Raw genomic sequence first — 57,139 nt, 5'->3', positions numbered from 1 at the left:
ATCTTCTGCTTGCCATCGATAATTTCGGCCAGGAAGCTTGCGCGGTCGATGTCGCCTTTCTGGTCCCAGCTCGCCTCCATCAGCATCCCCGGCGCATTCGCGGGCGTCAGCGACAGCCCCTTCATGGCGGCGCCAAATGCCTTGCGATCGAACTTGCCGATCTTTTCGGTGACGTATTTCACCAGATAGACGGCGGTATAGCCCTTGATGCCGTTGTGATCGGGCCGGTAGTTATAGCGCTGGCTGAACTTCCTGGTGAATTCCTCGATCGCGGGGATCGGCGCATCCGCGCTGAGGCCGACATGGCCGCGCGCGCCGTTTGCGGCGGGACCCGCGAGATCAACCACCTTCTGGCTGAGGAGCGTGGTCTCCCCGAACAGCGGCGTGGCCAGGCCCTGCCGCTTCGCCTCGATCAGGAAACGGGCGCTTTCCTCCTCGTTGCAATAGACGAAAATGGCGTCCGCCTTTGCGCCCTTCAGCTTGATGACATCGGAGCCGAAATCGACCTGGCCCTGCTCGGTGGAAAGGTCCACCACCACCTCGATGCCGCGCGCCTTCATCTCCTTGGCGAAACTGTCGCGGCCGCCTTTCCCGAAATCATTGTTGACCCAGACCAGCGCCACCGACTTCACCTTGAGGCGGTCATGCAAATAGTTAGCGATTTTCGGCATGCTGATCTGCTGGCCGAAGGCGGTACGGAACACCCAGGGGTTGCCTTGCAGGGTGATATCGGCGGCCTCGGCGCCCACGATCTGCGGGACTTCGGCCTGCTGCGTCAGCGCCATGTTGACCTTGACCGAACCGGAGTAGATCGGCCCCAGGACGACATAGGGATCGCGGTCGAGAACCTTCTGGACCTGCGCGCGCGAGACGCCCGGATTGCTCTGGGTGTCGAGGTGCTCGGTCTCGATCTTGCGGCCCAATATGCCGCCGGCCTTGTTGATCTCGTCGATCGCCAGCACGACACCGTCACGCCAGTTCGTTCCCGACACCGCGCCCGCTCCGGACAATTCGATGACGTTGGGAAGATAGACCGTCGATTGCGCGTGGACGTGGGAGGTCCACAATGACGCAACGATGGCAGCGCAGCTCAGGTACCGGAAATGACGCGTGACGATCTCCCTCTCATTTGCTTTATCTTGATTGATCTGTCCCGCCGCCCGCGAAGCCAAGCAGCCGCGCAGGCGTCCGCCACAACAGTCGTTGCTGATCGTCCCGGTCCGGAAACAGCCGGCTCAGCACCGCGAGCAGCGGCCCATAATCCAGGCGTTCGGGCGCCCGCAGGAACGGCCAATCCGATCCCCAGACACAACGATCGAGCGTGAATGCCTCGACCAGCGCAGCAATGAACGGCCACGCATCCTCGTAAGGATGTGGCTGCCGCGAGAACTTGTAGTAGCCCGACAGTTTCACATAAGCGTCGCGCTCCCGCCCGATCGCCAGCAGCGCCTGGAAAGCCGGCTGCATTAACCCATGCTCGACTGCAGGCCGTCCGCAATGATCGATCACCAGGCGAACCGTCGACTTTTCGATCAGCGGCAGCAGCGCGAGCAACTGATCCTGCTCGACCTGGATCTGCAGAAACAGCCCGAGCTCGACCAGCTTTTCCAGCAGCGGCGCCGTGTTGCGATAATAACCCGTGCCGTGAAACGGGACATTGAAGGCGACCCCGACGATTCCGGCCGCCTTCAGCCGTTCCAGCTCCTGGATGCCGACATCATTCTCGACGACCGCAACACCCTTGAACCGGCCATCACCCAGCTTGATCGCATCGAGCAGAATGCGGCTGTCGGTCCCGTAGCCGGAATTCGTTCCGACGATCAGTGCGTACCTGACATCGAAGGCGTCAAGCACGCGAACGAGGTGCGCCGCAGGGGCGATCTCCTGCCCGCTCGGACGATAGGACGTATCCGCCGCATAGGGAAAGCGAACCGGATCGATGGCGTGAATGTGGCAGTCGATCTTGTTGCCCGTCGGTATCGTCATCGCCGAAAAACTCCTCCGACGGCGCCTTAGAAGGTGGCGTGAACGGCCTTCACGAGCGCCGGCGTGACGTCTGGGAGAACGCCGAACCAGGCCTTGAATGCCAGCCTCGCCTGATTGAGCAGCAGGCCGAGCCCGTTCACCGTCACGCAGCCGCGCTGCCGCGCCTCGGCCAGAAACGGGGTTTCGAGCGGCGTATAGATCAGGTCGGCGACCATGGCGGCGGGCGCCAGTCGCGCCAGGTCGACATCGAGTGCCGGCTTGCCGATCATGCCCTGGTCCGTGCAATTGATGAGCAAGGCAGGCTCGGCCATGGCGGCATTGCGGTCCGCCCAGGCGATGGCGGTGACAGCGCCGCCGAACTCGCTCGCTATCGCCTGCGCTTTCTCTGCAGTGCGGTTGGCGATCTTGATCTGCCGCGCACCGTTCTCCAGCAGCGCCACGACCACGGCCCTTGCCGAACCGCCGGCGCCGAGCAGAAGGATCGGCCCCGCGTCCGCCTGCCAGTCCGGCCTGGCGTCGCGCAGGCTCTGCACGAATCCGTTGCCGTCATTGTTGAAGCCGCTCAGCGTGCCGTCTGCTTCGACGACGATGGTATTGACGGCGCCGATACGCCGCGCGGTTTCGTTGACCCGGTGCAGCAGCGCCATCGCCGTCTGCTTGTGCGGCATGGTCACGTTGCAGCCGCGAAAGCCGAGGGCAACCAGCCCCGGCAACGCCTCCTTCAACCGCTCGGGCTCGACCGCGAGCGGCACATAGGCGCCACGGATGCCGTGAGCATTCAACCAGAAATTATGAATCGTCGGCGATCGCGAATGGGCGACAGGCATGCCGATGATGCCAGCCAGTCCGAAGCCGTTTGGGGTCGACATGCTGCGATGTTGTCCTTCAGTTGGTTATGTCGCAGGAACCCGCACACGCGTCGGATGACCCCGAGGCGATCGCGTCGCTGATTGGGCAGTCATCGGGTGGTGGCTACCGCCTTTTGGAACGCCCCAGCTGTCCGACTAGTAAGCGGAATGGCTACCGCGCGCAACTCAAATCCCACTATGGCAAAACCAAATTCGCATTATGAAATAATCCGGCGGGCTGCGCGGGTGGGTACGAAGGGTAGCTGACCGCTGGCGGCGGGGACGACGGCACATACGGCCTCTAGTACGGCGCAGGTAAACGCTTCAACGCAGGTAGACCCATGCGCGGCGGCTGGCCACCGGCAATGGCCCGCCGCCGTTGCGTAAAACCCCTCGCGCGAGGATTGCCGTCTCGTCAGGCCCGGCGCCGTCGAGAAAGACTTTCACCGCGGTGCGGGCGCGCAAATCGATCTCGGAAAGCGTTGGTATCGCGCCGAGCTGAAGCACCGCTTCCAGGTGAATGTTGCCATAGAGCATGCCGAGAAACTGGCGGGCGCCGGCTTCGCAATCCGCTAGATCGATCTCGCCGGCCTGCTTCGCTCTTGCGAGAATTTTTGTCAGGACGGCAATGGCCCGCTTTGGGCCATGCTGCGCGTAGACCCGTGTCGCATTCGGGTAGCGGTCCGCTTCGAGGATGGCGGTGTAACAAACCTCCAGCAAGGCCGGCGTCATCATCGTCTCGAGAAGATTGCGCCCGATGATGATGAGCAATTCCCTGAGCGGCAGCGAAAGCTGGTCGGCATTGACACTCAGTGCATTGGACGAGTATTGGCTGACGACCTTGGCGAACTGCTCGACCAGAAGCTGTTCCACGTTCTCGCGCCGCGTTGTCTTCTCGCGGAGCAGTTCCTTGTAGAGACCGTGCGGCGTCCATGTCCAGCTCGGCCGCCCAAGCACGAACGCCGTGATGACAGCGCAATTCGACCAGCCGCGCATCTGGCTTGCTTTACCCGGGACCTGCTCGCGGACGCGAAGGATATCGCCCGTCCCACCCCACCGCAGAAATTTGACGGCATCGGCCGGCGGCAGGATCGTCACCATCATGCGGGTCCACCACGGCTCCACGAGCAGCCAGCTCCCGGTGTTCGTCGGCCGCATGGCAAAGACGTGCTTATGCTTGTGATGGACGAACCGATGCCACCATTGCCGTTTCAGGCCGGGGACGAAGCAAACGATCCAGTCGACGGGCTCGACCGTCACCAGCGATCCATGCTCGTCGGCGCAGTTGGCCAAATCCGACGGGACATCGTCGACGACCTTCAGGCTTGATGGGCTGTCGCTGCTCCGCGCCAGCCAGGACTGGCTCGCACGGGCAGTATCATATGGTGCGTTCATATCTGGCGCTCCTCGCGCTTGCACATCCATGCAGGAACCTTTCAACGCTGGCCTTGACGCGGTCGGCGGCTGACCCGTTCTGGCTCGTCACGGGATTCAGCATCAATGCCTGGTAGAGCGGCTCCCTCAGCAGTCCCATCAATTGCTCCGCGCATACCTGCGCGTCCGATATCGACAGGATCCCTCTTTCATTGGTGTCCGACAGAAACTCCCGCAGCCTCCGTGTGACGATCTCCGACCCTGCCTCGTACACCCGCTTCTTGAGAGAAGGGTTGCGCGCACCTTCGGCCATCATCATCCGGATGAACCCGACCAGGGTGGTCGAATACTCTCGCGAGGCAACGAGTCCGAAGGCGACAAGGGTATCGCGTACATCGTCAAGGGTATTTGGACGTGCCCTCCTCACCAATGGCTGCGATATGAACAGGGCTTCGTGCTCGGCAACCGCGACGACGAGATCGTCGATACTTTCGAATGCCGACCAGATATCTTCTTGCGAATATCCGCTTCGATGAAAAATTCCATTGAGGTCGGCGAGCGTATCGCAGGGATCAGCGAGCGTCCCGCTGATCGCCGACACGATGTCGGAGCGAATGTCCGGCCTCGATTCAGCATTATCCGCTCGAGCGGACGTGGGACGTCTCATGTTGTGGCTCCTCGCTTCGGGATGACTGCGCGGCGTGCGCTTTGGCGTATCGGTGGAATCCGATCTTGATGGAAACCAGCACGGGCGCGGCAATGACGAAAAGCAACGCGACGGCATTGAACGCGGTGTCGAAGGCGATCACGGTGGACTGACCGGTGACGGCCCTGCCCAGCAGGCTCGTGGCAGCCCGGCTGGCGGCCACGGCGTCCATTCCCCGCGCCGCGAGCATGGCTGTCATCGCCGTCAGCCGCTCGCTGACCGCAGGAACGCCCGCGGTGACGCTGGCGCCGAGCACCGCAACATTGCCCGCGACGTTATGGTCGATCAGTGTCTGCAGTCCGGCTACCCCCATCAGACCGCCAAGCTGGCGACCCGCATTGAAGAGACCGATGCCGGACGCACGTTTGTGGTCATTGAGATTGCTGAAAGCGATCAGCGTGATGGACAGAAACAGGAAGCCAAGGCCCAGGCCGCGCAACAGGATGGCCGCCATCATGTCGTGCGAGCCGCTTTCGCTGGTCGAGCCGGACAGCATCCACATCGCAATCATGATCATCAGGATCCCAAAGGGCACCGTCGCGACCGGAGGAACGCGGCGGGTCTGGAAGAGGAAGGCGGCTATGAGGAGCGTGCCGATGAAAAATGCACCGCTCGGCAACAAGAGCAGGCCGGCGTCGGTAGGCCTGAACGCGAGAACGGATACGGCAAATGACGGGATCAGGAATGCGCTCCCGAACAGCGCGGCGCCGGCGACAAAGCTGACAATGAAGGCGAAGGAAAAATCTTCCGTCCGGAACAAGGTGAAATCGAGCAGGCCCCGGCCTTTGGCGATCACCTGGTGACCGAGAAACAGCAGCAGGGCGGCGGCGCCCAGCACTGTCAGCCACAGGATGCGAGGTTCCTCGAACCAGCGCCATCGGTTGCCCTGATTGAGGACATAGGTGAAGCAGAGAAATGCGACTGACATCAGCGAGAAGCCGATACAATCAAACGGACGGCGCACGGCCGCAGCCGGCTTCGGGGCGTCCGCGATCAACAGGAGGCCGGCCGCTGCCAGGGCCACCGGAACGACGCTGACGAAAATCCATGCCCAGGACTGGCTGTCCAGCAACCATCCCTGGAGCGCCGGGGCGATGGTCCCGGGAGCGACGACCGATCCCATCGCGAACAGGGCTTGAAGGATCGGTTGGTGGGCGCGCGGATAGGCGAGAAAAATGATCGCCTGCCCGCCGATAAGCAAGGTGCCTCCGGAGAAGCCCTGAATCATGCGGAGTGCTATCAACAGGTCCAGCCGGGCTGTGATGACGGCAATGCCACATGCCGTGCCCATGACCAGCGTTGAACCAATGATCAGGCTGCGCGGATTGATGCGGGTCATCAGCCAGGGGGCGGTCATGAACCCGATCAGTTTCAGAGCGGTGTATCCGATGTCCAGCCAGGCGGCCTCGTCGGGAGTTGCGTAGGTGTCGCCGATGATATAGCCGCGCCCGAGCGACAGCACGGTGCCTGCGATCGCCTCCGTCAGCGTCGCAAGCACGACCCCCACGACAAGAAGGGCTCCTGTCGCAGATCTGTCGCGGCTCGGCGTGTCGGCGACGGCCATGGTCATGAGCCGCTTCTCCGGTCAATTTCGACACGCGCGGACAGCCCCGGCACGAGGCGGCCGGGCAACGGGTTGCTGGCAAAGCGGATCTTCACCGGTACGCGTTGCACGACGCGGATGAAGTTTCCTGTCGCATTGTCCGCGGGGAGCAGACTGAAGGCAGACCCGCTGCCGGGTGCGAAGCTGTCCACCAGGCCTTCAATCTTCTCATCCGGGTAACCGTCGACCGTGATGCGGACGCGCTGGCCGGGCCGGATATGTTCGATCTGGGTTTCCTTGAAATTCGCGACCACCCACACGTCCTTGACCGGAACGATGTCGAGCAAGGAGGCGCCCGGCGCGACCAGCCGGCCGATTCGGACCTGGCGGTTGCCGATCACGCCGTCGACCGGCGCATGCACCACCGTGTTGTCGAGATCGATCTGGGCAAGATCGCGTGCGGCCTGTGCCTGCGCCACGGCCGCAACGGCAGCCTCGCGCTGGGTGGCGAGAACAGCAATGCGCTGTTGCTGGGCCTCCACCATCGCCGACGCCGCCGACACGCCCGCCTCGGCCCTCGACAGCGCCGCGTCGCTTTCATCGACCGCGGCCTGGCTAACGGCATTGGTGCGGATAAGTTCGCGGCGGCGATCGGAGGCCTTGGTCGCCAGATTCCTCTCGGCGACGGTCGAACGTCGCTGCGCTTCGGCCTGTCGAACCAGGGCGTGCTGAAGCTGGATGTCGGCATCCACATTGGTGAGGCGAGCCTGGGCCGCTTCGACATTGGCCACCGCTTGCGCAAGCTTTGCGCGATAGTCCCGATCGTCGATCCGGAACAGGACGTCACCCGCCCGGACGCTCTGGTTATCCTCGACCTCGAGGGTCGTGACGTAGCCCGCAACCTTCGGGGCCAGTGAGGTCACGTCACCGCGAACATACGCATTGTCGGTCGAGGTCTCGCCGATCGAACGCGCCCTCCATCCCGTGGCCACGATCACCACCGCGCCAAGGCACAGCAGCAAGCCGATCGTCTTCTTCTTGTTACGCTGCATGACGGCCTCCGGTAATGGATGTTACCATTTGACGTCTATGGTAATGATCGTTACCAGTCAAGGGATGGATCGGGATGGATGAATGGCTGTGGCTAAGAAAGGGCGCCCGAACGGTCGCCGGGAAGCCCTGCTTCGCGCTGCGGCCGAGGTGTTTTTTGAACAGGGCTACGCGGCGACGAGCATCGACGCGATCATCGAACGTGCCGGTGGTTCGAAACGCAACATCTACAGTGAATTCGGCAACAAGCAGGGCCTGTTCTCCGCCATCGTCAAGGAAAGCGCCGACAGGGTGCTTTCGACCCTGGTCATCGAGCAAACGGAGGGCCACGATCTGCGGGCGACGCTGACGGCGTTTGGTCAGCATCTCATGGGCATTTACATGTCGCCCACCCTGATCGGCATTTACCGAATTGCGGTCACCGAGGCCAACCGCTTTCCTGATCTTGTGAAGTCGTTCTACGAACAAGGCCCCGGCCGGGCGACGTCCCGGCTCGCCGAGGTCCTTGAAGCCGCCAACAAGCGCGGAGAAATTCGCACCGATGATTGCTCGCGAATGGCAGGGCACTTTGTCGGCATGATCCGCGACAACCTTCATCTGCAGGTCGTTCTCGGGCTGCGCGCGGCGCCGTCGGACAAGGAAGCGCAGGCGGCGGTCGGTTCGGCCGTCGAGGTGTTTTTGAACGGTGTTCGACCTGGCCGGAAAAAGTAGGCAGCCTGTTGTCGTCTTCGGCATCGAGCGGTTTACGGAACGGCTGGGCCGAGTGCTGATAGCGATCATCATTTTCTCCGTCATGTGAGGAAATGCACACCGTCCTGCCTAGCGTGCGGTCCAGCCGCCATCGACGGAGATCGCCGTGCCAGTGATCTGCTCTGCCGCAACCGAGCACAGGAACGCGACGGTGCCGCCAAGCTGCTCCGGCGAGGCAAAATCCAGCGACGGCTGTTTCTCGGACAACAGCTCTTCGGCGGCTTGCTTCTGGCTGATGCCGCGTTGGGCTGCGATGTCGCTGATCTGCTTTTCGACCAGCGGCGTCCGCACCCAGCCGGGACAGACCGCATTGCAGGTAACGCCGCTCCCGGCGGTCTCTAGGCCGACCACCTTGGTCAGGCCGACCATCCCGTGCTTGGCCGCGACGTAGGCGGCCTTGTACGTCGAAGCCACGAGGCCGTGCGCGGAAGCGATGTTGACGATCCGTCCCCAGCGCTGCTTTTTCATCTGCGGCACCGCCGCCGCAATGCCGTGGAATGCCGCCGACAGGTTGATCGCGAGGATTGCATCCCACTTGGCCGCCGGAAACTCATCCACCGGCGCGGTGAACTGGATGCCGGCATTGTTGACAAGGATGTCGAGGCGCCCGAATTTCGCGATCGTCGCGGCAATCAACCCGCGCACGGCGTCGCCCTTTGACATATCGGCGCCGTCGTAGACGACGCGCACGCCGTGGTCGCGTTCGATCCCGCTGCGGATCGCCTCGATCTCGCCGGCATCGCCAAAGCCGTTCAACACCAGATCGGCGCCGGCCTTCGCCAGCTCCCTGGCGATGCCGAGGCCGATGCCGCTGGTCGATCCGGTGACGATGGCTACCTTGCCCTTCAACATGGGAGTTCCTTTCGGGTGCTTTGAGAGATGAAATCCGCCGGGAGCTCAGTCGCGGCGATGCACGTCATGCGTGACGATGCCAAGTTCCGGTGCCGGCGGGTCGAGGCGGTGCGGGTCGGCCAGGGTGCGACGAATGTCGTCGAGCCCGCTCTGCCAATGCGCACGCATCGCGCTCAACCCGAACTCGTAGTCCCTCGAATGGCCTTCGTAGGTCTTGGACTGGTAGATCAGGTGAACGATGTTGTAGGAGCGATGGCGCGCCATATCGGCGATGGCGCGGATTTCCGGCTTCGCCTTTGCGCTGGCCGGCAACTCCTCCATGGTCCGCTGCAGCGCCTGACGCATCTTCTGCATCCGCATCACCTGGTCGGTGACGGCGCGCGTGCGGCTCGAATACTGGATGTCCTTCTGCCGGCTCGACACCTCCATCAAGTCCTGGGGAACGCGGCCCCTGGCCGACCAGAGATCGATCTGGAATGTCAGCGTGTCACATGGCTCGCCGGACAACACGCGGGAAAGCGGCGTATTCCAAACCACGCCGCCGTCCCAATAGTGCTCGCCTTCGATTTCAACGGCGGGGAATCCCGGCGGCAGTGCGCCGGAAGCCATGAAATGCTTCGGTCCCAGCCGGCGTTCGGCGGTGTCGAAATAGGTCAAATTGCCGGTGCGGACGTTGACCGCGCCGACGCTGACGCGCACTTCGCCCGAGTTCAACCGGTCGAAGTCGACGAGCCGCTCCAGCGTCTGATGCAAAGGCGCCGTGTCGTAGAAGCTGGTCGCGGCATCGCCCGTGAAGGGCGACCAGAGCGGCGACGGGAAGCGCGGCTTGAAGAATCCGGGCTGCCCCTGGACCAGGGCCCTCGTCGCCGCCATCCTGTTGCGCACCGAGTTGATGTCGAAGGCAAAGGGCAAGGCATTGGCCAGCCCCTCGCCGGCGGGCCACTCGATCGAAAAGGCACAGATCGTCTCCCAGAACTCGCGCAACCGCTGCACGCGCTCGGCTTCGGGCGAGCCGGCGATGATCGCGGCGTTGAGCGCGCCGATCGAGATGCCGGCCAGCCAGTTCGGCCGAATGCCGGCCTCGTGCAGGCCCTCATAGACGCCGGCCTGGTAGGCGCCAAGCGCGCCACCGCCTTGCAGCACCAGAGCGACGACATCGTACGGCAGCGGCCTGGTTTGCTGCGGCACCGGACTTGATTGTTCACGCATCACGTTCAGCATTGCCAAAACTCCCTGCATTTGGCCGACCGATCAGCCGGCATTCGCTTCGATCAGAATTTCGGACCCGGTCCCGCGTCGACCTAACGTCGCGCCAGGTGCGAGATAGTCGTGGATCACGGTGCCAAGCCCGAGCGTGAGGTCGGCGACAACGTGCTTGGCGGACAGCACCTGAAGCACCGGCAGCTCGGCGACGGGAGCCAGGGCATGCGAGCAGAGGTCGAGCGCCGCCGGCCCGGTCCATGCGCCCTTTACGGTGATGTCTTCGAGGTGGAAGCGCACCAGCTCGCAAATACGCGCCGTGCCGTCGACATGCGGAATGATCTTGAGCAGGAAGTTGGGTGCGGCGAGTTTTCTGGCTTCGACTGATGTGTCGAGCGCGCGGTGCTTGTAGCCCATGGTGCCGGTCGCGATGCGGACCGAGCCGTAGTTCAGCGTGCCGACCAGCGTGTCGGTCTCGACCGCAAGCTTCGGCTGCGCCAGCTTCTTGGGAAAGCCCCACAGTTCGCGCCCGCCGGCAATGGGCGGATGATCATTGAGGAACATCTGGTGCACGAAGCTGCCGGCCTCGCCCCGGTAGGACACCGGGATGACCTGACCGCTTTCGGTGTAGTCGCCGAAGCCGGTTGAGTCAGGCATGCGGATGAACTCGTAATTCACCACCGGCTCGGTCAGTTCGAGCGGCTCCGGCACGACCCGGCGCAGCGCTTCGGGATCCGTCCGGTAGCGTATGATGAAGTACTCGCGGTTGATGAACCGGTAGGGGCCGGGTGGAAAGGCCGAGTTCGTCAGCGGCATGGCGAACGCGGTCGCGCGCACGGTCTCGTGTTTCATCAAGGTCGAGCTCCAAAGGGATTTGGGTGTGCGGGCCGCGCTCCGGCGCTGGTAACGCGGCCCGTATCGGATGAAGCGCTGACGACGCGCCTCGTTCGGACCGTGCGGTCAGTAGTCCCAGAAGACCGGCACCCAACGAAAGGCGTCGCCGTTGGCCGCCACATGGCCGACGGACGGGAACGGCAGGTGAGTGGCCACCAGCAATCCGCCGGTCTCAGCCAGCTCCCGCAAAAGACGGATACGAACGCGGGCCGACTCCTCGGGGTCGTGTTCGAAGCCGTTGTACCACTCGGGGTGCTCGAACCCGACCGCGAACACCAGGTCTCCGGCGAACGTCAGCCGGTCGCCGCCGGACGCCACGCGCACCACGCTGTGCCCGGGTGTGTGGCCGCCGGTGCGAGTGACGACCACTCCCGGCGCCACCTCGTACTCCTCCTCGAAGGTGTGCAGCTGGCTGCGGTACTCTTTCACGAACCGCTTGGCTGTCGATCGAAGCGCGTCCGGGAATCCCGGCGGCATGGAGACGTGGGAGAAATCGGGCGCCTCCCAGAACTTGACCTCGGCGGCCGACACGTGGATCCGCAGGTCCGGACGCAGCCGGTCCTTGACCCCGTCGACGAGCAGCCCGCCAATGTGGTCCATGTGCATGTGCGTCAGCACCACGTCGGTCACGGACGCAAGGTCGATGCCGGCCGCCTCCAGTCGCTTGATCAGCTGCCCGGCCCGCGGCAAGTGCAAGTCCGGGTCGAGCCCAAGTCCAGCGTCGACAAGGATGGTCCGGTCGCCGCTACGCACCACGACCACGTTCAGCGCCCAATCGTAAGCGTCCGGCGGCAGGAACATGTCCTTCAGCCAGGTTGCCCGGACCGCCGGGTCGATGTTGTGCGCCAGCATCGCGGTTGGGAGCGGCAGCACGCCGTCGCTGACCACCAGCACCTCGATGTCGCCGACCTGCACCGCGTAGCGCGACGGAACCAACTCGTTGGGGCCCGGTGCACCGGGGTGTGAGGTGTTGGCCAAGCTTGTGTCTAAATTCATGTTTGTCTCCCGTTTCATGGTGAAGGCTACTGGCTGGTCTTGGTTGAGCGGGCCGCGCAGCCAGCGCAGAGCGCGGCCCGTTTCGCGTGAAGGGTCTAGAAGAACCCACTCACATCAGTCACACGCTCCGGATCGGCCGAGGCCAGCGCGGCAGCACGCTCGGCCTTCGGCGGATAGATCCAGACGGTGTTGATTTCCTGCTTGGTCTTCTTGCCGACGTCGCCGACCATCCCGATCTTGCGCTCCCAACCGATCGTGAACAGGGCGCCGGCCTCTCCGAGGTCGAGACAGGTGACGTATCCCTTCTGGTGATAGGGCTTGGTCGGAACGCCGAGCAGTTCCGCGGCGGCATTGTTGCCGGCAAAGGCCCCCATCCGCGTGGCGTGCTGGCACGACATCAGCGCGTAATTGCCGACATCGTCGCTGGCTGCCCTGGCGGCATCGCCGGTGGCGAAGACACCGGGCACCGACGGTACGCGCAAGTCACGGTCGACCAGCAGCCGGCCGAAATTGTCGCGCTCGGCCGGGATCTGCTGGGTCAACGGGGCGGCGCGAATGCCGGCCGCCCAGATCACGGTCTCGGTTTCGATGTGTTCGCCATTGGAAAGCGTGACGCCGGATTTGTCCAGCGAGGCGACGCCGGCGCCCAGCCGGGTCTCCACGCCGACCTTGCGCAGGGCATCCTCAATGACGGGGCGCGGACCTGCGCCCATATCCGGAGCGATCGCGCTGTTCCGATCAACGATGATGACGCGCGTCTTGGTATCCTTGCCGAGGATTGCACGAAGCCGTGTGGGAATCTCCGTCGCCGCCTCGATGCCGGTGAACCCGCCGCCGGCAACGACGACCGTGTTGCGTCCGTTCTTTGCCGGCCGATCCGCCAGGCCGTGCAGATGCCGGTCGAGGGCGATCGCATCGTCGAGCTGGTCGACACTGAAGCCGTGTTCGGCAAGGCCGGGAATATTCGGACGGAACAGCCGGCTGCCGGTGGCCACGACCAGCCGATCGTAGGAGAGGCTCTTCTTCGCGCCCTTGGCGGCGACGATATTCACCGTCCTGGCCTTGGTGTCGATGGTTTCGGCGCTGCCTTGCACGTAGACAACGTCGACCGCCTTAAGCACATCCAGCAGCGGTGCGGTCAGCGTTTCGGGTTTCGGTTCGTAAAGCCGAGGGCGAACCACCAGCGTCGGCTCTGGTGCAACCAGCGCGATCTCGAGCTGTTCGGGGGAAACGCCCTGGATGTCGCGCAGGCGGGCGGCGGAAAGTGCAGCGTACATGCCGGCGAAGCCGGCGCCGATGATGAGGATTCTCATATGGTTGTCTCCTGTGGTTTGATCTTCTCGAAATTCCGCGCGTCACTGCACGGCTCCCCCGTTGGCGGGAGACCTTTGCGATCGATGACGACGCGAAGACGTGAAACGTGCCAGGCGCTATGGAGGCGAGCAGTCCAGCATTAACGGCATCGGCCGTTCACATACTTCGCGGCAGCTTCTGGAACTGCGTGTCGAGCTGCGTTGAAAGACGATCGAGTGAACGGGATTCGGTGACCAGCTCTTGAAGATCTGGGCACCGTCGTTGATCACGATGGAGCTCATCGGATTTTTACCTTGGGTAGCTTGCGCCGGATTTTCCGCTTCCTCACCCGTCGGTGAGGTGAAGCGCACCGTCAACGAAAGGCCGTACATGAGGGCGCTCGCGACCACCCTTCGTCGTGACGTGATCGCATTTGGGCCGACGAAGTTCTTCCAGGCCATTGGTTGTCTCCCTAGTTCTCGGCGTGACCATCGCATGGTCTTTGTCTAGCGGACCAAACCTGTGACTGCCCCAGAGGGATTGACGTAGCTGTAGAGAGATTGCTGTTAACGCATGCGCCTCCGCCAATCGCTCGGGGTCTCGCCGGTCAGCTTCCTGAATGCCGCGGCGAAGGCGTTTTGGGAGGCGTAGCCAAGCGTCGCTGCGATCGAGACGACCGACGCGTCGGTGTCGCGCAGCATGTTCATGGCCTGCTCAAGACGGTGCTGGCGCAGCCATGCGTGAGGGGAAAGCCCGGTGCTTTCCTTGAAGGCACGGCAGAAATGGAAGCGCGACAGGCCGGCATCCGAAGCCAGCGCCGCAAGAGATACGTCCGCATCGCTGTCCGAGCGCAGGCGTTCGATGGCGCGGCGCAATGCCGTGGGCGCGAGGCCGCCTATGGTCGGCTGCAACGCGATTGGCGAGCCAATGTGCGCAGCCAAGAGGTGAGTGGCCAGGAGGTCTGTCAGCTGATGCCTGAGCAGGGCATCCAGTGCGGCACTGCCTCCAATCATATCCGCCGCGCTCAAGAGCAATCGGGACGCGGTGAGGTCGGGATGTCCCGTCCTTTCCAGGAGATCGCCCGGGAGCGGCCATATCGGCTTCGCCGGCGACGCGTTGGAGCGTTGTGGGCGGAAGATAAAGCTGAACGACATTGACGGGGCCGGGGATATCCCATCGGGCGCTTGAGCCGGCGGGAATGATCGTCACAACCCCGGAACGCGCCGTTCCGATCGCAACTGATCTTCCCGAGCGTCGCTCTAGCTGTTGCAGGCCGGTCGGGTAAGTCATGATGACGTGATCAGCCATGGGCTCGACGACGTCATGCAGCGCATTGTGCTTCCAATGCGCGATCGCTCCACTGGACGGATCGGAAGCCAGGCGCAGCGGAGCGGTCTTGAGCACGCGCGCCATCTCCACACCGGCAGGACGCCGGTCGGCATTCGGCAAATCGCGCTGGTGCTCCTTGGAAGCGTCTGGCCGATTCTTCTGCGAAAAATCGCGCGAAATTGGCTTGCAGCTCATGACTTGTCCTCGCCATTGAGGGCGGTCTGTTACCCGCAGAGCGTTCGCTGTTATCGCGTACGCCGTCTCCACTCGCCCGGTGTCTCGTTGGTCAGCTTCCGGAATGCGGCGGCGAATGCGGTCTGGGAGGAATAACCAAGCGCGGCTGCGATCGAGACGACGGATTCGTCAGTGTCGCGCAGCATGTTCATGGCCTGCTCGAGCCGGTGCTGGCGCAGCCAGGCATGGGGTGAAAGCCCGGTGCTTTCCTTGAAGGAACGGCAGAAGTGGAAGCGCGACAGCCCGGCATCCGAAGCCAGCGCCGCGAGCGAGACGTCCGCATCGCTGTCCGAGCGCAGGCGTTCGATGGCGCGGCGCAGCACCGACGGCGACAGCCCACCCAGGGTCGGCTGGAACGTGGTTGGCGAGCCGGTGTGCGCAGCCAACAGGCGCGTGGCCAGCAGGTCCGTCAGCTGATGCCTGAACAGCGTATCCAGGGGCCCATTGCCCTGCATGGCATCGGCCGCGGTCAGAAGCAATCGGGATGTAATGGGGTCCGGATGCCCCGTTCGCTCCAGCAGATCGGTTGGTGCGGCGATGTCGGCTTCGCGGGCAACGCGATCGAGCATTGTGTGCGGAAGATAGAGCTGAACGACATCAACGGGCTTCGGAATATCCCATCGGGAGCTCGATCCTTCCGGGATGATGATCACGACCCCGGGACGAAACGTTCCAATCGCAACCGAGCTTCCTGTCCGGCGCTCCACGCGCTGCATCATGCCGTTGTAGGCCATGATGACGTGATGGGTCATCGGCTCGACGACGTCGTGCAATGGTTCATGCTTCCAGTGGGCGATCCCGGCACCGGAGGAATCCAGAGCCATGTGAAAGGGCGTGGTCCCAAGCACGCGTGCCATCTCCGCATCGGCAGCACGCCCATCAGCATTCGGCAAGTCGCCCCGGCGCGCTTCAGACGCGGCCGGCAGATCATCCGAAGGTTCGCGCAAGATCGGCTCGCTCATGGTCTCATGCTCGCGTTGGCCATAGTCTCTTATGGGCTTAGATGATGATGGCAAACGCCGCGTGACGGTATCCTGCGGCGAGTCTGATCCCGCTGGCCCGGCGGATAGATCAACCTGTACCTTGGGATAGGGTTGGCGGGACGTGTGTCAAGCCGCAGACAATCGCGTCATGCGGTCGCCGTGCGCGCCAATGCTGAGGTTGGGAGGCGCAATTCGTCGTCAGTGCCGGTATCCGAACTGATCGGAATTGTGAATTGAAACGCCGCACCTCTTGGGACGTTTGCTGCCGTCCACAATCGTCCTCCGTGATCCTCGACGATCGAACGACAGATGGAAAGTCCCATCCCGAGGCCGCTCGACTTCGTCGTGTAAAATGCCTCGAAGGCCCGCTCGACAGCCCCTTCCGACAGCCCCGGGCCAGAGTCTCGCACCGCAACGAGAATACTGTCAGCTTCAGCCTGGGTGCTGATCATTAACTCCCGACGCTCGTCGCTCATCTGGCTCATCGCCTCGACTGCATTTACGATCAAGTTCAGCATCACCTGTTGAAGCTGGACCCGACTGCCTTGAATGACAGGCAAATCCTCCGCAAACTGAGTCCGCAATTGAACGCTGTTTTTCGACACTTCACCGCGCGTCAATCCGATAACTTCCGAAATCGTTTCATTGATCTCCAAGCTGTCCTTTCGCGTGGGCTCCTTCCTGACCAAAGCGTGCGTCCGGTCGACAACTTCAGTAACGCGCATGCCGTTCAGCACGGCCCGGTCAATTGCCTTCTTCGCCCTCTCGACATCCGGCTGCTGGCGAGCGAGGAAGCGCTGAGCGGTTTGGGTATTCAGGAGCGCCGCCGTGATCGGCTGCTTGACCTCATGCGTAATAGACGCCGTAAGCTGGCCCAACGTTGCCAGCCGATTGGCGTGGGCCAATTCCGTCTGCATGTTGCGGAATCGCCGCTCGCTCTCGCGCGCCTCCGCTTCTGCCCGTCTACGCTCGGTCAGATCGAGCACAAACGCGACACCCTGGCTGTCTGTCCCTTCAAGGATCGCGATGCCGATCAACACCGGAATACGGCTGCCATCTTTCCGGATGTACTCCTTTTCAAAGGGCTGCACGACTCCCTTGTTCTTTACCTCGGACAGCATCAACGCATTTTGATCACGCCATTCGGGAGGCGTCATGTCGGCCCAGCTCACTCGACCGGACAGGAGATCGTGCTGATCATACCCAACGATGCGTAAAAACTCGCTATTGGCATCAAGAATCTGCCCCTCGTCGTTCCAGATGACGATGCCGATGATGTTGGCATCGACGAGGCGGCGAATTTTTGTTTCACGTTGTTCAATCTCCCGCTGCGTGGTTGCAATGGATCTCAAGTCCGCCTGCAACACGTCGCGCCACTGCAACAGCAGTCTGAGATAGAGATCGCTGTATCCGTTGCTCTTCCTGTCAAGAACACAAATCGTTCCAAAGATCTCGCCATCGGGCCAACTGATCGGCACGCCGAGGTATGAGATCATTCCCAGTTTGATGTCGGGGTTCGATTTCCACGCCTCGTCCTGCAGAGCGTCCGGGACGATCAACGGTCGGCGGGTGTTCATTACAGTCTCACAATAGAGTCCTGTATTGAGACACGCGGCCTCGTTCGGTTCGTAAGGATTTTCCTTGGACTCGCTGGAAACGAGGACTTTGATGTTTGGCGGCTCTACCCTCATGATCAAGGCGGAGGGGACATTTACAATATCGGCCAGAAGATCTGCGATCTCCTGCCATTTTCGCATGATGTCCGCGGGTACCTGCATATTGTGGAGCATGTCAGTCCACCTCGACACGCATGTCCGTTGCGCGCAAGTCCTCCGAACGTGATCCCACGTCAGATGCGAAATCGGATAACGCCATCCCGGACGGGAATGTGAAGGATTGTTCGCGGCCGCCCGGGGCGGCTTTGTGGACAGGACTAGCCATCGGAAGGCCTCTGCCCATCGCGGTCAGGGCCAGAGCCAGCGTGCCTCAGGGCGGACTGCAGGTAACGAAAGAGGACGTCGCTGCTTACCGGCTTGGTCAGGTATGCATAGGCCCCACCTCTCATGGCGCGAGATCGGGTCGCCGGATTGGTGTCAGCCGTGACGATAATGACCGGCATCGCGGAACGGAGACTCCGCAAATGCCGCAGCAGGTCAAGCCCGCTATGGCCCGGCATGCTCACGTCGGTAATCAGGCAATCGAACCGGTCAGGGACATATTCCGCCATGAAGGCCTCCGCTCGATCGAAAGTGCGACACGATAGATCCAGCACCATAAGGAGGTCGGAAAGGGCCTCCCGAACAGCTTCGTCGTCATCTACGATCGCGACCAGGGGCGCTTTGGACAAGCCGATAACCTTCGCTAGCGTGGCCGGCTGACCACACCCACGTCTCGCCCATTGCTGGCCGGGTCGTAACCATCCTTTGGTCTAGGGTGATTTTTGCTCCCGGATATCCGCAGGCAGCAGTTCCCAGATGCGAATGAGCTGCCCGACGGACGCGGCCTGCATCTTCTTCGTCACGTTGCCACGGTGGAGCTTGACGGTGATCTCGCTGATGCCGAGATCGAACGCGATCTGTTTGTTGAGGCGGCCCCTTGCCACTTCGCGCATGACCTCGCGTTCGCGCGGCGTCAACTTCGCGTAGCGATCGACGTGCAGCTTGACGTGCCGGGCGGCGGTCCGTAGCGAAACGTCCTTCTCGATTCCGGCTGTGACGGCGTCGAGCAGCGTCTGGTCCCGGACGGGCTTTGTAAGGAAGTCAATGGCTCCCGCCTTCATCGCCTGCACGGTCATCGCGATGTCGCCATGACCGGTGAGGAAAATGATCGGTCTCGTATGACCGTTCAAGGCGAGATGATGTTGAAGATCGAGGCCGCTTGCGCCGGGCATCCGAACATCGAGGATCAGGCAGCCCGGCCGCTCCGGAAGATCGGCCTGCAACAATTCCTGTGTCGATCCGAAGCAACATGCGTCGATTCCCACCGACAGCAGAAGTTCTCGAATTGCGAACCGGACGTCCTCGTCATCGTCCACGATCAGGACGAGTGGGCGATCCATATTGTCGGCAGCCATGCTCATGGGTAATTGGGGGAAGGTTGGTAGGGCGGATGAGCGGGCAAGTGCGGTGGTGGCAAGCATTGCTTAGTCTCCTAATCGCTACTGCCCCGTTGCCTGTTGCGGTCGTTCAACTTGAGTCGATCGTTCGGGGCGTGTTCTAAACTCCGTACAAGTACGGCGTCTTTCCTAAAGCCGCCGTCCTTTGTCGGAACCTGCTCCAAGCGCGCAATCGTGATACTAAGGGCTGAGACGCTGCGGACGCGTGACCAGGTGATCAAGCAGGAAAATCATTGAATTTGCTCCGAAAATCGTCTTCCCGCGATCGTGCCGGTTGATGTCGCAGCAGCTTCGCGTTTTACGAGCAAGCCTAGACGATCGCTCGCTGATATCAGATAATCCGGCGCGACCTCGCGATACGATGATGACCTGCCTGGTCCAATTCCGCGCATGAGACCGAACCAGATGATACAGACGAGCGCCTTCGGGCAGAGGCTCGGGCAAATCCTGCATTTGAAGGATGCGCCGCCGTCGCTGATGACGCGGTCACTGCGCGGTGTGCAGCTCGCATTCACTGAAACCCGAAATGACAACCCCGTGCCGGGTCTTTCCGGCTCGTTCGCGCTGGAGGATGCTTTTCTCGTCAGCCTGAAACTTCACGATTTCCCGGACTGCGAACTCTGGGAGAATGGCAAGTGCGTGATGAAGGCGGATGTTCCGGCGGGGACGACATATCTGTACGATCTCAAGCGCGATCCCCGCTATGTGATCGACAAGCCATTCCACTCCCTGTTTTTCTACCTGCCGCGCTCCGCGCTCGACAGCCTCACCGAACAGTCCCGCACGCCTCGCGTCGGTGAACTCGCCTGTGATCTTGGTGTCGCCCATGATGACGCGGTCATCCGTCACATCGGCGCCTCGCTGCAAGAAGGCTTGCGCCGGCCGGGCGAGACCAATCAGCTTTTCGTCGATCACATGATGCTCGCCCTCACCGCACACGTCGCGCAGGCGTATGGCGGACTGCGTCCCGACGCCAAGCCGACCCGCGGCGGTCTGGCGCCGTGGCAGGCGAGGCGCGCCTGTGAAAGAATCGAGTCCGATCTGGGCGGGAAAATTTCATTGCAACAAATCGCGGCCGAGTTTGATCTGTCGGTCAGCCATTTTTCACGGGCTTTTCGCAGCTCCACCGGCTTGCCGCCGCACCAATGGCTGCTTCGCCAACGGGTGAAGGCGGCCAAGCAGTTGATGACCGTCCCCGACCTGTCGCTGTCCGAGATTGCGATATCGGCCGGGTTCGCCAATCAGAGCCACTTTACGCGGGTGTTTTCGGCCGCGGTCGGCGTCAGCCCGGGAGCGTGGCGCCGCGAAGCGCAAAATGCCCCGGAAAGCGAGAACTGATCCAGGCCAATGTCGGGCGTAGCGGATCAGCGACGCTTCCCAAGTGAGATGACGTAGGCGGCGCGGCGCGCCGCAAAGATCTCGTCGGGCGGATGAGCGATGCCTTCGGCGAGAGTTGTCGGACTGAAGATGGAGGCGTCGCACGCCTCGTCCGCTTCAACACCGGTGATGACGATCGTGCCCAGCCGCACCGTTTCGCGGGCATCCTCATCCGGCCATCGGATGGTCACGTCCATGACGGGATCGTCGGGGCGGTCGAGCAGCGCCATCACATTGAGCCGGACATCGCCCTTGGCGATCCGGTTCTTGAGGTCGTCGTAAAGGAAATCGGCAGACTTCGCCCTCGCCTGATCCCCGGTCAGCGTGACGTCTGCGCCGACTGGCGCGACCTTGAACTTGATAAACCGCGTCTCGCCTTTCGAACTCGTCGCAGGAAAGGCGTGCACACCCCAATAGGTCGTGCCGGCAAAACTCCCAGGCAGCGGAAGCGCGGCGATGTAGTTGGCCTGATGCAGCGTTTCGGGATTGGCGGCGGAGAATGCCTTGACTTTCTTCATGTTCGGCTTGCCGCTTGGGCCCGGCATGCGCGCCTTGAGGTAAGCCAGCATCTGGTCGAGCGTTCTAGCAAAGTGCACCGGAGCGCTTTGCAGGAGCATGTGCGAACGATGATCTTCGCCGCCGAGCCTGAAGCTGAAGCCGCGCAGCCCGCGGTTGTCGGTATCCGCTGCTTTCGAATCGCCGCCGCTCACCGAGAAGCGCGCCAGCACGCGTGATGGCTTTGTGAAGCTTTGCGATCTCGTTATTTCCGGCGCCCGGTCCGACGGAATATAGGTGCCGCGAACGCATCGGCCCTCGGCAAAGCTCGCGCGCGCCTTTGGCGGATGACCGGCTAGCGCGTCCAGGGCGTCGACGATGGACGCGGGTGTGGCCGCGCCGGCTGGGAACTGGACCACGGCGGGACCTTGGGTTTGAGCACTCGGAGCGCATTTTAGGCGCTGTGCAAATCGGGCGTCTTTCCTAAAGCGACCATGTATTGTCCGATCCTGCGCCCCATCCCCACTGCACGGGCTCATTCACCCTAGACCAGGGGACTAGAAGCACGCACCCCTCGTAGGGTAGCGCAAACGACTCCATGCGACGCATCCTCAGTGCCATCGCGTCAAGAAAATGGAGAGGACGATGCAGGTAAGCGAGCGGCGGCAAGCAGCGGAGAAGCCCGTTTCATTGCCGGATCGGTGTCGGGATAAAGTCCTTTCGCGCGGCTCCCTGCCGACTTCTCCGGCCGCGATCCTGCCTGACTTCATCGGCAAGAACCATAAGTGCTTAGCCGGGCAGTCCGATGCGATCAACGATGGCAAGCTGGCCTATGCCAGCTGCCATGCGACGGAGGCGGAGGAAAGCATCTCCGACGAGATACTTCTCAAGAGCGTTGCGGAGGGCGACAAGACCGCGATGCACATCATGTTCGCCCGTCATCGCGCCAGAGTTCTTCACTTCATCCAGCGCACGGTCCGTAACCCGGGCATTGCCGAGGATCTCGTCAGCCAGGTATTCCTCGATGTCTGGCGCTCCGCGAACAGGTTCGAATATCGCGCGCGCGTTTCCACATGGCTGCTCTCGATTGCCCGTTTCAAGGCGATCAACTCGCTGCGAGAGCGCATTCACGAGAGCATCGATCAGGATGATGTGCACGGAATCGCAGATGCCGGTGACACGCCGGAAATCGCGCTTGATCGAAAGGAAACCAACGGCATTTTGCGCGCGTGCATCGCCCAGCTGTCTCCAGCCCATCGCGAAATCATCGACATGGTCTACGATCGCGAGAATTCGCCCGCTGAAGTGAGCGAAATGCTCGATATTCCTCTTGCCACCGTGAAGAGCCGAATGTTTTACGCGCGCAAGCAACTTGCGAGCATGCTCGTGAATGCCGGTTTCGAGGTCCCAACGTCAACAAGGCGGGGAAAGCAAAGTCATCTGGCGGCTTGCATCTAAAGAGCCGGCACAAGCTATCGGCAATTGATGGGCCTTTCGCGGCCGGCCCCCTTGCGACACGTTAAGGGAGGCAGGTTCGAGCGGCGAACATGACGCGGCGACGCAGCAATTGCGGCCGGGAACGCTGCTATCGCGATCAACCACTCGGCAAAGCCGTTGACATTCCAGCGCATTGTCAAAATACTCGGCCATAACAAAGAAAAATCGATGGGAGGACACGATGCCCACTTCACGCAGAACACTGCTGAAGACTTCTGCGGCTGCGGCCGCTGCATTCAGCTTCGATTGGACACGTGCCCAGGCGCAAGCCGAAACGGTACGCATCGGCCTGATCTACGACTTGACCGGCCCCTTTGCAGCCGGCGGATCGGTTGCCTCCTCGATCGGCGCCCAGATCGCCATCGATCTCGTCAACGAAAAGGGCGGCATCGGCGGCAAGTACAAGGTCGCCGCCGTCGCCGCCGATTCCCAGAGCAAGCCCGAGGTCGCGATCAATGAGGCGGTGCGCCTGATCGACCAGGAGAAGATCGACATCATCAACGGCGTCTATGCGAGCTCGCATGCGGTGCCGCTCGCGGCCAAGGTCGAGCAGCAGAAAAAGATCCTCTGGATCACGACCGCGGTCTCGACCGCCGTGTTCAAGGACAAGAACCTGCAATACGTCTTCCGCGCCCAGATTCATTCCGATCAGTATGGCCAGGCCTTCGCAGGCTTCATCGCCGAGCATGCGAAAGCAAAGCTCGGGATGGAGCCCAAGGACGTCAAGGTCGCGCTGATCCACGAGGACGGACCCTATGGCGTCGGCGTCGCCGCCGCCGACGAGGCCTATTCCAAGGAAGCCGGCCTTCAGGTCGTGCTCCGCGAGGGTTATTCGGCGTCCGCGCCCGACCTCTCGGTGCTGGTGACCAAGCTCAAGCGTGCCAGGCCCGACGTAATCTCCCACGCGGGATACAACCCTGATATCACCCTGTTCCTGCGCCAGGCGCGCGAGAACGGCCTCAAGTTCAAGATGCTGTTCGGCGCCGGCGCGGGCTACAGCCAGCTCGACAAGCTGCGCGCCACCTTCGCCGCGGACATCGACAATTTCTGCAACATCGATCCGGTGCCTGCGCAACTGCTCGATCCGACCAAACTGGCGCCCGGCATCGGCGATCTCACCAAGACAATGATCACACGCTACAAGGAGAAGACCAACGCGACCGACGTGCCGCCGCACTGCTCGATGGGCTTCAACCAGACCTGGATCCTGCTCAACAGCGTGCTGCCCGTCGCCAAGGACAAATACGGCGGCTTCAATCCCGATGCCATTCGCAAGGCCGCGCTCGACGTCGACATCCCGCCGGGCGGCACGATCCAGGGCTACGGCGTCAAATTCTTTCCGCCGGGCACGCCGCTCGCCGGTCAGAACGAGCGTTCGACCCCGGTCGTGATGCAGAATGCCGGTGAGCACATCTCGGTGGTTTGGCCAACCAATATCAGGACGCAGGACCCGGTGTTCCCGCTGCCGAAATCGTCGGTCTACGCGGCGTAGCGTATTTGATCGTTCGGTGGCTTCGTCAAGGGCGCTCGGCGCGGGGTTGCTCGCCCGGGCCGTGCTCGCGAGCGATGAAATCCTCGAACCATAGTGATTCATTGCCCTCGACGGGAACGCGCGTCGACTGCAAGGGTCTCGTCCAGTTGCACGCTTGTGGGTGATAAAAAACCTCTCGACCACCCTTCGCCAGGATCGCGAAAAAAACATAGCGCTGCCCAGCTTGAAAGAAGAACTCGCAGTCCAGCGTTGCGTAGACGTCCATTAATTTGATGGTGCGAGCGAGCCGTTCACCGCCTTTCCACGCGCGCTCGATCTCGATGAGCCATGCGTGCTGGTCCGCGCGGACAACCTTGCCGGCAAACACGTATTGGGCGCGGTCAAAGCCGGCTTCGGGAGAGACGGGATCGCAGGAACATGCATATGCAGCGCCCGCGCCCCACATCCAAGAGCTAGCCAGGACAAGCAGCCTCGTCAGATTCGTCATCGGAACCTCCAGGCAGCCCGCAGGAAGCGGGGCGTGGGAGATCATCAACTCACAGCGTGACGCGACGGCCCTCTTCGGCGGCCCAATAGCCGGCGTAGTTGACCTTGATCGTCTCAAAGGCCAGCGCGAGATCTGAGAGTGGCTGCCTCCCCGTCGCGACGCACTCCATGAAATCCTGGATTTCCTGCAAATAGCCGCGCGTCCATTCTTCCTCGAGGCAGACATATTGCCAGCCGGTCTTGCGATCGACCTTTTCGGTGATGTAGACGCTCGCGAGTTTTTCCTCTGATGTCTGGTAGCTCATCATGTGCGTGTTCGGCGTGATGTTGGCGAACAGCGCGCCGCCGCTGGTATAGGTTTCGATCAGATTGCGCACGCCGCCCGCGATCATGTCGCCGGAAAATATCGTCGCCTTGGTGCCGTCGGAGAAAGTCGTGGTGAGCGTACCCCAGTCTTCGACGTCGACCGGATTGGACTTGATGACGCCGCGTTCGTCCGGCCGCAGGCACGCCGCAACGTTGCCGACGTCGCAGCTGACGCTGGCGACGCTGATCGTCTCACCCCGTGCTTTCGCCTCGACCTGCTTGAGATAAAGCACCGCCGAAAGCGGGTGGCACCCCATCCGGATCAGCGAACCGCCGCCGGTCATCGCCCATTGCGCGGCATGCGCCGCATGCGAGCCGCTGTGGCTCTCCTCACCCTTCATGAACAGGATCTTGTCCCCTGTGGCGCGGAGGATCTCCACAGTCTTGGTCACCGCCGGCGCATAGATCCAATCCTCCGCATACATGAACAGCTTGCCGGTCTTCTCGATCGCCGCGCGCGTGCGCTCCATTTCCTCCAGCACGCGCTTGTACATCAACGCTTTCGGCACATGCTTGCCGATGGGCGCCCTGTCGCCGTCCTGCCCGAAATAGCCCGCGAACGGCTTTTCGCAGACGACATGTTTGCCGGCCTGCATCGCCTCGACGATCATCGAGGCGTGCAGATTGGGCGGCGTGCAGATGTCGATGACATCGAGCTCGCCATCGGCGATCAAATCGCGAAAACTGCGATACGCCGTCGGGATCTGGTGCCGGCGGGCGAACTCAAGGACATGATCGCCCCTCGCCGCGACGGCCCGGACCTCGACATCCAGGCCGTAGACGCGCTTGTACGCATACATATGCAGCTCGGACACAAAGCCGCAGCCGGCCAGACCGACCCTGATCTTTGCCATGATACCTCCAGGAGTCTTCTCTAGCCGGCAGTAATTCGGCCCGCTAGCCCCCCTTCGACGTTGGCGGTTCGTAAGGGCAGACCATAGTGAATTTGAGGGTGGGCTCTCCGCCCATGGTAGTCCATTCTATCTTGAGGTCGTGGGCGGCTGGATCTTTAGCGCCAGCCTCTTTCACCTCGACCGCGATAACGATTTGGATCGGCGGTACCGAGTTAAAACACTTTCGAATCACGGCGTCGGCCAGATCGCACTTTGTAGCAGGCACCGCAGCATCGTCCGGCGAGAGCTGCAGCTTATTGGGTTGCGTCGCGAGACTGTCTCGGGCCGCCAGCATCGATTCCTGCCAAAGTTCGTAGGTCTTTCCGGGCCATTTATCCCGCGGCGTCAGGACGGGCTGATATTCACCCCACTTCATGGTCGCCAGGCTAATGCTTGCATGACCTTGCAGCGTCTTGACGCTCTCCTTCATGGCGCTGGTCGTGTAGTTTTTGTTCATAGCGTCAATAAATTTCGGGTTCTGATAGAACCCGGCAAAAAAGCTCTTCTCAGCCATTGTCACCTCCACTTTGTTTCACTGCCTCAAGAGGCCGTTTCACACCAGACGTAATTGACGATGCCTTCAAAGTTGATGAGCAGCCTTTAGTGTCGAACGGACTCGCCGTTCACCTTGACCAGTAACGCCTCCGCTTTCGCGACAAGAGGCTTATGCTCAAGCCGCTCGGCAATGGCGATACAGTTCCGCAAGCATTGGCTTGTTTGTTCCGGATCAGCCTCCGGCCGCATCGCGAACATCCTCCCTTCCGATAACCATGTTTCCGCTTCGAGACCTTCATACCCTTGCTGGCGAGCTCCAGCGCGAACCGATCTCACGTTTTCCAGCGCATCCGCAGACGCGTTCTGTGCAAGCGCCAGGTAGTTGGGCGCCCGCAACATGACCGATGAATGACCGACCGCGTGTGCCTGGTCTCGTGCTTCCGTCAAAACGACTTTGGCCTCGTCGATCAGGCCGAGCTCCAGATTTGCCATTCCGCAAAGGCAAGCAAGAATTGGGACGTAGAGTTTTGTTTCGTGTTCCTTGGCCAGCTTCAACGCCTTCTCAAGCTCGACTTTTGCGCCCGCGAAATCACCGCGGTTGAGCAGGATCGAGCCCGAGCAATAACCAACCGACACGCGATCGATGGGTCGGCCGGTGCGATCTGCAATCGCGCGCGCATGCCCCTGAACGGTCTCTGCCTGGTCCCACTCCCCCAACATACTCAGCACGACAGCCCACATCATGTAGCAAAGTATCGCCAAACCTTGCGGGGTGTTGCCGAGCGGAGCCCTGGGATCGGGCCCCGTCAGTTGCTGGCACGCGCGTGCAAACATTTTCTCCGCTTCACGGCACCGGCCCGCGACAAAATAAGCCTGGCCCAAGCCAAACTCCGCGTAGCTCAGCCATCCACGATCGCCGAGTTGCTCGGCCTTGCCGACAGCCTCCTCCCCGGCCTCGATCGCTTCGACGGGCGCGCCATAAAAATTGAGCGCCGCTGCGCGCACCGCCATGGTCGCAACCTTGCGCGCATGGTCCCCGATCGCCGCTGCGCGCGCATCGGCCTCCTTCGCCAGACTCAGCCACTTGTCGACAACGCCAAAGGAAGAAAACGCCACGCGCGACTCAATCCGCAGATCGATGGCAAGCGTCTCGCGCTCGGCCGATAGCGGCGCCTTGTCGAGCGCATCGATCGCAATCCCGAAATATTGCGCGCCCTCGGCCAGCGCCGAACGATCAATACATTTCCTGGCTATGTTGCGGGCGAACAGCGCACTCTTCCGCCAGTCCTTTGCGCCTGTTGCGTGGTATAGAAGAACATCGGACTGGTCGTCCAGGCGACCCGACACTCCAGCCTCGATACTGGCGAGAATTCGCCGATGCAGTTTTTCACGCGCCGCTTCCAGCATGGATTCGTACGCTTCCTGGCGGATCAGTTCGTGCGGAAATTCGTAGACGTGGCTTGGCAACAAACTGACTTCGATCAGGAGTTCGGCGCGATCGAGCGCGGCCAGTTGAGACTGCAGCTGCTCGTCCGGCAGGCCCGTTACCTCCTGCAAGATGCGGGCGGTTGCCTGTGTTCCCACCGCAGCCGCTGTCCGAAGGAGAATCTTTTCATCCCAGCTCAAACGATCGATACGCGCGGCGATCATGCCCTGAATGGTCGCGGGCATGCCCAATCTATCCGGAGATATGTCAACGCTGGCGCTATCGTGGTGCCCGCCGAGAACGACCTGATCCGAAAGACCGCGACACACCTCTTCGATGAAAAGCGGCACGTTGCCGGTATGTCGGAGGATGCGGTCCTTCAAGTCCGTCACCGACGGGGAATGCCCAAGGATATCGTCCAGCATTTCGCGACCGGCGTCGTCGTCCAGCGGACGCAACCACAGACTGACGGAGCTTCGTCGGCTACGCAACTCCGGCGTTCCGGTCGGCCTGCTGGTGGTCACGATCAGCAACGGATGACGGGCGGTCAGTGATTCCAGGGATTCAATTGGCGCCGCACTCGCACTATCGATCCAGTGCAAATCCTCGATCAGAAGCATGACCCGCGAGTCCTGGGTTATGCGCTCAATGACGGCACGGCTTGCCTCTGCAATTGCCCGACCACGTTGCCTGGGCTCAAGCTTGCTCCAATCCGGATCCGAAACCGGAAGGTCCAGCACGGCATCTATCGCCGCGTGCCAGATCGGCGGCAAACCGGCGAGCGGATCCTCGCCCGGAATCGGCTTGCCGGCCCGCAAATGTGGCGACAGCGCCGATTGCAGAACGTTCTTCAACACGGCAAAGGGCGAGGCTTGCAAGGGCGGGCTGCATTCGGCCTCGATCACGCGCCAACCGGCCGCCCGCAACTCCTCCACAAACTCGTACACCAGACGCGATTTGCCGATGCCGGGATCGCCAAGCACGGAAACCATTTTCCCGTCTTTGGCGATTCCGTCGGCCACCGCTCTAAGAGACTTCATTTCAGAGTCTCTTCCGACGAACCGCCCGATGCTTCGAGCCTTGCGAACCTGCCAGGTTGAAAGCTGGTGAACCCCGACTACCCTGTACATCGGAATTGGGTTTGCGAAGCCCTTCAGATGCCTCGGCTCCATCGTCTCGAAGTCAATGAACCCTTCGGATAGCAGCCGGCACGCTTCCGAGGCCATAATCTGTCCCGATGGGGCGACAGCCTGCAGTCGTTCCGCCAAGTGCTGTGCTGATCCGCCGAATTCGTAGACGTGGGAGACGTCACTCGAAACGACATAGGCCAGGACGTAGGCGGAGTGCAGCCCCACGCGCACCTGGATGCTGGGGTCGCCAAGTTCTGCAACACGCCGGATCAGTTCGATCGCTGCGTGGCAGGCAAGGCGACTATGGTTATCGTCAGCGCTTGGGGCGCCAAACGCGGCCACCAATCCGTCCCCGAGCTCCTTGCTGACCGTGCCGCGAAATTGTCGAACCGCGGCTCGCATCGCTGACAGTGCGGGTTCGAGACGGGAGACGGCATGTTCGGGATCGAGGTCCGCAACAATATTCGTCGAGCCGACAATATCCGCGCGCAGAATCGTTACGAATTTGAGTTCGGCCTTGGGTTCGGTAGAGGCCTGGACATCTTCGGCAACAGCACCGCCGCCGTTGATGGTTACGCGTAGCGAGTCTCCGCAATAAGCGCAGAAACTGCTTTCCGGCCGATTGGATTTACCGCAGCTGTCGCACCGCTTTTGCAGCGCCCGAGCCCCGCAGGCCGCGCAGTACTTGTCCCGCTCATCCATTGCCGATCGGCACGCATCACAAAACATAATCGCGTCCTGACGGGATCAGTCGATTATTCGAGTAATTTCTCGTATTTAGCCTTGTATTTAGCTGCCATTCGGAATGGTGACCCATTCCGCCCGCCTCTGCAAGGTTGTTATCCCCGATGAACCAGCGGATTAAGACGGCCTTTTGTCTGCCCCGCGTCTGGATGTGCCGATGGCCACTTTGCGGGGTCAAGCCTTAACCATGTCGGCTCATCGGAGCAGATCGGACGCCGGCAGCCCCCGAACTCTCGGGGTACCCGGCGTCAAGCAGTCATACCGCCCGACGGAAAAAACCTGACGTTCGGTGGACGGACGACATTCATCGCGGATGAGATGGTCACCGCCTTGCTTCAACACCTGAACAGCAGTTGCGCGGCGATCTAGCAATAGACGTTGAGGCTCGACTTTGTTGGCTGCCATGCAACGCTGATAATGGCTTTCGACACCCACGGTAGGTGCAACCGATCAGTGAGGAGAAAGCCTACTCCCCCTTGAGGCCGCATCGCGGACCACCGCGCTCCACTTGCGCGTCTCGCCGTCGATGACTTTGCCGAACTCCGCGGCCGTGCCGCTGCGTGAGCTTCCAGCCCCCGGACCAGCAGCTTCTGTTTCACCTCGGGATCGGCAAGCGCGCGGCCAGCCTCTGCCTGTACCCAAAGGTCAGGCCCTCGGGCCGTGACTTGCCGTAAGCGTTCAGCTCCTGCAGGTCCTTTGAACGGCGCCTGCGCATTGGCGATCAGAAATATCGGCGCAACGACCTTTCAACTCACCGACCGGCCTCGCGCCAGCGGCGCCGCGCCCGTCGGCGGTCCCGGCCGCCGTCCCGCGGCGGGAATGGGCGATCCGCCATATCTGCGCCGGTGGCCGGCCAGCGCCACTAACGGTTGCGGCCGCGTCATTTTCGGATGATCCCCCGAACGTAGGGTCCCAAAGGTTGCATCCGCGTTCCATTGTGGCTTGTGGCCGGGCGCGCTTTAGTTCTAACCTTGCAGCAAAAGCGCCATAGAGCGCGGACAGGCGAAAAGAACCAAACAAAACGAGATCTTTGGGAGGATCAATGAAACGCAGGACGCTTCTCGGCGGAACGATCACCGCCGCCGTGCTTGGCCTAACTTTTGGGCTCAACTCAGCCGCGCTCGCTCAACAGCCCCCGCTCAAGATCGGCATGTCGATGGCACAGACCGGCGGTCTGGCGGGCGGCGGCAAGGCGTCGCAGCTCGGGATCGAGATCTGGCGCGACGACGTCAACGCCAGGGGTGGCCTGCTCGGCCGCAAGGTCGAACTCATCGTTTATGACGACAAGTCGAGCGCTTCGGAAACGCCGGCGATCTATTCCAAGCTTCTGGACGTCGACAAGGTCGATATCCTGTTCGCGCCCTACGCGACCGTGCCCACAGCGCCGCTGATGCCGCTGGTCAAGCAGCGCGGCATGTTGCTGATGGGCAACTTCTCGTTCCAGGTGAACAGCAAGGTTGGCCACGACATGTGGTTCAACAATGCCCCATGGGGACCGGCCGACAGCTGGGCGGCGTCCTTCCTCGAACTCGGCCAGAAGGCCGGCGGCAAGACCATCGCGCTGCTCGCGGCCGACCAGGAATTCGCGCAGAACTTGGCGCTGACCGCACGCGACGTCGCCAAGAAGATGAACATGCAGATCGTGTTCGACCAGGCCTATCCGCCGAACACGGTGGAATTTTCCTCGATCCTGCGCGCGCTCAAGGCCGCCAAGCCCGACATCGTCTATGTCGCGTCCTATCCGCCGGACTCGGCCGGAATTTTGCGCGCCGTGAACGAAATCGGAATCGGCGACAACGTCAAGATCTTCGGCGGCGGCATGGTCGGGCTGCAGTTCGGCGCGGTGATGGAAAACCTTGGTTCGCTGCTCAATGGCGTCGTCAACTACAACACCTGGCTGCCGGAACCGAGCATGCAGAACGAGGGGACCAAAGCGTTCTTCGAGACCTATACCAAGCGCGCCATCGAAGCCAAGGTCGATCCGCTCGGCTACTATCTGGCGCCGTTCGGCTACGCCAGCGGCCAGATGATCGAGCAGGCGATCAAGGCAGTGGGGTCGCTCGACCAGAAGGCGCTCGCAAAGTATCTGCGCGAGAACGAGCACAAGACCATCGTCGGTCCGATCGCGTTCGCCGCCGACGGCGAGCGAAAGGAATCCGCAACGCTGCAGGCGCAGTTCCGTGGCGTCGTGGACAAGAATATGGACCAGTTCCGCAAGCCCGGCACCCAGGTGATCCTGTTCCCGGCGAAAATGAAATCCGGCGATCTCATCAGCCCGTTCGAGGCTGCCCGGAAATAACCATCGCGGCTGGAGTCCCGTTTCGATTGAATCGAAACGGGACTCTAGATTCCTTATTTTGACGCGTTTTCTTGACGCGAACCGGCATCCACTTCGCTGGAAAACGCTATGATCTCCGGACCATGGTGCGCTGACCCGGCGGCGCACCAGCGCCCCGAGCAATTTAGGTGGGAAAGGCAGCGCGTGCGCGAACCGGGAAAGCGGCGGCTCAGGAGCGGGTCAAGGGGGACCTTACGTGTTTTCATTTGAACTGCTGCTCGATGCAGTAGTGCTCGGGGTGCTGCTCGGCTGTTTCTACGCGGCGGTCAGCCTTGGGCTATCAGTCGCGTTCGGCCTGCTCGACGTTCCCCACGTCGCGCACCCGGCGTTTCTGGTGCTGGCGTCCTACGCCGTCTATGTGCTCAACGAATTTTATGGAATCGATCCGCTGCTGGCGGGACTGCTCATCACCCCGTTCCTCTTCGTATTCGGTCTCGCCGCCTACCGCCTGTACTACGAGACGTTCGAGAAACGCGGCAGCGACGCCGGCGTGCGCGGCATCGCGTTCTTCTTCGGCATCGCCTTCATCATCGAAGTCTTGATCATCCTGCAATTCGGCGTCGACCAGCGCTCGGTCACCGCGCCCTATATCGGCAAGGCCTGGCGGATCGGCGATATGCGGATTCCCTATCGGCTGGTGGTCGCGTTCGCCGTCGCCACCTTACTGACCACCCTGCTGGCGCTCTATCTGTCGAAGACCTTCATGGGACGCGCGATCCGCGCGGTCGCCCAGGACCAGGAGGCGCTGCGGCTGATGGGCGCCAATCCCATCCAGATCAAGCAATGGGCGTTCGGCATCGCTACGGCCGTGCTCGGCATTGCCGGCGCCCTGCTGATCATCGTAGCCCCCGTCGACCCGACGCTCGACCGCGCCTATATCGGACGGACCTTCTGCGTCGTCGTCATGGCGGGGCTCGGCAGCATGACCGGCACGCTGGTTGCGGCCATCATCCTCGGCGTCGCCGAATCGATCGTGCTGACGCTGTTTGGCGCCTCCTGGGCGCCGGCCATTTCCTTCGCGATGCTGCTCGGCGTTCTCGCCGTGCGGCCGCAGGGGCTGTTCGGCAGGCGGTCATGAAGCGCAACGGTATCTTTTTCTGGATTGGCGCGGCGATCTTTCTGATCGCCATTGCGCTGATGACAAAGCTCATCACCAACGAGTACCCCTTCTTCGCCGGTTATGTGATCCTGCAATTCATCGTACTCGCGGTAGCCTGGAGCATCCTCGGTGGCCATGCCGGCTATGTGAATTTCGGCACCAGCGCGTTTTTTGGCATGGGCGTCTACACGGCGGTGTTCCTGTTCAAGGTGGCCGGCGCGCCGCTCCTGGTACAGATCGTCGCCGCCGCCGGCGTCGGCGCGCTGATGGGCTTTGCATTGGGCCTATTGACCCTGCGCATGCAGGGCATCTTCTTCTCGATTGCGACGATCGCGCTGACCATCGTGATCGAGACCTCGATCACCAACTGGCGTTATGTCGGCGGCGCGGCCGGTATCCAGTTGCAACGACCGCCGGTGACGTGGCCGTTCTCAGGCTATGTCCAGATGCTGTTCTTTGTCCAGGCGGTGCTCGTGGTGCTGGCGGTTGTGGTTTCGCGCTACATCCAGAATTCGTGGATCGGCCGCGGCCTGCAGGCGCTGCGGGACGACGAACTCGCCGCGGAATGCACTGGTGTGCCGACCCTGCGGCTGAAAGTGCTGGCCTGCGTCGTCTCCGGCGCGCTGATGTGCGCGGCCGGCGCACCCGCCGCGATGTATCTGCAATATGCCGACCCCTCCTCCGCGTTCAACCTCAACTATTCGGTCTCGACGCTGGCGATGTCGCTGATCGGCGGCACCGCGCATTGGGCCGGCCCGATCGTCGGCGCCATCCTGCTGGGCACCACGCAGCAATTGCTGACCGTGACCATCTCGTCGGAAGTGAACGTGCTGGTGCTCGGCGTCATGCTGGTGCTGTTCGTGGTGGCCGCACCGGAGGGCTTGATCGGCTTGCTGCGCCGGGTTCGCCGCCATCGCAGGGAGGGCAAGCAATGACGCCCCTCGACACCAGCGCACCCCTGCTGCAGATATCAGGGCTTACAAAGCGCTTCGGCGGCTTTACCGCGCTCGACAATGTCAGCGTCGACATCCGCCCCGGCGAACGGTTCGGCCTGATCGGCCCGAACGGCTCGGGAAAGACCACGCTGATCAACTGCATCTCCGGCGCGTTCCGCACCGAGGCCCGCACTGTGGTGTTCCGCGGCGAGGACATCACGCAATTGCCGGCGCATGTCCGCACCCGCCGCGGCATTGCCCGCAGCTTCCAGATCCCGCGGCCGTTCAAAAGCATGACGGTAGTCGAGAACCTGATGGTGGCGCTTGATTTCGCGGTGGCCACGGATCCGCTCGTCTCGGCTGCGCACCGGCACGAGACCGCGATGTCGATCCTTGCCGGCATGGGTCTCGCGTCCAAGGCCGATGCATCCGCCACCACGCTGAGCCAGGTCGAACTGCGCAAGATGGAGCTCGCCCGCGCGATGGCGACGCGGCCCAAACTGCTGATATCAGACGAGGCGATGGCCGGGCTTTCCTCTTCGGAAGTCGACGAGGTGCTTGATCTCCTGATGAGCCTTGCGGACCAGGACATCACCGTCATCATGATCGAGCACATCATGCAGGCCGTGATGCGTTTTTCGCAGCGCGTGATGTGCCTCGACGCCGGCAAGATCATCGCGATCGGCGCGCCGAACGAAGTCATGGCCAACCAGCGGGTGCAGGAGGCCTATCTTGGCACTTAGCCTCGCGATAGCAGGCCTCGATGCCGGTTACGGCGCCGTCAAGGCGCTGCGCGGCGTCTCGCTCGATGTCAAAGCGGGCGAGACCGTCGCCCTGCTCGGCACCAACGGCAACGGCAAGAGCACGCTGATGAAGTGCGTCGCCGGGCTGGTGCGGCCGCAGCGCGGAACCATGCAGCTGACGATCGACGGCACCACGCATGACCTGACCAAATTGTCACCGGAAGCCATCGTCGATCTCGGCGTCGCGATGGTGCCGGAGGGGCGGCGGCTGTTTCCCAAACTGACGGTGCTGGAAAACCTGATGCTCGGCGCCTTCCGCAAGGCGGCCCGGCGAGACATCGACAAGAATCTGGCGCAGGCCTTCGAAACCTTTCCGGTGCTGAAAGACCTGCAGAAGCAGCTCGCCGGCACCATGTCCGGCGGCCAGCAGCAGATGCTCGCGATCGCGCGCGCGCTGATGTCCTCGCCGCGCCTGCTATTGGTCGACGAGCCGTCGGTCGGACTGTCGCCGCTCTTGGTATCGCAAACCATTTCCAAGATCGGCGATCTCAATCAGCGCCTCGGCCTCACCGTGCTGATGGCCGAGCAGAACTTCAACCAGGCGATCCGCATCGCCAACCGCGGCTACATCATCGTCCACGGCGAGATCGTTGTCGCGGCCAGTTCCGTCGACGAATTGAAGGGTAACGACATCGTCAAGCGGCTCTATCTCGGCGGCATAGCCTGATGGCGCAAGACGGTGCGCACGCGTCCTTGTAAAGTCGGCAACCTGACCGGAGAAACCAGCCGATGCGTCTCCTGAGCGAAGACTTCCCCTTGGGCCTGCCCGCCGGACCCGAATTCCCCAGAGCCTATCCCGAAGTCGAGCCGGACGCGCTGTCCAATGTCGAACTGTTTCTGCAGGGACAGCCGTTCGACATCTACGCGCAGCTGCGCGCCGAGGCGCCGGTGGCGTGGCAGCGCGAGGGCAATAATGGCCCCGGCTTCTGGGCACTGACCCAATATAACGACGTGATGCGCGTCGATGGCGATCCCAAAACCTTCTCGTCGCAGAAGGGCGGGATTTTGATGGCCTATGGTCCGCCCGAAACGCGGCATCCGCTGCTGTTCCGCGCCTCCGTCGATGCCATGATCAACATGGACGCGCCCTGGCACCTGCAACTCCGCAAGGAGCACATGCCCTATTTCACGCCGGGCTATCTCACGGGCATCCGGGAGAAAGTGGCTATCGAGACCACGCGGCTGATCGACGGCATGGCCGGCCTTGGCGAATGCGACCTGGTCGAGACGCTGTCGTCACGCCTGCCGCTGTTCACGCTGTGCGAAATCCTCGGGGTGCCGGAAGCCGACCGGCCGAAATTCCTCGACTGGATGCACTATCTCGAAGTGGCCGGCCATGTCGCGGCGACGCAACGCAAAAATCCGCAGCCGACGCCCGAGTTCATGGCGTTCGTCAAGGCGTTCAACGAGAACGTCGCCGAGATGTTCGCCTATGGCCAGCACATGCTGCAGAAGCGACGCGCCGATCCAAAGCCCGATCTGATGAGCGCGATCGCGCGCGCCACCATCGACGGCGAATTGCTACGCGACGAATATCTCGACGGCTCCTGGCTGCTGATCGTGTTCGCCGGCAACGACACCACGCGCAATTCGATTTCCGGCTCGATGAAGCTCTTGACCGAATTTCCCGATCAGAAGCGCGCGCTGATGTCCGACCTATCGCTGATGCCCAACGCCGTGGATGAGCTGATCCGCATGATCAGCCCGGTGATCTACATGCGCCGCACCGCCACGGAAGATGCCGAGATCGGGGCACAGAAGATCGCGGCCGGCGAGAAGGTCATCATGTATTACGGCGCCGCCAATCGCGATCCCGCGATCTTTCCCGATCCTGACAGGCTCGACATCCGCCGCGCCAATGCGTCCAGGAACATCGCCTTCGGCTTCGGCCCGCATGTCTGCATCGGCAAGCGCGTGGCGCAGCTGCAGCTCGAAGAAGTCTATCGCCAGCTGCTGACGCGGCTGCCGGATATCGAATACGCCGGCGGCATCGAAATGGCGCCGAACAATTTCGTCCACGCCATCCGCAAACTGCCGGTGCGCTTCACTCCGCAGCGCTCGATCTGACCGCTGGCCGTACCGACCGCGCGCCCGACGCAAACACGATGTCTTCATAGCCCTTGGCGACGGCGTCGTTGATGGCGGCGACGTATTTCGGCGTGCCGCCGTTGTAGACGAAGTAGCGGTACTTGCCGTGCTCGTGGCCGGGAACGTTGGAATTGTAGCCGGTGAACCACGACTTGGCGTTTCGCATCAGCATGATGGCGTACATCTTTTTCACATGCGCGCTCCAGCGCTCCTGCGCCGCCAAAGTTGGATCGGCGCTGGTGTAGCCGCGATCCCAGATGTGCTCGAGCAAGCCCATGCACCAATTGACGCCGGTCTCGATGCCGCGCGGAAAATTGGTCGAAGCCGAGCCGCTTTGCGGGCCGGTCGGCATCAACAGGTTTGGAAAACCGTGCACGAGCATGCCGAGGAAGGTCGACGGACCGTCCTTCCATTTGTCGTATAGCTTCTCGCCGCCGATGCCACTGATGTCGATCTGGTCGTACGCGCCGGTGATGGCGTCGAAGCCGGTCGAATAGATGATGATGTCGAAATCATAATCGCGCGCCGACGTGCGCAGGCCGGTCTCGGTCACGCGTTCGAGCGGCGTCTCGCTGATATCGACGAGATGTACATTGTCGCGGTTATAGGCCTCGAAATAATTCGTCTCCAGTGGCACGCGCTGCACGCCAAAACCATGGTCCTTCGGAATCAATTTCTTTGCGATGACCGGATCCTTCACGCGCCGGCGGATGCGGTCGGCGATGTAGGCGGAGAACTCGGCGTTCGCCACTTCGTCGGTAAAGATCTCGCGGAAATTGCTGAGCCAGATCCCGAACCCGGGTTCGTCGTAGAGCTTGTCCCACAGCGCCAGCCGCTCCTCACGCGTCACCTCGTAGAAACCGCGCCGGTCGGGCTCATGCTCGAAGCCACCGGGGCTGCGGGCGCAGGCCGCGAAGATGTCGTCATAGCGCGACCTGATGTCGGCCATCTCCTCGTCCGAGATCGGTCCGTTGTTGAGCGGCGCCGCCCAGTTCGGCCGCCGCTGGAACACGGTCAATTCGCCGACCTTGTCGGCGATTTCGCCGATCACCTGGATCGCGGTGGCGCCGGTGCCGATGATCGCGACCTTCTTGCCCGCCATCTCGACCGGCTCGTGCGGCCAGTAGAAGGTGTGGAACGAGCGGCCCTTGAAGGATTCCATGCCTTCCAGCCGCGGCAAGGTCGGCGTCGAGAGCAGGCCGATCGCCAGAATGACGAACCGGCAGGTCAGCTCGCGGCCATCGTCGATCCTGAGCCGCCAGATGTGCTGCGCCTCGTCGAACTGCGCAGCCTCCACCTTGGCGTTGAACTGCATGTATTTGCGTAAATCGAATCTGTCGGCGACATGGTTGAGGTAGCGGAGATTTTCGGGCTGGCCCGAGAAGCATTCCTTCCAGTGCCACTCGTTGAGCAATTCCCGCGAGAAGGAATAACCATAGGTGTAGCTCTCCGAGTCGAAACGTGCGCCCGGATAGCGGTTCCGGTACCAGGTCCCGCCGAGGTCGGGGGAGCCGTCCAGCACCGTGGCATCCACCCCGAGATCGGCCAGACGCTTGATCTGATAGATGCCGGCCACACCCGCGCCAATCACGATCACTTCGTAATGCGACTTGTCGCGGGGAGCCATTTCACGGGGAGCCTTGGTCCCTTCGGTCATATTCCACCCGGTCTTTGTTGTTCTTGGCAACGACGGCGCTTGTGCCCACCATACCAACAATCCGCGCATTGCACTTGCGTCAGGATGCCAGGGTTGCGCCTGATGACTTTACCTGGCGGGGGCCGTTCCGTACCCTAGCGGTTCCTGTGGCAATGAAAGCAGCAGCATGCACGACCAGTTCACCAACACCCAGCAGATCCGAAAGCCCGCGGTGACTTCCAAAGGCGGCATCGTCGCCGCGCAATCGGGCAAGGCGGCCAAGGTCGGCGCCGAAGTGCTGGCGGCGGGCGGCGATTGCGTCGATGCCGTGATCGCGACGACGTTTGCGCTGGGCGTGCTGGAACCCTGGATGAGCGGGCTCGGCGGCGGCGGCGCGATGGTGCTCTATCGCGCCCGCGAGGACCGTTATGAAGTGATCGACTACGGCATGCGGGCGCCGCTCAGCCTGCGCCTGGAGGATTATCCGCTGAGCGGCGGAGCGGCATCCGATCTGTTTCCGTGGGCGCGGGTCAAGGACGACCGCAACATCCATGGCCCTGGCGCGATCGCGGTGCCCGGCGTGGTTGCCGGCATGGAGGAATCGCATCGCCGCCATGCCAAAATGCCGTGGCAGGAATTGCTCGCGCCCAGCGTTGCCCTCGCCGGTGAGGGCCTCGCGGTCGACTGGTGGACCACGCTGATGATTGCGAGTGCGGCCGCTGATCTCAGGCGCTATCCCGCCAGTGCGACGGCCTATCTCGTTGATGGATTGCCGCCGAATGCGCCATGGGGGATCAAGACCAAGGTCCGCCTGCCGCAGGACAAGCTCAAGGCCACGATGGCGCATCTGGCAGCGCAAGGTCCGCGCGATTTCTACGAAGGCGATCTGGCGCGCAGCCTCGCCGCTGATGTGCGAAGCGCCGGCGGCGCGCTGTCGGTCGAAGATCTCATCCCGTTCAAGGCCTATCTGCGCGAACCGCTGGCGATCCCCTATCGCGGCGGCAACGTGTTTGCGACGCCGGAACTGACCGCCGGACCAACGCTGGCGCGTACGCTACACTTGCTGCAGCAAAATCTGCAGCCAACAAACGGCGCACCGGATTCCGCGGCCTATGCAGCGTACGCCGAGGCACTGCAAACGGCCTACCGCGAACGCCTCAAGGACATGGGCGATGCCGACGGCCGCCGCGCGCTCGGCGCCGAAACGCTGGCGCCGGCCTGCACCACGCATTTCTCGGCCGTCGACCGCGACGGCAACATGGCCGCGGTGACGCAAACCCTGCTGTCATCGTTCGGCTCCAAATTCGTCTGTCCGCAAACCGGCATCACCATGAACAACGGCATCATGTGGTTCGACCCGACGCCGGGCACGCCGAATTCGCTGGCGCCCGGCAAGCGCTGCCTCACCAATTACACGCCGGTGCTGGCGCAGGCGTCTGACGGCCGCCGCACCGCCATCGGCGCCTCCGGCGGTCGGCGCATTCTGCCCGCGGTGACGCAGCTTCTGTCGTTCGTGATGGATTACGGCATGGATCTGGACGCGGCGATCCATCAGCCGCGCATCGACGCCAGCGAAGGCGCCATCGTGATCGGCGACGTGCGCTTGCCGAAATCAACGCGGGAGAGCCTGCGTGCGCAGTTCAATTACGAGGAAGCGCGGATCCAGACCACGCCGATGAAGTTCGCCTGCCCGAGCGTCGTGCTGCGCGACGGCGCCACCAACAGCGGCGCCACCGAGGTGTTCCAGCCATGGAGTGAGGCGGTCGCGGAGAGTTAGGCTCGGCGACCTGAACCCAAAGGCCAAGGCCTGCGACTTAAAGCGCAGAGAACGCGCTCCCCCGTTCGAGGGCCGAAAACCCATGTCCGCTTCCCATCCCCTCGCGGTGCTCGCTGTTGCCGCGTCCGTGCTGATGCCGACCTCCTGCTACGCCCTGGACACATATCTGCGCGCGCTGAGCAGCGGGCCCACCGGACTCAGTCTCTGCGGCACCGATGGCCCGCTCGCCTCGTCGGATGTCTGCAAGCAGACCGATTACGACGCGCTGACCGCCAAAATCGAAAAGGCGCTGCAGGCTTCCCTTGCAAAAGCGCCAGCCAACACCCGGCCGCTGCTGAAGCGCGACCAGGCATGGTTCAACGAGATCATGCTGAGCGCCGCGGGGCCCATACACGAATTCGACGATGATGAGATCAAGGAGGCCTTTGTCGAGACCTTGCGCCAGCGGGCCACGGCAGTGGAAGCAATAAAAGCGGGCTTCGGACGAGCAGGATTTCCTGGAACATGGGTCAACACGTTCGGCAGCGTGGTGGTCACAGCAGCTGATGGCGGCGGCTACCGCCTCGCCTTCGGTACGCGCGCGGTCTACGGCCTCGGCAGCGACCGGCGCCGGGCCTGCAAGGCCGGCGCGCTCGTGAAGCCGTCTTCCGGCGGATGGTTGACCGGCACGATGCTGCCGGACGACGACGCGCCCGCGAAGCCACATGACAGGACAGCCGACACCAGGGCCGAACCGGTCAAACCGATCCCGGTCAAGATGCGCCGCCAGGGCGAGACGCTGCGCGTCGTGCTCGGCGACACCGAATGGCGCGACGAAGACCGACCCAATTGCAAACATATGTGGCAGATCACCGCGAGCTATTTCGCCAGCGGCAAGCAGGACACCGCAACCGACAAGGTCGATACGGCCTTCGTGGCCCCGACCTTCGACTGCTCCCGCCCCGGCACCGCCAGCGAGGAGGAAATCTGCGCCGACCCTGACATGGCCAAAAACGACCAGAAGCTGAACCGGGCCTGGAAAGCACTGCTGGCGCGCATCGATGAGGCGACGCGGCGGGCGCTGACCGAAGACCAGCGCAGCTGGGTCAAATCGCAGACCAACCAATATCCACAATTCCTGCATCCGGCCTGGGAGAAGCAGACCTCGCAAATGCACTACACCGCCGACGCACGCGACAAGCTCGAACGGCTGCAGCGCGAGCGGATCGCGTTGATCGAGGGCTTTGACGACACGCGCAGTGGGCTCGCCGGCACATGGCTGGCGTACAATGCCGTGCTCCAGGTCACCGTGAACAAGGATGGCAGCGTCACGGCCAAGGGCTGGAAGTGGGACCAGGGCGACTGGAAAGCCGGTTGCGACTACGAGATCAGCGGCAGGCTGGTCGATGGCGGTGCTTTCCGTTCCAGCGACGGGCGCAAGAACCCGGATACGCTGGAACGCGATCACGCCACCCTGGTCGTCAATCGCCTCGACGATGTCTTTGCCAAAAAGCGCTGGAACAAGGACGGCACCGAGGACGCCAGCGCCGACGAGCCCAAATGCAGGCGCAACCTGTCGAACTCGTCGGCCGCGCGGCTGTTTCCCGCCCGCCCCTCGCCGGATATCGACAACATGAACAGCTCGATCCGGTAAAATATCGTGGCAAGCTGACGCGCGCTAAGCGCTCACGATTCAAGCGAGAGCAAGGGAATATCGAGAAAATAGACGAACCCGCTCGGCTCGTACGTCAACCTGACATTGCCTTTGAGTTGCCGGCCGAGCGTCTCGATCAGGCGCGTGCCAAAACTCTGGCGCGTCGGGGCCGCAACCGCCGGGCCATCCTGTTCTTTCCAGGTGAAATGCAGCCGCGATGCCGGCGCATCCTTCGCCCAGCTGATTGCCACGTGACCGGCGGGCACCGACAATGCGCCAAATTTCGTGGTGTTGGTGCAGAGTTCGTTGAGGGTCATCGCGATCGCAATAACCGCGCCCGATGCGATCTGCACATCGGATCCGGCAATCGAAAACCGGGGCCTGTCCGGATTGTCGAACGGCTCGGTCGCCCCCTGCACGATCTTTCGCAGCTCCGCACCGGTCCAGCGCGCCTGCAACAGCAGATCATGGGCCCTCCCGAGCGCCAACAGACGGCCTTCGATCGCTTGCTGCGCATGCTGCGTGCTCGGCGCGTTGCGAAGACTTTGCGACGCGATGGCGCCCACGGTTGCCAGCGTGTTCTTGATGCGGTGATGAAGCTCTTCGAGGATCAGTTTTTGCAGCTTGTCGGCGGCTTCGCGCTCCTTGGCGTCGATGCCGGCCTGCTCAAGCAGCGTCTCGGCGCTGAGCTTGGCCTGTGTCAGCAGCAGCCGGAGACTGACGTTTTCTGCCGCCAGTTCCTCCTGCGGTGACGTCGGATCGGACGCCTCAAGGGAGGCATACGGATCAGGAACTGTTCTGAACATCGACAACGAATACCACCATCTGTCCGGTTCCGGACATTTCTTTAAGCCAATGATTCAGCCGTCTGACCGTTACGGTGCAAAGCCATCGGATGTCCGTCTCCTGCCGATTTCAGGCCGGGCCAAGCATTACGCGCATTTCCGCAATGATTTCGTCGGATTGCAGCGGTTTGCCGAAAAATCGGCTGTCCAACGGAATGTCGCTGCCGGACAATTTCAGCTGCCCGGACGCCAGGATGATCTTGATGGGCGGCCAATTCTCGCGGACCGCGTGTGCCAGTTGCAGCCCGTTCATGCTACCGGGCATCTGAACGTCGGTAAGCATCAGCGCGATATCGGATCGGGAGCGGAGGATGGCCATGGCTTCATCCGCGTCCACGGCCTCGACCGGGACATAGCCGGCGTCTTCCACCATATCGACCACGCGCATGCGCAGCATCATCTCGTCTTCAACGACGAGCACGACGAGCGGAAGGCGGGAATGATCCAGAGGCATCATATATGGCTCAACGGCACGCCATGACCAGGCGCACCTCGCGAACGGCTGCACCCGACGCTCCTAGCGGCGCGAATACCGCGAACGCCGAGATAGCTTTGGTCATGTTGGGCTGCTGACTGTGGCGGATCGCCAATCCCACTGCTCTTGGGGATCGATTGGCAACGGCGCTGCGGACGCAGAGTTCCGCAACGACGACTTATATTTGCATCGCCGCGCTTGCCAGTTAAGGCAGGTGTCGATCCCGGCTCACGCAGCGACGCTGTCAATTCCAGGCCGCGCCGCGGCCTCGGCCATCAGCCGCGAAAGTCGATGCTGCGCAGGATGATGCCGGGAGGCGTGCCCTCGAACTCCCGCGCCTGGAACTTGCGCGAGGCGCATTGTTCGATCCGGTCGCGCAGCCGGACGAACTGCTCTTCACGCCGTTCCGGCGCCGTCCGCGAAACACGCTCAAGATCGTCCATCGCCGACGCACTGACGGCGCAGGGGACTTCCCTGCCGTCGTCCATCATGGAAAACTTCAGCACCATGCGATCATATTCGTAGCCCCCGATGCTGCCACGCGCGAGCGTCATCGGGCGGTTCTCAAAGGTCGGAACAACCGTACCATCGATTTCTCCCACTCAACCCACCATCATCTTCTTCTTGGCCGGCGGGGGATTGATTTCGGCAATCCTGCGCAGGCAGTCGGCTTCGGAATCATGCGGGCCCGAAACGAAGGTGCCGCTGACCTTGGTCGAGTACCAGCCGGACACGACACCGAGGCGAAGCGATTCTTCTGTCTTGACGTGACGGGGCGAGAGATTTTTCATCAGATACTTTCAGTTTGGCCGTTCGATCTTGCGTCGAACACGCTGGATAAAGTCTTGGTTGGTCGAAGCCGCTTGTTCGTTTTGTTCAGGCATCATCGCCGGAGAGCCGGGTGAGATCCGCAAGCACCGCGCTCACGAGGTCGCGGTGATGCGTGTCTGATGGCGCGAGGCTGGCCGAATAGAGGTTGAGCACGTAACGCGCCTTGGCCACCGCCTCGGACCACGAGGCGGCCGGTACGGCCAGGAGCTGGATCTCGACCACGCCCTGCTTGTCGCGCAGCAGTTTCGCGTTGGCCTCGACGTCGGCGAGCACGCGGCGGATGTCGGTTGCCTTCTGCGCCGCCATGCCGCGATGCTTGTCGAGCTCGATCGGGATCTCAGTCACTTGGGCGCGCTCGCGTCGATCCGCTGCGCATCGGACAGATCGACTGAACTGATCGAAATCATTTCCATCGAAGATCGGTGCGGCGCCGCTGCAGGGACCATGATCATGGTGGCGACACGCCGGAAGCACGGGAACGACAGCCCTTCGATCATCTCCTCATCGGTGACGACTTCGTAGGCGCCGGGCGCGAGTTGGCGATCAATTCCCTTGATGCGGAACGGGTGCCTGAAATGAATCGTTTCCCGTCGCGAGCGCATCGTCATGGCAACAGACCTCGTCTGCGCACGGAACCATCGGATTGTTCGGACATCGGCGTAGCGTGCGCGCTTTTGCGGCAATTAGCTATCGTTTTCTCTGTCGAGAGGCGCATTTGGTTGAATAAAGCAGCAAAAGCCTTGTATTCGGTGGTTTCGTAGCCATTTCAAGCAGGTATTCAGCCAAGAAAGTATTTCGAATGAAGCTGCGCGTCGGATTCGAAATGCTTTACGATTTCCCGCAGCCGACACCCATGATCATGGTGCTGGGCACTCATTTCACGCGCGCCTCCGACGTCATCGTGCCGGACTTCCTGACCACCACGCCTGCGGTCGAAATCACCCCCTATCGCGACATGTTCGGCAATTGGTGCAGCCGCATGGTGGCGCCGGCAGGCCGCCTCCGTCTTGCCGCCGATGGCGTCGTTCGCGACTCCGGCCTGCCCGATCCGATGTTCGCCTCGGCGGTCCAGCACGCGGTCGAGGATCTGCCTGCGGACACATTGGTGTATCTGCTCGGCAGCCGCTATTGCGAGACCGACCGCCTTTCGGACATTGCCTGGCAGTTGTTCGAGAAGACGCGGCCGGGCTGGGCGCGGGTGCAGGCGATCTGCGACTTCGTGCATCGCCACATCGCGTTCGGCTACGAGCACGCCCGCGCCACCAAGACGGCGTGGGAAGCCTATAGCGAAGGCAAGGGCGTCTGCCGCGACTATGCTCATCTGGCCATCACGTTCTGCCGCTGCATGAACATTCCGGCGCGCTATTGCACCGGCTATCTCAGCGACATCGGCACGCCCAAGCCCTGGGCCGTGGGGGATTTCGCCGGCTGGTTCGAAGCCTATATCGGCGGGCGCTGGCACATGTTCGATCCGCGCAACAACGTGCCGCGGATCGGCCGCGTCCTGATTGCACAGGGGCGCGATGCCTCCGACGTGCCGATCACCCAGACCTTCGGCCCGAACACGCTGGCGAGCTTCAAGGTGTGGACCGACGAGGTCGCCGCATGAGCGAACCACACCCTGCCCTCAGCGCCGACGAATTCGCCTCCTTGCGCGAAGTCAGCAAGGGGGATGCGCAGCGTGAAATTCCCCAGTTGCACTGGGAACGGCTGGTCGGCCTCGGCTACGCAGTGCGGCGGCTCGGCGAACTCGGCTTGACCGCGTCCGGCCTGCGGCGCCTGGCGAGCGGTCAATAGGCACCTCACCCCTTGGAGCCGCTTGCTCCGCTGGCGAGATGGATGCAACTTTCGGCCGACTTGGTCGTAACTCGCTGCATCAGAGCGTTTTCAAGCGAAGTGGAGACCGGTTCGCGTTGAGAAAACGCGTCAAATCAAGAATCTGGAGCCCCGTTTCGATTCCATCGAAACGGAAGAGGCTCTAGCCAGGGAACATCCGCATGCGCGCTCTTGCTCTGCTTGTCGTCTTCCTGATCGGATTTGGATCACCGGCCTTCGCCGACGATGTCGCCGCCGCGCAAAGCGTGATCCGCGCGCAGGAGCAGGCTTTTGGCCGTGACGATTCCGCCGCCGCCTATTCTCACGCGGCGCCGTCGATCCAACAGATTTTTCCGGAAGCCGATATCTTCATGCAGATGGTCCGGCAGGCCTATCCGCCGGTCTACCGCCACAAGAGTTTTGAATTCGGCGAAGCCCGCGCGGCGGGTGGCCGGATTGCCCAGCGCGTCCACATCGTCGATGCCAATGGCGAGGCATGGGAGGCGTTGTATACGCTGGAGCAGCAGCCCGACGGCAGCTTCAAGATCACGGGCTGCTCGCTGTTGAAGGCGGGTCAGGCGGTGTGACCTTGGAGCCATCGAGACAGCACCTCTCACCGCGGCTCGCGAACAAAACCTCACGATTGCCAACCATCTCGGGCCCCGGCTGAGGGCCGCAGGCAGTGGCCGTCCAGGACCTGCGTTGACAACCTGTCCTTCCGGGTGTTCTATTTTAGATTGAATTTTGAGAATGACCACGGCTGTGATTTTTCAACAGCAGGCCACGTCCCGAATTTTTATCTTGTTTCAATCCGGCCGAGAAAGAGCCGTCGTGGTGCGCCCAACCTAATCGGGAGAGATGATATGGCATTGACAAAGCTCTGCTTTTGCATGTGCCCGACGCCAGACGCATTGTCGGCGTCCAGCCAGGCGGCCGTTCTCGGCCGCAAGGCAGCATTGCTGAAGGAAGCGTTCTGGGGTCCCAATCCAACCATCACAGTGGGCTTTCTCGAAGGAAGTCAGGCGTTGCGCCAACGAGTCGCAGATGCAGCCAAACTCTGGAGAACCTTGGGTGGAGCCAAGGTGACCTTTGCATTCCTGATGGATCCGGCGGCGGATCCGACAAAAGCCGAGATCCGCATCGCCTTCATGCAGGGCAAAGGCTCGTGGTCTTATCTGGGCACCCAGTGCCGCCACATTGACAAAGACAAGCCCACGATGAACTACGGGTGGCTGGACGACAACTCCACAGACGATGAGGTGCGTTCGGTCGTCCTTCATGAGTTCGGGCATGCGCTCGGCCTGATTCATGAACATCAGAACCCAAAGGACGGCATCAAGTGGGACCGTGACGCAGTGAAGGCCTCGCTGAGCGGCCCGCCCAATAAATGGGACGACGCAAAAATCGAGCACAACATGTTCAAGAAGTACGACCCGGCCGCGGTCATTGCCACCGGCGTCGATAAAGACTCCATCATGATGTACCAGATTCCGGCAAACTGGACACTGGATGGATTTACGACCGATTTTAACGCGACGCTGTCACCCAAGGACAAGCAACTTATCCAAAGCGTCTATTTTTGAGCTGATTTGGATTATGTAGCCATGGCCAACGGAGCCAACGACTGGGCCCTGGTAGTTGGAATTGCCGACTACCCCAGCTATGGCGACTCGCCCAACGAGCCGAACAACCTTCGCGCACCGATCAACGATGCGACCGCTGTCGAGCAATTCCTCCGCAACGATTTGGGCGTGGGGAACATCACTTTGCTGACTTCGGTGCAAAACAACGGCGCCGCCTGGGGAGACCCACCGCCCCGTCCGGTCAGGTTTGATATCGAACGCTGGCTCAAGAGCCTCGTCGTCCTCTCCAAGGCAAACGTCGCCGCCGGCAAAGGACCGCAGATCGGGCGTCGACTCTATATCTACCTGTCAGGTCACGGACTCGCCACCGAGCGATTCAGGCGCGCCCTGGTTACCTCAGATGCATTGAGTCAGGTCTTTATCGACCACATTCTGGTCACCTCCTGGCAGGAGAGTTTGAGCAATTCGAAGTTCTTCGAGGAATACGTCCTTTTCTTCGACTGTTGTTCGCAGGCCCAGGTTACGCTGATCCCTTCGCTGCCGCCGTTCCAGATCGTGACAGCAGTGGTCCCGCCGCCGCCGCAGGTCATCGCCTGTGCGGCCAAGTACCCGCTGCAAGCGGTCGAACTCCCGCTTGGTCCAAACGGGGAGTATCACAGCGTCTTCACCTACGAGTTGCTTCGCGGACTACGTAGTGCTGCGATCAATCCAACCACCGGCGGCATTCGCACCAGCGACCTGGCGGCTTATCTCTATAAAGCGGTTGCAGTTCACATCGACAAACTACCGGACAAAACCGGCATTTCGCGTGAACCGGACTTTCTCTCTGCCGATGACATTGTGTTTTTCTCTCCTGCGAACGCACCCGCAGCTTCGACGCCGCGAACGATCACGATAAAACCCAATGGCGGCCCGATCCCACCGAACGGAACGCCCGTAAACATCTTCGATCACGCACGCAAGCTGGTTGGAACGACGGTCGCCGCCGCAGGTGTCATCAACCATCCGCTCGCACCCGGCATGTACAAGCTCGATTGGGGACAAGGGCACCGGCTGGTCGAGATCACCGACGAGGTGGCCATCAATGCCTGAGCTGGCCCCTGACATCGAAATGGCATCGCTGGAGGTGACCACCCACCTCGACGCTGAAATATTTCTGATTGGCAACGATCGCCAATTGGTGGCGCGCGCGGTCGGAAAGCTGCGGACGAAACAGCCCAAGGGCCTCTACCGGGTCAAGGTTACGCGCGCTTCGGCCGCGGTGGAGCAACTGCTGGAGCTTGATGGCGACCGGACGATCCCCATTGTTGTTCCCGGGCTCGACGGCATTGTCCCGTTCCAGCGCACCACCGACCCGCAGGCTCTGGCGGAGATCAATGCCCTCGCAGCCGGCAGCCACGGAAATTCGGGGACAGCAAGTTTTCTTCTCATCGGCCGCATGCCGCTGACCGCTCGGGGATGGAAAGGCGCGCCTCCCGCTTCCGATTCGGAGGCGCTGTTGTCTCCGGTAAGGTTCAATTTATGGAACGCCGCCGGCGCAGCGGCACCGGAGGCCGCCAAGGCGCAGGAGAAAGACATCGGTAACGAGCGTTGGGCCGTCGCCGGCAAGACGCTCCAGCCCGGAATTTACATCCTTGAAGTCCAGGATGGGATACGTGTCACACGTCAGGCCGTGGTGGTCGCTCCCAACCGGCAGACTCGGGTTTTCGTTCGCCGTCAACCCGCGCCTGCCGTGCCGGCCGCGGAACAATCGAAGAAACCCGATTTGATCGAAGTCGCGGTCCACATGTCGCGCGGCTGGATGCCGATTGCACTCGAGCCTGTATATGAAAGCAGCGAGATCGCCCGGCGGGCACTCGCAATGGGCAGCCGCATCGTCGTTTCGCGGGAAATTCTGGATATCTTCCTCGACGAGAAATTCACCGATCCTGCCGCCGGAATTGCCGCTGCACATTTGATGTTCGACGCACTGGAGCACGCGCAGAGCGGTACCTCGAGAAAGAATGTAAGGGGCGACGCCCCGAAGTCGTCCAGAGCCCTCGCACCAACCATCTCGATCGGACCGGCTCTCGTCCACGAGGTCGTTACCAACTTGCTGAACCTGCTTCAGATGCCGCAGGGCATACTGCCCGATCTCGTGGCGCTCAAGCTGCGCGCAAAAGTTCCGTTGACCTCTCGCGAGAAGACGATTTCGGAACCGCCGATTTACGCACGAAGTTGGGAGACGTTGATTGCCGCATCGACCGGCGCGAAACCGCAAATCAAGATTTCCGCCGACATGTTCGGGCAGTGCGCGGCAAATTTCACCTCGGGCGCCTATTTCGCCTGGAGTCCGACAAGCATCGCCGAGTACGTCGAACATCTCATTGCGGGCAACGAAAGCAGCCTGCAATTGGCTGAGGCCGTGGCTTCGGCAAATGCAGCGCCCTCGCTTTCGACCAGGGATCAGGTCAGCACGAATGTACGCAAGCACCTTGCTGACGTTTTTGCCACCAAACCGTCGCAACTCCGGCAGGCAACTAATCTGAAAGAGAAATTTCAGATCAACCAGCGCGGATTGCAGAAGCTGGCGGCCGGAATCAATAGCACCGATTGGATGAAGCAACTGCCTTTCGATCTCAAAGCCAGCGACATGAAAGGGCTGAACACCATCGGAGACATTACCGAGATTATCTTGAACAAAGCCTTGGCAAGCGACACTTCGGAAGCGCCGGACGCCACTTTGCCCGTTCGCGAGCGGGCGACGAGCGCAGCAGCAGCGCTTCGATCTGTCATCGCAGACGTCAAGAGCCGATTAAAGCTTGCCGATCAGATCGGTATCCCACGCTCGGTTTTCGACGAGCTAATAACGGCATCGCGTTCGGATGCCTCGGATGCTAGCGAAGCTGCTCCCGCCGCTTCGACACAGCGCCACGAGAGCAGTATCGCGCAACTCCGCCGACCGCTGGACAGCCAGCCCCGCCCTTCGGAAGCGCAAATGAGTTATGTCGTTAAGGACGAGGTGACGACCCGGTTGCGAGAGGAGCCGCTGGCAACAGCCAAATCGAAGAAGACCCTTTTTCAGGGTACGCTGCTTGGTGACCCGGTCAAGGCGTCGGACGGATTCTTATTCTTTGAACTCGGTCCTCCCGGCGATGCGGCGTTGAAGGGTTGGATATTAAAGGAAGATTGCGAAGAAGTACCTCACGCGAACAGGCTGCCGGTAAATGAGGCAGGCTTCGTTCAGGAGTGCGTCAACGTCCAACTGCTCTTCAACGAGGAAACAAAGCCCGTGGACGGCGCGCCACCCATAGCCTCGCTCCGGCCTTGGGTGGTTTCCGCAGATTTTCTGATCGCACGGGCGCTCTACGAAACGGATATCCAAAACTTTGGAAAGAATATTCCCGGCTCCGACGGCGTTGGCCCACTCCAGGTTACTCTCGCCGAATGGAAGGATTTTACGGATAACGGCGGCATTCTTGCCAGCGATGCCCGCGCGAGCGATCGCGAGCATCCGGTGCTTCAGATTCCCGGCGCGGCCTATCGTCAGCACGTCCATGGGAAGGCGATGAGCAAAATTTTCCTGGACGCCGGAAAGGCGACGGCGGAGGACCCCTTCGTTCCGAGCTTCCTTGATATGTTCCTTGCGCATGTGACCAACAGCCCGGCCGCCGCGCTCGCCATTCGCGAGGCGCAAGACGCAGGCACTCCGCCGGATACCTCGATCAAGGAAGTGCTCAAGGCCGTCATGACGGCCGAAGAACTGTCAGCGCTGTTCAAGGCGCGGGAGAAACTTTCCGGCCTACCTACGGTCTTCTTCGGCACAGAGGCCAGTCCGAGCACCCTAAAGGCCGTTGTCGACATCGCGGAAGATACGCTCAAGAAACTGCTCGTCGCCGCATTGACGAGGATTGAAAAGCACCGGCCGGACATGATTCCGGAAGTGACGGCCGGCGGTGCGCCCTGGATGGCCATCGCAGAGCAGGCCGAAGTTGAGGGCGTCAAGGAAGGGACGCACAATGCCGTCATCAGCAAGTATCTTGCGGACACGGATTTTGGCGGCAAGCCTGACACTAATCCACTTCCGGCATGGTGTGGAGCGTTCGCGGCTCATTGCATGAAGCGGTGTGACAGCCCGACCATCCAGGCGAGCGTTCCGAAGGGGGCGGCGGCGGCGGTCAGTTGGAAGAGTTGGGGTGCCGACTTTCCTTTGCAGTCAAAGACGATCCCGCGCGGGGCAGTGATCGTACTTTCGCCGACGGCAGAGACCAGCGGAACCGGACATGTCGGCTTCTTTCTCGAATTTTCTCCCGACAAGAAGAAAGTCTTTTTGCTTGGCGGCAACCAGAGCAAGAAGGTTGGCAAGACGCCGTTCTTGGCGAGCCAAATCGCGGCGGTTCGGTGGCTTGACCAGCCTGGCGCGGTCGGAGCCGTCGAGATCGATGGACTCAAGTTGCCGCCAGGTGTCGCTCCCGCTAACCGGCAGTTTGCCGGTCTGATTTTGAAAGCTTTCGCCGCCGCTGGTTTCGGCCGAGACCAGCAGATTGCGGCGCTTGCCAATGCAATCGGTGAGTCCAACCTCAATCCCAGGGCGCACAACACAAACGGCGAGGATAGCGTGGGACTATTCCAGCTTAATCGCGTCGTGGGCGTTGGAGGCCATCACAGTGTGGAATCGCTGATGGACCCGGCCTTCAACACTCAACTGATCATCGCGGAAGCCAAGAGATTTCCTTCCTTTGCAAAGGCCGCGAATCTCCGCGAGGCCGTGGATGTGTTCGTACGATCTGTGGAGAGGCCCGCAGACAAAGCGGGGCAGAGCGCCAAGCGCTTCAAGATCGCGCAAGACCTGATTGCCTGAGGTTCATCCTTGATTCGCAAGCAATAAAAGCCGTTGTCAGAATAGAACGTCCGCCCAATCCTTCGGGTGAAGTTAGCCCCCGCCTGCTCAGATCTCGTCGAGAACGAATTCAACCTGGCGCGCGGGGGGCAACGGGCGTAGAAGCTTCGTCCGGACGACGGCCGCAGCGCGCTGCCGATCTCGCAAGCCGCCCTCGACTTGATGATAGACTCTACGTGGTTGGCATGCTGACGACAGCCTTGAACTACTCATCGCACACCATCAGTCCAGAATTGGACAAAATCTTTTGCCATTGCAACCGCCCGGGGTTTACGCCTTACTCGCCCCAATGGACGCGACCGCGTCTTGATCCGGGAGGAAGCAAAAATGAAAACAGTACAGACGATGCTGGCGGAGGCCGAAGCCGAAGTGCCGCGTATCAGCCCGGATGAAGCGAAGAAACTGGTTGGCCGGGCTGACGTGCTGTTTCTCGACGTCCGTGAACCGGCCGAGGTCGCAGCATCGGGCAAGGTCCCGGGCGCGCTCGCCATTCCGCGAGGACTTGTGGAATTTCGTGCCGATCCAGCTTCCGCGCTACACGACGCGGCGTTCGATCGATCCAAGACGGTGGTCGCCTACTGCGCATCCGGCGGGCGCTCGGCGCTGGTCGGCAAGACCCTGAAAGACATGGGATACAATAACGTCCGCAACCTTGGCGGCTTCAAGGGCTGGCTGGAGGCCGGCGGCGAAGTCGAGAAGGGATAATTGGCGCGAGCATGATCCGGACCCGCAGGGCCGCGTTAGCGCAAAGCGGGCACCGGTTTTCCCTCGCGACAAACGCGGAAGGCGTTTGCGCGCAGATCATGCTCACACAAAAAGATGGAGCGGGATGACGGTTCGAAGAAACGTCATCCCGATCTAGGCCATCGCCATCCGCTGCCGCGCGCGCATCAACAGCAGCACCATGATGGCGATGTTGACCAGGTTCCAGGCGACGCCGTTGGTAAACGCGGCGGCGTAGGAGCCGGTGGCGTCGAAGATCACGCCCGAGATCCAGCCGCCGAACGACATGCCGAACACCGAAGCCAGGATCACGAACCCGACGCGTGTCGCAGCCTCCGAAGCCGGCATTGTCTCGCGCACGATGATGGCGTAGCTCGGCACGATGCCGCCCTGGAACAGCCCGAACATCGCGGAGATCAAATAGAGCGAGGTCAGGCCGTCGAAGAACAGATAAAACAGCAGCGCAGTACCTTGCGCCACCGAGCCGATCAGGAGCGTCGGGATGCCGCCGATCTTGTCGGCCAGGAAACCAGAGCCGATGCGGCTGATGATGCCAAGGCCCAGCATCAGTGACAGCATTTCGGCGCCGCGCGCCACGCCATAGCCGAGATCGCTGCAATAGGCGACGATGTGAACCTGCGGCATCGACATCGCCACGCAGCAGGAGATGCTGGCGAGCCCCAGGATCACGGTGAGCGCATTGGTCGACAGCTTCAGGTCGAGACGCGGCGGCGGCGCATTGGCGTGGCTGCGGCGCACCCCTGCGCCCATCAGAACGCGCAAACCGATCAGCGCCAGCGTCATCGCCACGGCGGTGAAGATACCGACGGCGATATGGGTGGTGCGCCAGTCGTAGGTCTGCATGCCCCAGTTCACCAGCGACGGCCAGACCGCGCCGCCGATGTAGTTGCCGCTGGCGGCGATCGCGACCGCCAGCCCGCGGTAGCGCTCGAACCAGTGCGAGGCTTCCGCCATCAGCGGGCCGAAGGTTGCCGCCGAAGAAAGCCCGATGGCAAAATGCACGAGAATGTACGGCCAGATCGACCATGACATGCCGGCGACGATATAGCCGAGGCCCAGAATGCTGATGCCAAGCCCGATCGCGGTGACGATACCGTAGCGGTCGGATATTTTGCCTGTTATCACCTGGCCCAAACCGAAACCGAGCATCATCATGGTGAAGGCCAGTGACGCCGTGCCCCTGGTGGCGCCAAAATCCTGCTGCACCACCGGCAGCGCGACCACCACCGACCACATGCCGACGCTGCCGAGCGAGCCGATCAGCACGGCCACGGCAAGCCGGGCCCAGGCTCGGCGCGAGTCGGGAACGAACAGTTCGGAATCTCGAATGAATTCAGAAGAAATGACCACGGCGGGCGCAACTTCTAGCGCAATTGCCTAGAGGTCAAGCCACAATGGCGCGATATTGGGCATGCAGATGTGGAGGGGGTGCGCGTCATATGACCAGCACCTCCTCCTCAGAGCATTAGCGCCTAGCCCTCAGAGCAATGGCGCCTGCTCACGCCATCTGCTGCCACAATTTTTGCACCAGCACGCCGGCGCGTTTCTCGATCGACGCCGCGGCATCCAGCGCCAGGTCCTCGCGATAGCGTCCCGCGATCAGTTGCACGCCGATCGGCTTGCCCTCGTGCAGCGCGACGGGCACCACCGCGGACGGCAGGCCCAGTACATTGATGGCGGAAATGAACCGCAAATCGTTGAAGAACATCTCGGCCACGCGTTCCAGGCTGGTCGTATCCGCGCGCGGCCCGGGCGTCGGCATGACCGTCGTCGGCGCCAGCACGACCGGATAATCCTCAAAGAAGGCTTGCCAGGCGCGAATATGACCGCTGCGCGCGGCAGTCGCGCGCATCCAGCCCGCCAGGTCGAGCGTGTTCGCCTTTAGCTTGATGCCGCCCCACGCCGTGTGGAAATGCTCCGAGGCTACCGCCAGCATCCCGGCTTCCTGCAGCACGGCGACTTCATTGACGATGATGTCGCACCAGGTTTGCCAGACGCCATTGATATCAGGGACCTCAATTTCGCTGACGCGATAGCCCCCGCGCTCCAGATGGTCGGCGGCCTGCTTCAGCGCCGCGCGCACCGATGGATCGACGTTCATGTCGGCGGGCAGTTTCGCCAGCGCGACCTTGATCGGTCCTTTCGGTTTCGGACCCGCCAGCGGCGCCGGCACCCACCAGGGATCACGCGGATCGCGCTGGCACATCACTTCAAGGCCGAGCCTGACATCGCCGACGCTGCGCGCCAGCGGTCCCTGTGCCGACATCAGATGGGCGAGCATCGGCCGCTCGGCTGTGGCGCTTTGATTGAAGGCGGGGATACGGCCTTGCGTCGGCTTGATGGTGGCGACGCCGTTGCAATGCGCCGGCCAGCGCAGCGAGCCGCCGATGTCGTTGCCATGCGCGATCGTGCCGATGCCGGCCGCGACCGCCGAGCCGGCGCCGCCCGATGATCCGCCGCAGGTGATCTCGGGATCCCACGGGTTGAGCGTCAGGCCGTGCAGCGGATTATCCGTGAAGCCGCGGAACGAGAATTCGGGCGTGTTGGTCAGTCCCAGCACGACAGCGCCGGCCTTCCGGAGATTGCGCACCACAGGCGCGTCTGATGGGGCGATGATGTTCATTTGCGAAGGCACGCCGTTGGGATTGGGCCTGCCTTCGTAATCGACGTTTTCCTTGATCGTGATCGGCACGCCATGCAGCAGGCCGAGTTCGCCGCCTTTCGCACGCGCCTGGTCCGCCGCCCTGGCAGCCTTGAGCGCTTCGTCGGAGAGATCGACCACAACCGCGTTGAGCTTTGGATTGACCGCGCGCATCCGCGCGACGTGAGCCTCCGTAACCTCGACCGAAGAAATCGCGCCGGACCGGATGGCTGCCGCGGTCTCCAGCGCCGACCATTGCCAGACCGGCCCCTTGGGCGTGGCCGGCTTGCGCGAAGGAGCGCTCTTGGCCTTTGCTTTCCCGGTCTTGCTGGCCACCTTCGCGGCCTTGCTGGCGCGGACAGAAGTTTTTTTGGTCGGTTTTTTCGCGGGCGTCTTTTTCCAAGCGCGCTTCACAACTCTCTTCACAACTCTCTTGGCCAATTCGTTTCTCCTCCAATTGCGCGGCGGAGGTTATGGGCGGAGAGGCCGCGTGTCGAGGCTTGCGCGGCCGACCAATGAGCTTCGCCAATCGATTGATTCAAAAGCGATCGATGCGAACAGGCGCGGTGCAATCGCAAAATGTGCCGCGAGGCTGAACGGCGATCGAACGGGAAAGGCGCATTTCCATCGGCATTTCCGTGATCCGGATCACTTTTTCGAAGGCGCGGATCGTTCAGGCTGCGCGCGGGCTCGGGGCCACCGCCGGCCGCTTCTAACGGTTTCGTGAGCAGCAATAGTGAAGCAGCTCACGATTGCCGCCGCGCGTCTCGACTTACAAAAGCCAATGCAACGTGGGAGCTGAACATGCCAAGAGACTTAACGAGAGTCCTGCGCCATGATGTCACTCAGCGTACACATAATGATTGGGCGATCGCTATCCCTGTTGGATTGGTGATCGCGGGCCTGCTGGGCTTCGTCGCCTTTTATCCGAAGCCAGCACATGTATCCAAAGCCGGACAGGCTGAAACCGTGGGCATGGTCGCCGCGAAGCCGGAGCCAGTCCCCGCTGCAAGGAAGCCGGTCCGCTACGAAGCGACCATCGAAAACTGGAAGCGCTACCGCGCGGCAACCAAACCTGCCGGGAATCCTCCGGCGGATTGAACCCTCCTGATCTGCGAGCGGACCAGCGGAGCGCCAGCATCCTGGCGAACCGCCCGGCGCGCCGCCGCCTTCCGACGGACAGAGATCAACAGGGTAAGCCATCTTGCACTGCATCCTTCAGCCCCGGGCTGCGCCGAAAGGTGCTCGCAACCGAGGCCGGGCCGGCATAGCCTTGCACCCGCTTGGCCGGATCAACCGGCCGGCGCATATCCTGGGAGGAAGTGATGACACGCGACGTGCAGCGCGATCCGCAATCCATGATTTCACGACGAACGCTCGTCCACGGCCTGGCGCTCGCCGCCGGGGCCACCGTGGCGGGGGCCGGCACCGCGCTGGCCCAGCAGGGCGGCGCGGTAGGGCCG

53 protein-coding genes and 1 pseudogene (2 of these 54 running past the window's edge) are annotated in these 57,139 nt (G+C 62.0%); 22 read left to right on the top strand and 32 right to left on the bottom strand.

Annotated features, from left to right (window positions below; genetic code table 11):
- The 7 genes from JQ597_RS20780 to JQ597_RS20750 all read right to left on the bottom strand — a co-directional run.
- Positions 1 to 1,067: the 5' portion of an ABC transporter substrate-binding protein gene (locus tag JQ597_RS20780; protein WP_249148060.1), read on the bottom strand. Its footprint begins 43 nt before the window's first position; only the first 1,067 of its 1,110 coding nucleotides appear in the window; it begins with the start codon at positions 1,065 to 1,067; its stop codon lies off the left edge, out of view.
- 67 nt (positions 1,068 to 1,134) lie between these two features.
- Positions 1,135 to 1,986 carry an amidohydrolase family protein gene (locus JQ597_RS20775; protein ID WP_212266060.1) on the bottom strand — a complete coding sequence of 284 codons (852 nt, stop codon included), beginning with the start codon at positions 1,984 to 1,986 and terminating at the stop codon, positions 1,135 to 1,137.
- Between the two features lie 26 nt (positions 1,987 to 2,012).
- Complete coding sequence (locus tag JQ597_RS20770; protein ID WP_212266059.1) at positions 2,013 to 2,855, bottom strand: shikimate dehydrogenase; 843 nt, start codon at positions 2,853 to 2,855, stop codon at positions 2,013 to 2,015.
- A gap of 303 nt (positions 2,856 to 3,158) precedes the next feature.
- Positions 3,159 to 4,229 carry a TetR/AcrR family transcriptional regulator C-terminal domain-containing protein gene (locus JQ597_RS20765; protein ID WP_212266058.1) on the bottom strand — a complete coding sequence of 357 codons (1,071 nt, stop codon included), beginning with the start codon at positions 4,227 to 4,229 and terminating at the stop codon, positions 3,159 to 3,161.
- Positions 4,213 to 4,875 (bottom strand): TetR/AcrR family transcriptional regulator C-terminal domain-containing protein, encoded by a 663-nt coding sequence (locus JQ597_RS20760; RefSeq protein WP_212266057.1) that lies wholly within the window; start codon positions 4,873 to 4,875, stop codon positions 4,213 to 4,215. Before JQ597_RS20760 ends, JQ597_RS20765 begins: the two co-directional genes overlap by 17 nt.
- Positions 4,844 to 6,484 carry a DHA2 family efflux MFS transporter permease subunit gene (locus tag JQ597_RS20755; RefSeq protein ID WP_212266056.1) on the bottom strand — a complete coding sequence of 547 codons (1,641 nt, stop codon included), beginning with the start codon at positions 6,482 to 6,484 and terminating at the stop codon, positions 4,844 to 4,846. Before JQ597_RS20755 ends, JQ597_RS20760 begins: the two co-directional genes overlap by 32 nt.
- Complete coding sequence (locus JQ597_RS20750) at positions 6,481 to 7,509, bottom strand: HlyD family secretion protein (RefSeq protein ID WP_212266055.1); 1,029 nt, start codon at positions 7,507 to 7,509, stop codon at positions 6,481 to 6,483. Before JQ597_RS20750 ends, JQ597_RS20755 begins: the two co-directional genes overlap by 4 nt.
- Positions 7,510 to 7,591: 82 nt before the next feature.
- Between JQ597_RS20750 and JQ597_RS20745 the strand changes: the two genes are divergently transcribed.
- The gene (locus tag JQ597_RS20745) at positions 7,592 to 8,218 is read left to right on the top strand and encodes a TetR/AcrR family transcriptional regulator (RefSeq protein ID WP_212266054.1); all 627 of its coding nucleotides are present in this window, start codon (positions 7,592 to 7,594) and stop codon (positions 8,216 to 8,218) included.
- A gap of 108 nt (positions 8,219 to 8,326) precedes the next feature.
- On the opposite strand, the gene JQ597_RS20740 is transcribed toward JQ597_RS20745, so the two are convergent.
- The 11 genes and pseudogenes from JQ597_RS20740 to JQ597_RS20690 form a co-directional block, all read right to left on the bottom strand.
- The gene (locus tag JQ597_RS20740; RefSeq protein ID WP_212266053.1) at positions 8,327 to 9,109 is read right to left on the bottom strand and encodes a 3-hydroxybutyrate dehydrogenase; all 783 of its coding nucleotides are present in this window, start codon (positions 9,107 to 9,109) and stop codon (positions 8,327 to 8,329) included.
- Between the two features lie 45 nt (positions 9,110 to 9,154).
- The gene (locus tag JQ597_RS20735) at positions 9,155 to 10,330 is read right to left on the bottom strand and encodes a DUF3734 domain-containing protein (RefSeq protein WP_212266052.1); all 1,176 of its coding nucleotides are present in this window, start codon (positions 10,328 to 10,330) and stop codon (positions 9,155 to 9,157) included.
- A gap of 30 nt (positions 10,331 to 10,360) precedes the next feature.
- Entirely contained in the window at positions 10,361 to 11,161 is an 801-nt protein-coding gene (locus tag JQ597_RS20730; RefSeq protein ID WP_212266051.1) for an acetoacetate decarboxylase, read from the bottom strand.
- Between the two features lie 108 nt (positions 11,162 to 11,269).
- Positions 11,270 to 12,199, bottom strand: a complete 930-nt coding sequence (locus JQ597_RS20725; protein ID WP_212266050.1) for an MBL fold metallo-hydrolase — start codon at positions 12,197 to 12,199, stop codon at positions 11,270 to 11,272.
- Between the two features lie 95 nt (positions 12,200 to 12,294).
- Complete coding sequence (locus JQ597_RS20720; RefSeq protein WP_212266049.1) at positions 12,295 to 13,512, bottom strand: NAD(P)/FAD-dependent oxidoreductase; 1,218 nt, start codon at positions 13,510 to 13,512, stop codon at positions 12,295 to 12,297.
- 117 nt (positions 13,513 to 13,629) lie between these two features.
- Positions 13,630 to 13,953, bottom strand: a complete 324-nt coding sequence (locus JQ597_RS20715; RefSeq protein WP_212266048.1) for a hypothetical protein — start codon at positions 13,951 to 13,953, stop codon at positions 13,630 to 13,632.
- Positions 13,954 to 14,058: 105 nt separating this feature from the next.
- Positions 14,059 to 15,016 (bottom strand): annotated as a pseudogene (locus JQ597_RS20710) (helix-turn-helix transcriptional regulator).
- A gap of 50 nt (positions 15,017 to 15,066) precedes the next feature.
- Positions 15,067 to 16,017 carry a helix-turn-helix transcriptional regulator gene (locus JQ597_RS20705; RefSeq protein ID WP_212266047.1) on the bottom strand — a complete coding sequence of 317 codons (951 nt, stop codon included), beginning with the start codon at positions 16,015 to 16,017 and terminating at the stop codon, positions 15,067 to 15,069.
- A gap of 167 nt (positions 16,018 to 16,184) precedes the next feature.
- Positions 16,185 to 17,828, bottom strand: a complete 1,644-nt coding sequence (locus JQ597_RS20700) for an ATP-binding protein (RefSeq protein WP_249148058.1) — start codon at positions 17,826 to 17,828, stop codon at positions 16,185 to 16,187.
- Positions 17,829 to 17,971: 143 nt separating this feature from the next.
- Positions 17,972 to 18,385 carry a response regulator gene (locus tag JQ597_RS38490; RefSeq protein WP_212266046.1) on the bottom strand — a complete coding sequence of 138 codons (414 nt, stop codon included), beginning with the start codon at positions 18,383 to 18,385 and terminating at the stop codon, positions 17,972 to 17,974.
- 81 nt (positions 18,386 to 18,466) lie between these two features.
- Positions 18,467 to 19,117 carry a response regulator transcription factor gene (locus JQ597_RS20690; RefSeq protein WP_212266107.1) on the bottom strand — a complete coding sequence of 217 codons (651 nt, stop codon included), beginning with the start codon at positions 19,115 to 19,117 and terminating at the stop codon, positions 18,467 to 18,469.
- Positions 19,118 to 19,558: 441 nt separating this feature from the next.
- Here JQ597_RS20690 and JQ597_RS20685 point away from each other — a divergent pair, with 441 nt between their 5' ends.
- Positions 19,559 to 20,491 (top strand): helix-turn-helix domain-containing protein, encoded by a 933-nt coding sequence (locus JQ597_RS20685; RefSeq protein ID WP_212266045.1) that lies wholly within the window; start codon positions 19,559 to 19,561, stop codon positions 20,489 to 20,491.
- A gap of 26 nt (positions 20,492 to 20,517) precedes the next feature.
- On the opposite strand, the gene JQ597_RS20680 is transcribed toward JQ597_RS20685, so the two are convergent.
- A complete protein-coding gene (locus JQ597_RS20680) occupies positions 20,518 to 21,444 on the bottom strand; it encodes a catalase family peroxidase (RefSeq protein ID WP_349628862.1) in 927 nt (308 codons plus the stop codon).
- Positions 21,445 to 21,835: 391 nt separating this feature from the next.
- On the opposite strand from JQ597_RS20680, the gene JQ597_RS20675 reads away from it, so the two are divergent.
- Together JQ597_RS20675 and JQ597_RS20670 are read left to right on the top strand one after the other, a co-directional pair.
- Entirely contained in the window at positions 21,836 to 22,483 is a 648-nt protein-coding gene (locus JQ597_RS20675; RefSeq protein WP_312011056.1) for a sigma-70 family RNA polymerase sigma factor, read from the top strand.
- A 220-nt stretch (positions 22,484 to 22,703) separates the two neighbouring features.
- Positions 22,704 to 24,014, top strand: a complete 1,311-nt coding sequence (locus JQ597_RS20670) for an ABC transporter substrate-binding protein (protein ID WP_212266042.1) — start codon at positions 22,704 to 22,706, stop codon at positions 24,012 to 24,014.
- 25 nt (positions 24,015 to 24,039) lie between these two features.
- On the opposite strand, the gene JQ597_RS20665 is transcribed toward JQ597_RS20670, so the two are convergent.
- The 4 genes from JQ597_RS20665 to JQ597_RS20650 all read right to left on the bottom strand — a co-directional run bounded on the left by JQ597_RS20665 (position 24,040) and on the right by JQ597_RS20650 (position 29,539).
- Positions 24,040 to 24,501, bottom strand: coding sequence for a hypothetical protein (locus JQ597_RS20665; RefSeq protein ID WP_212266041.1), 462 nt, complete (start codon positions 24,499 to 24,501; stop codon positions 24,040 to 24,042).
- A 49-nt stretch (positions 24,502 to 24,550) separates the two neighbouring features.
- Entirely contained in the window at positions 24,551 to 25,720 is a 1,170-nt protein-coding gene (locus tag JQ597_RS20660; RefSeq protein WP_212266040.1) for a Gfo/Idh/MocA family protein, read from the bottom strand.
- 43 nt (positions 25,721 to 25,763) lie between these two features.
- A complete protein-coding gene (locus JQ597_RS20655) occupies positions 25,764 to 26,273 on the bottom strand; it encodes a hypothetical protein (protein WP_212266039.1) in 510 nt (169 codons plus the stop codon).
- Positions 26,274 to 26,359: 86 nt separating this feature from the next.
- Positions 26,360 to 29,539 (bottom strand): AAA family ATPase, encoded by a 3,180-nt coding sequence (locus tag JQ597_RS20650; protein WP_283813444.1) that lies wholly within the window; start codon positions 29,537 to 29,539, stop codon positions 26,360 to 26,362.
- Between the two features lie 1,057 nt (positions 29,540 to 30,596).
- Between JQ597_RS20650 and JQ597_RS20645 the strand changes: the two genes are divergently transcribed.
- From JQ597_RS20645 to JQ597_RS20620, 6 genes are all read left to right on the top strand, one after another.
- Positions 30,597 to 31,853: an amino acid ABC transporter substrate-binding protein gene (locus tag JQ597_RS20645; protein WP_212266037.1), complete on the top strand. Its 1,257-nt coding sequence runs from the start codon at positions 30,597 to 30,599 to the stop codon at positions 31,851 to 31,853.
- 235 nt (positions 31,854 to 32,088) lie between these two features.
- Positions 32,089 to 32,970, top strand: a complete 882-nt coding sequence (locus tag JQ597_RS20640) for a branched-chain amino acid ABC transporter permease (protein ID WP_212266036.1) — start codon at positions 32,089 to 32,091, stop codon at positions 32,968 to 32,970.
- On the top strand, positions 32,967 to 33,926 hold the full coding sequence (locus tag JQ597_RS20635) for a branched-chain amino acid ABC transporter permease (RefSeq protein ID WP_212266035.1): 960 nt from the start codon (positions 32,967 to 32,969) through the stop codon (positions 33,924 to 33,926). The genes JQ597_RS20640 and JQ597_RS20635 overlap by 4 nt, the downstream gene beginning before the upstream one ends.
- Positions 33,923 to 34,669: an ABC transporter ATP-binding protein gene (locus JQ597_RS20630; RefSeq protein WP_212266034.1), complete on the top strand. Its 747-nt coding sequence runs from the start codon at positions 33,923 to 33,925 to the stop codon at positions 34,667 to 34,669. Before JQ597_RS20635 ends, JQ597_RS20630 begins: the two co-directional genes overlap by 4 nt.
- Complete coding sequence (locus tag JQ597_RS20625; protein WP_212266033.1) at positions 34,659 to 35,396, top strand: ABC transporter ATP-binding protein; 738 nt, start codon at positions 34,659 to 34,661, stop codon at positions 35,394 to 35,396. Before JQ597_RS20630 ends, JQ597_RS20625 begins: the two co-directional genes overlap by 11 nt.
- A 62-nt stretch (positions 35,397 to 35,458) precedes the next feature.
- Positions 35,459 to 36,796 carry a cytochrome P450 gene (locus tag JQ597_RS20620; RefSeq protein ID WP_212266032.1) on the top strand — a complete coding sequence of 446 codons (1,338 nt, stop codon included), beginning with the start codon at positions 35,459 to 35,461 and terminating at the stop codon, positions 36,794 to 36,796.
- On the opposite strand, the gene JQ597_RS20615 is transcribed toward JQ597_RS20620, so the two are convergent.
- Positions 36,774 to 38,474 (bottom strand): flavin-containing monooxygenase, encoded by a 1,701-nt coding sequence (locus tag JQ597_RS20615; RefSeq protein WP_249148056.1) that lies wholly within the window; start codon positions 38,472 to 38,474, stop codon positions 36,774 to 36,776. The genes JQ597_RS20620 and JQ597_RS20615 overlap by 23 nt on opposite strands.
- A gap of 166 nt (positions 38,475 to 38,640) precedes the next feature.
- On the opposite strand from JQ597_RS20615, the gene JQ597_RS20610 reads away from it, so the two are divergent.
- Together JQ597_RS20610 and JQ597_RS20605 are read left to right on the top strand one after the other, a co-directional pair.
- Entirely contained in the window at positions 38,641 to 40,230 is a 1,590-nt protein-coding gene (locus tag JQ597_RS20610) for a gamma-glutamyltransferase family protein (protein ID WP_212266031.1), read from the top strand.
- An 82-nt stretch (positions 40,231 to 40,312) separates the two neighbouring features.
- Positions 40,313 to 41,863: a lysozyme inhibitor LprI family protein gene (locus JQ597_RS20605; RefSeq protein ID WP_212266030.1), complete on the top strand. Its 1,551-nt coding sequence runs from the start codon at positions 40,313 to 40,315 to the stop codon at positions 41,861 to 41,863.
- Between the two features lie 32 nt (positions 41,864 to 41,895).
- On the opposite strand, the gene JQ597_RS20600 is transcribed toward JQ597_RS20605, so the two are convergent.
- The 6 genes from JQ597_RS20600 to JQ597_RS20575 all read right to left on the bottom strand — a co-directional run bounded on the left by JQ597_RS20600 (position 41,896) and on the right by JQ597_RS20575 (position 44,622).
- A complete protein-coding gene (locus JQ597_RS20600) occupies positions 41,896 to 42,669 on the bottom strand; it encodes a sensor histidine kinase (RefSeq protein WP_212266029.1) in 774 nt (257 codons plus the stop codon).
- 109 nt (positions 42,670 to 42,778) lie between these two features.
- Positions 42,779 to 43,216: a response regulator gene (locus JQ597_RS20595; RefSeq protein ID WP_312011797.1), complete on the bottom strand. Its 438-nt coding sequence runs from the start codon at positions 43,214 to 43,216 to the stop codon at positions 42,779 to 42,781.
- 242 nt (positions 43,217 to 43,458) lie between these two features.
- Positions 43,459 to 43,737: a DUF1488 family protein gene (locus tag JQ597_RS20590; protein WP_192740012.1), complete on the bottom strand. Its 279-nt coding sequence runs from the start codon at positions 43,735 to 43,737 to the stop codon at positions 43,459 to 43,461.
- A gap of 48 nt (positions 43,738 to 43,785) precedes the next feature.
- Positions 43,786 to 43,974 (bottom strand): hypothetical protein, encoded by a 189-nt coding sequence (locus JQ597_RS20585; protein WP_192739935.1) that lies wholly within the window; start codon positions 43,972 to 43,974, stop codon positions 43,786 to 43,788.
- An 85-nt stretch (positions 43,975 to 44,059) separates the two neighbouring features.
- Positions 44,060 to 44,359 carry a hypothetical protein gene (locus JQ597_RS20580; RefSeq protein WP_212266028.1) on the bottom strand — a complete coding sequence of 100 codons (300 nt, stop codon included), beginning with the start codon at positions 44,357 to 44,359 and terminating at the stop codon, positions 44,060 to 44,062.
- Positions 44,356 to 44,622, bottom strand: a complete 267-nt coding sequence (locus JQ597_RS20575) for a hypothetical protein (RefSeq protein WP_192739933.1) — start codon at positions 44,620 to 44,622, stop codon at positions 44,356 to 44,358. Before JQ597_RS20575 ends, JQ597_RS20580 begins: the two co-directional genes overlap by 4 nt.
- A gap of 191 nt (positions 44,623 to 44,813) precedes the next feature.
- On the opposite strand from JQ597_RS20575, the gene JQ597_RS20570 reads away from it, so the two are divergent.
- The 7 genes from JQ597_RS20570 (at position 44,814) to JQ597_RS20540 (ending at position 52,996) form a co-directional block, all read left to right on the top strand.
- A complete protein-coding gene (locus tag JQ597_RS20570; RefSeq protein ID WP_212266027.1) occupies positions 44,814 to 45,623 on the top strand; it encodes a transglutaminase-like domain-containing protein in 810 nt (269 codons plus the stop codon).
- Positions 45,620 to 45,811, top strand: coding sequence for a hypothetical protein (locus JQ597_RS20565; protein ID WP_192739931.1), 192 nt, complete (start codon positions 45,620 to 45,622; stop codon positions 45,809 to 45,811). The genes JQ597_RS20570 and JQ597_RS20565 overlap by 4 nt, the downstream gene beginning before the upstream one ends.
- A gap of 200 nt (positions 45,812 to 46,011) precedes the next feature.
- Positions 46,012 to 46,416: a DUF4864 domain-containing protein gene (locus JQ597_RS20560; protein WP_212266026.1), complete on the top strand. Its 405-nt coding sequence runs from the start codon at positions 46,012 to 46,014 to the stop codon at positions 46,414 to 46,416.
- A gap of 276 nt (positions 46,417 to 46,692) precedes the next feature.
- Positions 46,693 to 47,412: a M12 family metallopeptidase gene (locus JQ597_RS20555; RefSeq protein ID WP_212266025.1), complete on the top strand. Its 720-nt coding sequence runs from the start codon at positions 46,693 to 46,695 to the stop codon at positions 47,410 to 47,412.
- Positions 47,413 to 47,433: 21 nt separating this feature from the next.
- Positions 47,434 to 48,504, top strand: coding sequence for a caspase family protein (locus JQ597_RS20550; RefSeq protein WP_212266024.1), 1,071 nt, complete (start codon positions 47,434 to 47,436; stop codon positions 48,502 to 48,504).
- Positions 48,497 to 52,252, top strand: coding sequence for a phage tail tip lysozyme (locus tag JQ597_RS20545; RefSeq protein WP_212266023.1), 3,756 nt, complete (start codon positions 48,497 to 48,499; stop codon positions 52,250 to 52,252). The genes JQ597_RS20550 and JQ597_RS20545 overlap by 8 nt, the downstream gene beginning before the upstream one ends.
- A 366-nt stretch (positions 52,253 to 52,618) precedes the next feature.
- A complete protein-coding gene (locus JQ597_RS20540) occupies positions 52,619 to 52,996 on the top strand; it encodes a rhodanese-like domain-containing protein (protein WP_212000484.1) in 378 nt (125 codons plus the stop codon).
- 153 nt (positions 52,997 to 53,149) lie between these two features.
- Here JQ597_RS20540 and JQ597_RS20535 read toward each other — a convergent pair whose 3' ends face one another.
- Positions 53,150 to 54,385, bottom strand: a complete 1,236-nt coding sequence (locus JQ597_RS20535) for an MFS transporter (protein ID WP_349628860.1) — start codon at positions 54,383 to 54,385, stop codon at positions 53,150 to 53,152.
- A 148-nt stretch (positions 54,386 to 54,533) separates the two neighbouring features.
- Complete coding sequence (locus JQ597_RS20530) at positions 54,534 to 56,090, bottom strand: amidase family protein (protein ID WP_349628864.1); 1,557 nt, start codon at positions 56,088 to 56,090, stop codon at positions 54,534 to 54,536.
- On the opposite strand from JQ597_RS20530, the gene JQ597_RS38300 reads away from it, so the two are divergent.
- The 3 genes from JQ597_RS38300 to JQ597_RS20520 all read left to right on the top strand — a co-directional run.
- Complete coding sequence (locus JQ597_RS38300) at positions 55,981 to 56,403, top strand: hypothetical protein (RefSeq protein ID WP_349628865.1); 423 nt, start codon at positions 55,981 to 55,983, stop codon at positions 56,401 to 56,403. The genes JQ597_RS20530 and JQ597_RS38300 overlap by 110 nt on opposite strands.
- Before the next feature lie 77 nt (positions 56,404 to 56,480).
- Positions 56,481 to 56,777: a hypothetical protein gene (locus tag JQ597_RS20525; protein WP_212266021.1), complete on the top strand. Its 297-nt coding sequence runs from the start codon at positions 56,481 to 56,483 to the stop codon at positions 56,775 to 56,777.
- Between the two features lie 224 nt (positions 56,778 to 57,001).
- Positions 57,002 to 57,139 carry the beginning of an SMP-30/gluconolactonase/LRE family protein gene (locus JQ597_RS20520; protein WP_212266020.1) on the top strand. Its footprint extends 1,089 nt past the window's final position, so 138 of the gene's 1,227 nt are visible here — the first part of the coding sequence; it begins with the start codon at positions 57,002 to 57,004; the stop codon falls past the right edge of the window.

It is taken from the genome of Bradyrhizobium sp. AUGA SZCCT0177, assembly GCF_018130125.1.
Classification (GTDB): Bacteria; Pseudomonadota; Alphaproteobacteria; order Rhizobiales; family Xanthobacteraceae; genus Bradyrhizobium.
Note: the sequence above shows the minus strand (reverse complement) of the source record. Positions and strands in the feature narration are given on the sequence as shown.

Excerpts from the sequence above, each read along its gene's own strand:
- JQ597_RS20775 (WP_212266060.1), bottom strand. The coding sequence starts at position 1,986 with ATGACGATACCGACGGGCAACAAGATCGACTGCCACATTCACGCCATC.
- JQ597_RS20770 (WP_212266059.1), bottom strand. The coding sequence starts at position 2,855 with ATGTCGACCCCAAACGGCTTCGGACTGGCTGGCATCATCGGCATGCCT.
- JQ597_RS20765 (WP_212266058.1), bottom strand. The coding sequence starts at position 4,229 with ATGAACGCACCATATGATACTGCCCGTGCGAGCCAGTCCTGGCTGGCG.
- JQ597_RS20760 (WP_212266057.1), bottom strand. The coding sequence starts at position 4,875 with ATGAGACGTCCCACGTCCGCTCGAGCGGATAATGCTGAATCGAGGCCG.
- JQ597_RS20755 (WP_212266056.1), bottom strand. The coding sequence starts at position 6,484 with ATGACCATGGCCGTCGCCGACACGCCGAGCCGCGACAGATCTGCGACA.
- JQ597_RS20750 (WP_212266055.1), bottom strand. The coding sequence starts at position 7,509 with ATGCAGCGTAACAAGAAGAAGACGATCGGCTTGCTGCTGTGCCTTGGC.
- JQ597_RS20745 (WP_212266054.1), top strand. The coding sequence starts at position 7,592 with ATGGCTGTGGCTAAGAAAGGGCGCCCGAACGGTCGCCGGGAAGCCCTG.
- JQ597_RS20740 (WP_212266053.1), bottom strand. The coding sequence starts at position 9,109 with ATGTTGAAGGGCAAGGTAGCCATCGTCACCGGATCGACCAGCGGCATC.
- JQ597_RS20735 (WP_212266052.1), bottom strand. The coding sequence starts at position 10,330 with ATGCTGAACGTGATGCGTGAACAATCAAGTCCGGTGCCGCAGCAAACC.
- JQ597_RS20730 (WP_212266051.1), bottom strand. The coding sequence starts at position 11,161 with ATGAAACACGAGACCGTGCGCGCGACCGCGTTCGCCATGCCGCTGACG.
- JQ597_RS20725 (WP_212266050.1), bottom strand. The coding sequence starts at position 12,199 with ATGAATTTAGACACAAGCTTGGCCAACACCTCACACCCCGGTGCACCG.
- JQ597_RS20720 (WP_212266049.1), bottom strand. The coding sequence starts at position 13,512 with ATGAGAATCCTCATCATCGGCGCCGGCTTCGCCGGCATGTACGCTGCA.
- JQ597_RS20715 (WP_212266048.1), bottom strand. The coding sequence starts at position 13,953 with ATGGCCTGGAAGAACTTCGTCGGCCCAAATGCGATCACGTCACGACGA.
- JQ597_RS20705 (WP_212266047.1), bottom strand. The coding sequence starts at position 16,017 with ATGAGCGAGCCGATCTTGCGCGAACCTTCGGATGATCTGCCGGCCGCG.
- JQ597_RS20700 (WP_249148058.1), bottom strand. The coding sequence starts at position 17,828 with ATGCTCCACAATATGCAGGTACCCGCGGACATCATGCGAAAATGGCAG.
- JQ597_RS20690 (WP_212266107.1), bottom strand. The coding sequence starts at position 19,117 with ATGAGCATGGCTGCCGACAATATGGATCGCCCACTCGTCCTGATCGTG.
- JQ597_RS20685 (WP_212266045.1), top strand. The coding sequence starts at position 19,559 with ATGATACAGACGAGCGCCTTCGGGCAGAGGCTCGGGCAAATCCTGCAT.
- JQ597_RS20670 (WP_212266042.1), top strand. The coding sequence starts at position 22,704 with ATGCCCACTTCACGCAGAACACTGCTGAAGACTTCTGCGGCTGCGGCC.
- JQ597_RS20665 (WP_212266041.1), bottom strand. The coding sequence starts at position 24,501 with ATGACGAATCTGACGAGGCTGCTTGTCCTGGCTAGCTCTTGGATGTGG.
- JQ597_RS20660 (WP_212266040.1), bottom strand. The coding sequence starts at position 25,720 with ATGGCAAAGATCAGGGTCGGTCTGGCCGGCTGCGGCTTTGTGTCCGAG.
- JQ597_RS20655 (WP_212266039.1), bottom strand. The coding sequence starts at position 26,273 with ATGGCTGAGAAGAGCTTTTTTGCCGGGTTCTATCAGAACCCGAAATTT.
- JQ597_RS20650 (WP_283813444.1), bottom strand. The coding sequence starts at position 29,539 with ATGTTTTGTGATGCGTGCCGATCGGCAATGGATGAGCGGGACAAGTAC.
- JQ597_RS20645 (WP_212266037.1), top strand. The coding sequence starts at position 30,597 with ATGAAACGCAGGACGCTTCTCGGCGGAACGATCACCGCCGCCGTGCTT.
- JQ597_RS20635 (WP_212266035.1), top strand. The coding sequence starts at position 32,967 with ATGAAGCGCAACGGTATCTTTTTCTGGATTGGCGCGGCGATCTTTCTG.
- JQ597_RS20630 (WP_212266034.1), top strand. The coding sequence starts at position 33,923 with ATGACGCCCCTCGACACCAGCGCACCCCTGCTGCAGATATCAGGGCTT.
- JQ597_RS20620 (WP_212266032.1), top strand. The coding sequence starts at position 35,459 with ATGCGTCTCCTGAGCGAAGACTTCCCCTTGGGCCTGCCCGCCGGACCC.
- JQ597_RS20615 (WP_249148056.1), bottom strand. The coding sequence starts at position 38,474 with ATGACCGAAGGGACCAAGGCTCCCCGTGAAATGGCTCCCCGCGACAAG.
- JQ597_RS20610 (WP_212266031.1), top strand. The coding sequence starts at position 38,641 with ATGCACGACCAGTTCACCAACACCCAGCAGATCCGAAAGCCCGCGGTG.
- JQ597_RS20605 (WP_212266030.1), top strand. The coding sequence starts at position 40,313 with ATGTCCGCTTCCCATCCCCTCGCGGTGCTCGCTGTTGCCGCGTCCGTG.
- JQ597_RS20600 (WP_212266029.1), bottom strand. The coding sequence starts at position 42,669 with ATGTTCAGAACAGTTCCTGATCCGTATGCCTCCCTTGAGGCGTCCGAT.
- JQ597_RS20590 (WP_192740012.1), bottom strand. The coding sequence starts at position 43,737 with ATGACGCTCGCGCGTGGCAGCATCGGGGGCTACGAATATGATCGCATG.
- JQ597_RS20585 (WP_192739935.1), bottom strand. The coding sequence starts at position 43,974 with ATGAAAAATCTCTCGCCCCGTCACGTCAAGACAGAAGAATCGCTTCGC.
- JQ597_RS20575 (WP_192739933.1), bottom strand. The coding sequence starts at position 44,622 with ATGACGATGCGCTCGCGACGGGAAACGATTCATTTCAGGCACCCGTTC.
- JQ597_RS20570 (WP_212266027.1), top strand. The coding sequence starts at position 44,814 with ATGAAGCTGCGCGTCGGATTCGAAATGCTTTACGATTTCCCGCAGCCG.
- JQ597_RS20565 (WP_192739931.1), top strand. The coding sequence starts at position 45,620 with ATGAGCGAACCACACCCTGCCCTCAGCGCCGACGAATTCGCCTCCTTG.
- JQ597_RS20560 (WP_212266026.1), top strand. The coding sequence starts at position 46,012 with ATGCGCGCTCTTGCTCTGCTTGTCGTCTTCCTGATCGGATTTGGATCA.
- JQ597_RS20555 (WP_212266025.1), top strand. The coding sequence starts at position 46,693 with ATGGCATTGACAAAGCTCTGCTTTTGCATGTGCCCGACGCCAGACGCA.
- JQ597_RS20550 (WP_212266024.1), top strand. The coding sequence starts at position 47,434 with ATGGCCAACGGAGCCAACGACTGGGCCCTGGTAGTTGGAATTGCCGAC.
- JQ597_RS20545 (WP_212266023.1), top strand. The coding sequence starts at position 48,497 with ATGCCTGAGCTGGCCCCTGACATCGAAATGGCATCGCTGGAGGTGACC.
- JQ597_RS20540 (WP_212000484.1), top strand. The coding sequence starts at position 52,619 with ATGAAAACAGTACAGACGATGCTGGCGGAGGCCGAAGCCGAAGTGCCG.
- JQ597_RS20525 (WP_212266021.1), top strand. The coding sequence starts at position 56,481 with ATGCCAAGAGACTTAACGAGAGTCCTGCGCCATGATGTCACTCAGCGT.